The following is a 50,520-nucleotide window of genomic DNA, read 5'->3' as shown; positions in this document are numbered from 1 at the left end:
TCACCTGACGAAGGAATATCTTCTTTGACGTCATAGAGTATATTCACTCTTATAAAAATAAGGACATTTAAAAAGCTCATCTCCAAAGATGAGCTTTTTTCATATCACACGAGCAACTTCAGATAGGCAGTGTCATTCCCCTCTTCAACCGCCTGTAAAAGCTGCTTTGCCTGTGATGTGCTGGTGACGCTGCTTAGCTTTTGTATGATGTCTTCTGTCGATAACGCACAGCCTGGTGCTCCCCGAGGGATATCGACTCGTTTGCTGATGGTGGTGCCGTCAGATAAGGTGAGCTTTACAATCGTAAAACGTCCTTTTGGCACTGCGTCTGGATGGGGTTCTATCGTTTGATCATATACTCTATTCACCCGCTTCATCCATGTCCGCAGCTCTGGTGAAATGGTTTTTTTCGTAAAAGCATCCAGTGATAAAGGTTGTCCAAACACTGCTAGTGCGATGACATACTCGACACTAAATCGTCCCTCTTCTCCCGTCAAAGGTGTCCGCTCCGTGAGTGCGGCATCTCCGCCAGGCGGAAACATGACGTCGACCTGTACGATCTTCTCCTGTAAGGAAGAGTGTTCTTGTACTAATGACTCGATCGCATCGGCTGCATGATGCGCCGCTGAACAGAACGGATACACTTTAAACCATAGACCTGGCGACACGATACGCCATGCAGTGCCATAGTCCTCTAGCAGACGTCTTTCCGCCAGTTTCTGATCCCCATAGAGAGAAAAGAAGCCCAGCTCCCCATCTAGAAGCGATTCACTCCCGCCAAAACCTGAGCAAGCTAAATCCATGGACCATACGGCGGTTTGAGCGGCGAGTCCAGCTTGTAATGGTTTCATATCAGTCCCAAACTGCTTTCGCATTCCAGCTGATTGCGCACCAGCAAAGCCGATCGCTTTCGCCAGCTCTTTCTGTGAAACTTGTTTCAAATAACCAATCGCACAGACCGCTGCAATGGCTCCGAGCGTTCCGGTATTATGCCAGCCCCGCTCATAATGCGACTTACCGATGGATTCACCTAGCCTTGCCATCACTTCGACGCCAGTAATGTAGGCTGCTAGAAATCGATCACCGTACGCCTCCCCGTTGGTCAGCTGGGAAAGCAAGGCCGGAATGATCACTGCACTTGGGTGTCCTCTCACATCAGAATGCACATCATCATAATCAAGGGCGTGAATCAGATAGCCATTTAGCATGGCTGCGGATTGACGGCTGACCTTCTTCCCTTGTCCAATGACGGGAATTTGAGCCGCGCCGCCTTCTTGTTCCACCAGCGCCATGAGCTTCTGAATCCCTTCATCCTCTTTTGCAGCAAGCGCTGCTGCCGCAGCGTCTAACAAACCGTTTCGAGCCATTTGAATGGCCTGTTGATCTTGCAACGGATCAGCAGAGAGCACTTCCTCTGCGAGCTGTTTCGTTAGTTCCATGTTCTTGACTCCAACGCCCGAACCGCAAGCTCGGAGAAGAAAGCAGCAGCGACTGGGATTGCCTCTTCATTTAACGTAAAGGCAGGGTGATGCCATTCCTCGGTACCGCTCGTCCCCATCCAGACAAAAAAGCCTGGAATGCGCTCTTGGTAAAGGGCAAAGTCTTCTCCGCCTGGTGACTGCTCTGCCTCTACTACTGCGAGATCAAGCGCTCCTGCCGTTTCTTCCACAACCTTTGTCAAACGCTCGTCATTCATCACAGAAGGCAAATACGGATGCCATTTCACATCTGCCTTTGCGCCAAACCCTTCTGCGATACCGCTCACGATTTGTTTCATGAGATCTGGAATCATCGCTCTCACTTCAGGTTCAAACGTCCGAACGGTCCCTTCCATCTCGACGCGATCAGGTATCACATTCCATGATGTGCCACCTTGAATACGTGTGATGCTGACAACCGCATGATGCAAAGAACTAATGCGGCGGCTGACAATTTGCTGTAGGGCGCTTGTGATCTGACCGCTGATGGCAATCGGATCAATTGTGTGATTTGGAATTCCAGCATGACCACCCGTTCCTTGAATGTCAATTTCAAAGCGATCGACGCTCGCCATTAATGCTTTTTCTCTTATCCCGATGGTGCCAACTGGCAGGTTAGGTTTATTGTGCATACCAAATATCGCATCCACTCCATTTAAGACGCCTGCCTCTATGACGTGTTTCGCTCCTTGCGCCACTTCCTCAGCCGGCTGGAACAAAATGCGTACTGTTCCCTTGAGCTCATGTTTCCGTTCTTTTAATAGGACGGCCGCACCAAAAATCGAAGCGGTATGGAAATCATGACCGCATGCATGCATTTTTCCTTGTATCTTTGAAGAAAATGGTTCGCCAGATGCTTCTTCAATTGGAAGTGCGTCAATATCGGCTCTCAGAGCAATCGTTGGTCCCTCTTGTTCTCCTTTGATTTCACAAACGACCCCTGTTTGAAGATCTGGAAAATCGAGTACAGTGATCCCTTCCTCTTCTAACCAGCCTCGTAGTTTTTTTGTCGTTTCATATTCTTCAAATGCCAGCTCTGGATGCTCATGAAGCGCTCGGCGTATGTTAATTAAACGTTTGTTTAAAGCTTGATTTCCTAATGATTTCACTGATACTCACCCCTCTAAAGAGTAAAAAGCAGCTTATGCTTCTTCAGCCGCTGCTTCTTTTTGGATAAATCGTTTTGTTCGTTCATTCTTCGTTTCGTCAAATAGTTCGGTTGGCGTTCCCTGCTCAATGATATGACCATCTGCCATAAAAATCACATGATCTGCTACTTCTCTTGCAAACGCCATTTCATGTGTCACGATGATCATCGTCGTTTCTTGAATGGCAATGGATTTAATCACTTGAAGCACACCTGAAACAAGCTCTGGATCTAGTGCTGACGTTGGTTCATCCAGCAAAATCGCATGTGGATCGACCGCTAACGCACGGGCAATCCCAATTCGCTGCTGCTGACCACCGGATAGTGTGACCGGGTAGCTGTCAGCTTTTTGTTCTAGCCCTACTTGTTTCAATAGCTTCATACCGATTTCATTTGCTTGCTGTTTGGTCATTTTTTTCGTCACAAGCAGTGACTCTGTAATGTTTTGCAGAGCTGTTTTGTTTTTGAATAAATTATAGTTTTGAAACACCATGGCCGTTTGCTGGCGCAGGTGATGGGCTTCTTTACGTGTATATTTAGACGCATTCAGCTTCGCATCGCCAATTTCAATCGTACCTTCATCTGGCGTTTCTAATAGATTTAGACAGCGCAGCAATGTTGATTTACCGGAGCCAGAAGGTCCGATAATGGCCACAACCTGCCCTTTTTGCACGTCAAGATTAATTCCGTCTAAGACGACAAGGTCGCCGAATGATTTTTTCAAATTGGTGAGCTTGATCATGTCCACACCTCCTTAATTCCGGTAAGGTTTGCTGATTTTTCGTTCAAATAGGTCTTGCAGGAAACTATAAATGATGGTGAGCACCCAATACACAATGCCAACCGCTAAATACGTTTCAAAGTACTTATAGTTGGCCGATGCAATCATTTTCCCTTGCGCAAACATTTCTGCCACCCCAATGGTAAAGGCAAGCGATGTTTCTTTTAAAAGACCAATAAAGGTATTCCCCGTCGCTGGAATGGCATTTCTGACGGCCTGCGGGAAAATAATTCTGACGTAAGACTGCCATCTTGTCATGCCGACAGATAAACAGGCCTCAAGCTGCCCTTCATCCACTGAATTAAGAGCCGCTCTAAAAATTTCTGCTAAGTACGCTGAGTTTTTAATACTTAAACCGATAATGACCGCTGTTAGAGCATCCATTGAGGTCATCGCAGGGAATAGCTGCGGAAGACCAAAATAAATGAGAAAGAGCTGAACCAAAGTTGGAACCGCTCTGAAAAAAGAAATATACAGCTTGGCAAATTGGTATAAGACAGGTATCCGGTTTTTCGTTATAAGCGCGAATACCACACCAATGATAATGGCAAATACCATGGAGACAATCGCCATGAAGATCGTTATCGGCAAGTATTGAATCAAGGTTGGAAAAACCGTCACCATATACTGCCAATCAATGTGATTCATGTCTGCTTTTCACCGCCGCTGTTGTTATTTTTTAATCGGCACTGTGACATCGTCTTTGAAATATTTCTCAGACAATTTCTTCAGTGTTCCGTCTTCTCTTAATTCTTTGATCGCTTGATTGAATTCTTCTCTTAGCTTGTCGTGCTTTTCATCTTTGGCAAATGGGTAGCCGACTTCTTCATATACGATTGGGTTGCCGACGATTTTGAGTGGAAGTCCTGTTTTTTCAATTTGAGCTAACAAGACACTGCGTCCGTTGACGTAAGCATCTACACGGCCATTTGCAACTTCATTTAAGACACCGTCTTGTGTTTCATATGTTTTGATGTTGATTTTCTTGTCTGGGTCTTTGCTCTCTAGGTTTTTGGCATGGTTTGAGCCAAGAACAGCCGCCACCGTTTTTCCTTTTAAGTCGTCAAGTCCTTTAATGTCCTTGTTGTCCTTCTTGACAATGATTTGTGTTCCTGCGTATGCATACGTATCTGTAAAGTTGAACGTTTGTTTACGCTCATCTGTAATCGCAACTTGGTTTGATACGGTATCCAGCTTACCAGATGTCAGCTGGCCCATCAGTCCGCTGAATTCACTCAGCTGCCAGTCTAGTTTGTAGCCTAGCTTTTTCGCAATGGCTTCTGTGACCTCGACATCAAATCCTACTAGTTTGCCGTTTTCTTTATAAGCAAATGGATAGCTTTGGCCTGTAGCGCCCACTTTAAGCACTTTCTCATCTTTGCCTTCACTCTGATTACCCCCGCCGCATGCCGCTAACACCGCAAGCATTGCCGCAAATAAAACAACTAGCCACTTTTTGTTTTTCATGTTCGTACACCCTTCTTTCCTCTTATGGTTGTGTAATATCTGATCGTAATTGTTTTTTAAAATAAATGGTGATATGGCCTTTGCCTAGATCCTTTTCACCTGCTCTGACATAGCCTTTACGCTCATACATGTCCATGAGCCACGGATGCTTATCAGCTGTACCGAGAGAGACATACGGTACCTTTAGTGTGTCCCTTAGCACTTCCGTTTCAACCCACTCAAGCAGGGCTGAGCCTGTGCCTTTTTTTGCCGCTGGTTCTGAAGCAAACCACCATATATGCGGAACGCCGAATGGTCCTGGCTGTTCTCCCCAAGGCATACGGAGTGATAAGGTGGAGAGAAGCTCTCCGTTTTCTTCCATTACATAGCAAAGGTTCTTTTGTACATTTTTCTGAACGAGGGCGATATCTGCATGTGCTGCTTGGAACTGGATGCCGAGCTCACGAATCGGCTCATAGGCTCTTGTTGTCAGTTCAAGCAACGCTTCTATATCATCCTCAGTTGCCAGACGAAACGTATATCCCAACGTTAGTCACCTCACCTTTATGTCGTGTAGCGATTTTTTGGCTGTTTTAATCCGAGATTTTCTCGTAAAGTTTGTCCTGTGTATTCTGTTTTGAACAGGCCTCTTTCCTGAAGGATCGGAACGACGCGGTCTACGAAGGCATCAAGTCCTTCTGGCAATAATGGCGGCATCACGTTAAAACCGTCGGCTGCTTCCTCAACGAGCCATGTCTCCATCACATCTGCTAGTTGCTCTGGTGTTCCAATGAAGATATGGTGCCCACGGGAACCTGCAACAGATTGGTAGAGCTGGCGAATGGTCAGGTTGTCCTTTCTCGCCATATTCATCACAAGGTCAAAGCGGCTTTTCACGGCATTTGATGCGCTTGGATCAATCTCTGGAAGCGGTCCGTCTAGTGGATACTGCGAAAGATCAATACCCCCTAAGTAGTTTTGTAAAATGCTAAGGCCGATCTCTGGAACAATCAGCTCTTGTAATTCTTCATACTTCGCTTTTGCCTCTTCTACTGTATCGGCAATGATTGGGAAGATGCCCGGCATGATGCTGACATCCTCTCTAGCTCGTCCAGCAGCCTCTACTTTCCCCTTCAAGCTTTGGTAAAATTCCTTCGCTTTGTCGAGATCGTTTTGTGCCGTGAAAATGAGCTCAGCCGTTTTAGCCGCAAGCTTTTGACCATCTTCAGAAGACCCTGCTTGAATGATCACCGGCTGTCCTTGAGGGGTGCGTGATACGTTAAGCGGACCCCGTACGGAGAAAAATTCACCTTTGTGCTGCAGCTCATGAAGCTTACTAGACTCAAAGAATTCTCCTGTTTCTTGGTTTCTGATAAGTGCGTCCTCTTCCCAAGAATCCCACAGACCTTTGACGACATCGACGAATTCTTCAGCTCGCTCGTATCGTTTGTGGTGCGCTAAATGCTCTTCTCCGCTAAAATTTTTCGCTGTTTCTTCAATAGAAGACGTGACCACATTCCATGCTGCTCGTCCACCTGATAAATGATCGAGTGAGGCAAACTGTCTCGCAATATGGAATGGCTCACTGTATGTAGTTGATGCTGTTGCTGCTAAACCAATTGTTGAGGTAGACTCTGCAATCGAAGAAAGCAGGGTGAGCGGTTCAAATCTCGTTAATACATTTGGATGAGATGTATGATTAATTGATAAGCTGTCGGCTAAAAAGAGCAAATCCAGCTTCCCTTCCTCGGCCTTTTTCGCTAATTGTTTAAAGTAATCAAGATTCATGGCTGCGTCTGGTACTGCTTTCGGATGTCTCCAAGAGGCGACATGATGTCCAGTTCCCGCGATGAATACGCCTAGCTTGAGCTTCCGTTTCGGCTGTGACACTTGTTCTTCATCCTTTCTATATCTTCCTTGTATCAAGTTATTATTTTACAAGATACATTTTTCTGATTGAATTAATCGGTTTTATCCATAAAAAAAGGGCAAATGTTGTGAAAAATGAAAAATAATTATTACTATATGCCCTTTTTACATGATTGTCAACCGCCTTCTGAACCTCCAAAAAAAGGGATTTACAGGCGTTTACGGCGGATCAATTTCAATATTTCCGATGAGCCGGTCCGTGGAGTGCGTCATCAATTGACTGCGCTCTAGTACGTTATGGGCAATCACCGAATGAGTGGAAGATACGGTGCGGACGGCAATCGCTTTTTGAGGAGAGAGATTAATGATGTTATTCCGTAGCACACGTGCTGAGACAACCTCATCAAGAAAAACGGCTGTCGGCTGTCCGATCGAACGATTTAAATAAAATCGGTTATCTCCAATTTGGGGTGAGCCATTTTTAATATACATCACCACATATAAGGACGTTTCTTCAAAGGAATTGTCTTTAATCTCTAAAGGAGCGGTCGTATTGCTATAGACGGCATAGTTTTGATAGTGCTTAAAACGATTCTGCCATATGAAAGCCTTTGCATTTCCTGTCACGCTGATTGTATACGAAGATGCGAGCTGTGAATGTCCTTCTTGAATAAAGTGATTGCCGTTGATCCCCGCTTCTCCCTCCTGCACCCATATCCCTCGGCTGAATTCCTTGAATTGATTATGCTGAATTAAGATATTCGTTCCTCTGACCATCGCCGCATCGATGACAGAGTAGACGGTATTGTTTGAAAAGACAATGCTGTCTGATTGATAAATACGCAGCGATGTACTTCTAAGCCGTGTGTTTGTCCCTGACTCAATATGATTTCCTTCTATTAAAATACGATTGGCCATATAGACAGACACAGCCGCATCTTCAAAAAGACTGATTTTATTACCTGTGATGTGCACGCTGTCTCCCCTCACATCAATCCCCTTTTCAAACCCTTCAATCATATTGCCAATAATGATCACATTGTTTTCCGATTGATCAAGCGGCACGCCTAAGCTCGTAATCCCTGCTTTTGTCACGCCCCCTCCCACTGCACGAATCAAATTATTCGCAATGATCATTTCAGTGGCGAAGCCATAGGAGATACTGCTGTCCGTTTGATTGCCTTCAATGATCACACCATAGCCATTGAAATTATAGATAGAGCTGGCTGCGCCGCCTCTGACTATGTTGTTTCGAATTTGAATATTCAGCGGTTCCTCCAAGTTGGTCGCATTTTCTCCGTATCCTTCAATATCAATGCCCATTTTTGGCTCGACCCCATTTACCCCTGCCCTTTCAAGCAAACAGTCTTCCACAATGACACCATCACAGCCTGTAATAGAAATATTGTTTCGCCTTGAGTCAGTGATGGTGCAGCCAGAAATATGAATAGACGAAGCTGGCGAGTACGATTCGATATGGGTCAATAAACCGTGCGGACTGACAATGATGCCGTCTCCCGTACAATTGTTGATTTGAACACGATCGATATTCACATGGGAAGCACCTTCAATACACACCCCGAAGCCCCATTCATGTGTTTTTCTTTCTGGCGGGAGTGCCTTGTACACATGCTCATCACGGTCGCCTTCAATCCGCCCGCCCCGAATGGTCACATGCTCTACCTCTCCAATATAGAAGGCTGCATATCCCCACGAATCATTTGGTTTCACTTTGATAACGGCATCTGATGCCATCTCAATACAAATATGACTTGGCACTCGTATGCCGGCATTACGAAAAGGAAAAAATTGATCCCCCCTGTACACCGCATCTATTAGATACGTTCCACTCGGCAACCAGACGTGGGAGTAGCCCTGTGCTTTTGTCCATTCCAGGCATTCGTTCAGTTTCGCTGTACAGTCCGTTTTCCCGTCAGCAATCACGCCAAAGTCTATTACATTGACAACGGGTTTCTTCAGATCAGATTTATTTACATCCCCCAATGAAAACCCCTCCTTTTTACACATGTCCTCTTGTCATCCTATGCATGTGAAAAAGGTTTGCTTGTACGATATTTCAAATTTTATATAAATTCTTCTGGAATAACTTTCCGATGATTTTCACTTGAGCGAATTTTTCATTTTTTTGAGTCTTTACGCCTATTGAACTAACATTTTCCTGTTTTAGAATAGTTTTATATTGACACAAGAACTATACAAGAATATCATTTTTCTCATATCTCTTTTTTTAAGAAAGGATCTATGCCATGTCTACAATTGACCACGATAAAATTGTTAAAAGTGTTCCTCAAAAAGGGTTTTTTGGACATCCTAAAGGACTTTACACACTGTTTTTCACTGAATTTTGGGAGCGTTTTTCTTATTATGGCATGCGTGCACTGCTTATTTATTATATGTACACAGAGGTGACAAAAGGCGGTCTTGGCTTCGACCAGACAACCGCTAATTCGATCATGTCTGTCTATGGTGCGCTTGTCTATATGTCAGGCATTATTGGCGGATGGCTTGCCGACCGAGTATTTGGTTCGTCCAGTACGGTCTTTTATGGCGGGGTATTCATTATGCTTGGTCATGTCATTTTGGCACTACCTAGCGGAGCAACAGCGCTCTTTATTAGTATGGGGCTGATTATTATCGGGACAGGCCTCCTAAAGCCGAACGTATCAAACATAGTCGGCGACCTGTATACAAAAACAGACCCTCGCAGGGATTCTGGATTCAGTATTTTCTATATGGGGATCAACATGGGTGGTTTTATCGCCCCATTAATTGTCGGAACACTCGGTCAAAAAGTGAATTTCCACCTTGGTTTCTCACTCGCTGCCGTTGGTATGCTTGTTGGACTGATTACGTTTGTCATCACGAAAAAGCCGAATCTTGGACTTGCCGGCACTTATGTGACAAATCCATTATCAGTTGCCGAGCGTAAGAACTTCAAAATTTACGGATCATTGGTTGTGATCTTGCTCGCAGTTTTTGCTGTCATTGGCATTCAAACAGGCGCACTCACAATTAATCTATTCACTTGGTTTGTCAGTGCCCTTGGTGTACTCATTCCGATTGTTTATTTCATTGTCATGTATTTCAGTAAAAAGACGAGTGCAGTGGAGCAATCCAGGGTTCTCGCTTATATTCCATTGTTCCTTGCTGCCGTGATGTTCTGGGCGATTCAAGAACAAGGCTCAAACATTTTAGCGACATATGCAGATCAACGAACAAACTTGAATTTTCTTGGGATGACACTAGCGTCTTCATGGTTCCAATCATTGAACCCAATCTTTATTGTGCTGCTGTCTCCAGTGTTTGCTTGGTTATGGGTCAGACTTGGGAAGAAACAGCCGTCTACCCCGATTAAATTCTCACTTGGTCTTCTGTTCGCAGGATTATCCTTTATCATCATGATCATTCCTGCCTACATGTCTGGTCCGAATACACTTGTTAGTCCATTATGGCTCGTTCTCAGCTTCTTCCTTGTCGTCATCGGAGAACTTTGCTTATCACCAGTTGGGCTGTCAGCGACAACAAAACTGGCACCTGCTGCCTTCTCAGCGCAAACGATGAGCCTTTGGTTCCTTTCAAATGCAATGGCACAGGCGATCAATGCACAAGTGGTCAAACTGTTTGATAAAGTACCAGAAACCGTCTATTTCGGGATCATCGGCATGCTCGCTATTGTTTTATGTGGCGCTATGCTTCTGCTTACACCGGTGATTAAGAAAGCGATGAAAGGCGTGCATTAAATTGAAAAAGAAGCCTCCCAAATGGGAAGGCTTCTTTTTTTGAATTAAAACCGAATCTCATCATCTCCGTGGATTTGCAACTGGAGCGGTTCACTTTTCACCTGATGTTTTTTCACATAGCGGTGATAGACAACATATCCAATGATCATGAGCGGTACGCCGACATACAGCCCAATCCGCTGCTCGGCATCAAAGGCAAGACTGATTAGCACAATCGAGTTCAGCGTGATCGCAATGATCGGCAGTACCGGATAAAGAGGGGTTTTAAATTTTAGGTTTTCCAGCTTTCCGCCTGCTTTCAAATATCTTCTGCGGAAAAGCAGTTGTGATAATGTAATCGTAATCCAGCCGGTTTGGGCGCTCATGCCTGCAATAGACACGATCCAAGCAAAAACGGTTTTCTCTGCAAAGAATCCTGATAATAACGAAATACCTGTAAACAGGAAAGTGAGCAGTAAGGCATTCATCGGGATGCCCCGCTGATTGACTCGTCTAAACGCCTTGCCTGCCATTCCTTCCTTCGACAAAGAGTACAGCATTCTCGTAGAGGCATATAGGCCAGAGTTCGCCACAGATAATAAAGCAATGATAATGACAAAGTTCATGATATCTGCCGCATAAGGAATGCCCGTTCTCTCAAACACAGTGACAAATGGGCTTTGCAGCACACTCGCTTCTTTCCAAGGAACCATACCCGCTAAGACAAAAATAGATAAAACAAAAAAGACAAGTGTGCGCCAAACCGTCTGATGAATCGAGCGAGGCACGGTTTTCTCTGGATTTTCACTTTCTCCTGCCGCAATCCCGATCAGCTCCGTTCCTTGAAACGAAAAATTCACCGTGATCATCGTGACGACTACTGCGAGCAAGCCATTCGGAAACAGACCGTCACTCACAAAATGACTAAAGTAAGGAGCTGGTTCCCCGCTCGTCGTTTGAATAAAACCAAACATCGCCGCTCCGCCTACGCCAATAAATAGTAAGATGGCGACAATCTTAATGGTTGAAAAGAAAAACTCCGACTCCCCGAACGCTTTCGCTGATCTGGCATTTAATAAGAACAAACACAGCCCAAATATGAGACACCAAATCCACACATCCACTTGTGGAAGCCAGCGTCTCATCAGCTGCCCTGCTGATAAAAATTCCAGCGCCACGGTGGCTGCCCAGCCAAGCCAATAAATCCAGCCAACAGCAAATCCTGCTGCAGGACTCACAAATTTCGTCGCATACGTATGAAAAGACCCCGACACAGGAAGCGCGACTGACAGCTCTCCCAAACACAGCATGGTTAAATACATGATCAATCCGCCCACTATATAGGAAAGAACGGCTCCAACTGGCCCTGCTTGTCCAATCGTATAGCCTGTTCCAAGGAAAAAGCCTGTCCCAATGACACCGCCAAGAGAAATCATAAATAAATGGCGGGAGGTCATCGCCCTTTTCAATTGTTCGGGCTGATTTTGTCCAACATCCACAATGATGCCCTCCTTCTTCTAAGATGTTCTGTTATCAAAACATGTCTCCATGTGATTATTCCATTTTCAAAACAACCTACTAATTATACATCTTTTATAATAAATATGCTTCCTTCTATCGTCACTGTTACAAAGTCTTTATTTTAGTAATGTTCGCACAACTAAGAGCAAATAGACATTGTAGAGAATGGAGGTTTGAAAGAATTGGGTTCAGGGCATAAAGTTGGTGAGATTCGCTCAAGCTAGTTTCAAATGCTTTACTTTTAGGTTGCTTCTCTGTAAGATCATATGTTGTAAATACCAACAAGAAAAGTGGGGAATAAAATGAAAAAAATGTTCTTTGCCATTATTTTAGGCGCTTGTGTTGCATTGATCACGGCATGCGGATCAGCTGCAAACGACAGCGCAAATAAACAATCTGGGTCTAAGGAATCAGGTGACCTTTGGAAATCCATTCAGGATAAAGGCGTATTAACCATCGGTACAGAAGGTACATATGCTCCTTTCACCTTCCATGACAAAAAGACAGATAAACTAACTGGCTATGATGTCGAGGTCATCACAGAAGTTGCAAAACGTCTTGACTTAAAACCAGAATTCAAAGAAACACAATGGGACAGCATGTTTGCTGGTCTGAATTCAAAACGTTTTGATGTGGTAGCGAACCAAGTTGGTAAAACTGGACGTGAAAATCAATATGATTTCTCTGATAAGTACACAACGTCTCAAGCCATTGTTGTGACAAAATCAGATAACAATGACATCAAGAAACTTTCTGATGTGAAAGGCAAAAAAGCAGCACAATCATTAACAAGTAACTATAACAAATTAGCTACAGATGCTGGCGCTAAAATTGAAGGGGTTGAAGGTCTTGCACAATCCATTCAATTGATTCAGCAAGGGCGTGCTGATTTGACGTTCAATGATAAATTGGCTGTCTTGAATTACTTGAAAACAAGCGGTAACAAAAACCTAAAAGTTGCATTTGAAACAGGAGATCCACAAGAAACGTATTTTGCCTTCAGAAAAGGCAGCGGCGAAGTCGTTGACAAAGTGAATGGCGCACTAAAAGAAATGAAGAAAGACGGTACACTCGCTAAGATTTCTAAGAAATGGTTTGGTGAAGATGTTACAAAATAATATCCTCGGAGTCGTCATTCCGTGGGATCTTCTTCAGCAATCTTTTTGGCCAATGGTGATGCAGGGGATTTATTATACAATCCCCCTTGCCATCATTGCCTTCATTATTGGTATTTTTATCGCGCTTGTGACAGCTCTTGCTAGAATGTCTAAAATTAAAGCCCTCAGATGGATTTTCTCCATCTATGTGTCGGCCGTTCGCGGAACGCCGCTTTTTGTGCAATTGTTTATTATTTTCTATTTCTTTCCGACATTTAATATCACACTTGATCCATATCCAAGTGCTATCATCGCTTTTTCTTTAAACGTAGGTGCGTATGCTTCGGAAATTATCCGTGCATCCGTCCTATCTGTTCCAAAAGGACAATGGGAAGCGGGGTATTCGATTGGGATGACCCATCGCAAAACGCTCGTCCGCGTGATTTTACCGCAGGCAGTGCGTGTATCGATTCCGCCGCTGTCTAATTCATTCATTAGTTTGGTGAAAGATACATCGCTTGCCTCCCAAATCCTCGTGGCAGAGATGTTCCGTAAATCACAGGAAATTGCTGCGGCGAACTTGGATCAAATTTTATTTATTTATATGGAAGCAGCCCTGATCTATTGGGTATTCTGCTTCATTCTATCGCTCGTTCAACACCAAATTGAAAAACGACTTGATCGATATGTCGCAAGGTAAGGAGGGAACGACATGCTAACAGTCAAAGGCTTAAACAAATCCTTTGGTGAAAATGAGATTTTAAAGTCGATTGATTTTACGATCAACAAAGGGCAGGTTGTGGCGATTCTTGGTCCATCAGGTTCAGGAAAAACAACGATGCTTCGCTGTTTAAATGCACTTGAAATTCCAAATGCCGGCTCCTTTACCTTCGATGATTTCTCGATTGATTTTTCTAAAAAAAATAAACAAGCTGATTTGCTCAAGCTTCGCCGGAAGTCAGGCATGGTGTTTCAAGATTATCATCTGTTCCCACATCGCACTGTTCTTGAGAATGTGATGGAAGGTCCAGTCCAAGTCCAGCGCCGTCCGAAAGAAGCGGTGCGAAAAGAAGCGATTCAGCTTCTGCAAAAGGTAGGACTTGAGGATAAAAAAGATTTGTATCCCTTCCAGCTGTCAGGCGGTCAAAAGCAGCGTGTCGGCATTGCCCGTGCACTTGCCATTCAGCCAGAGCTTATGCTTTTTGATGAACCAACCTCTGCGCTTGATCCTGAGCTTGTCGGGGAAGTCTTAAAGGTCATGAAGGATTTAGCGAAAGAAGGCTGGACGATGGCGGTTGTCACACATGAAATCAAGTTTGCCCAAGAAGTGGCGGACGAAGTGATTTTTATTGATGGCGGCGTCATCGTCGAACAAGGTCCTCCGGAAGAAATCTTCAAACGACCAAAGGAAGAACGAACAAAACAATTCTTAAACCGGATTTTGAATCCAGTATGATCAAAAAGGCTATTCTCATCATGTGAGAACAGCCTTTTTTTACCTCTTTCAAAGTAAGCGATTACATTAAGCAAAGCCATTTAAAGGGGCGTGCGAGTATGTTACGATTGAAATCGAGTGTTTAAGAAAGAAGGGAAAGCTTTTGAAGCGGGAACATCTTTTACGTTGGTTTTTTTATTTTGTTGGATTGGTTGTACTTGCTTTTGGACTATCGCTGACAGTGAAGGGAAAGATCCTTGGCATTGGTCCGTGGGACGCTTTTCATTATGGACTGTTTCAGCATTTTGGTTTAACCATTGGACAATGGTCGATCATTATTGGTGCACTGATTGTGACACTGACATCTGTTTTCACGAAATCTTTTCCAAAGATCGGCGCCCTGCTCAATATGGTGCTGATCGGCGTGTTTATTGATTTCTTTAATGCAGTATTACCTGCACCACATGGGTATTTACCTGCTTTATATGTGTTTATTACGGGCGTGATTGTGTCTGGGTATGGCGTTGGCATTTATGTCTCAGCCAACCTTGGCGCTGGGCCAAGGGATTCATTAATGTTGCTCATCTCAGCAAAAACAGGGCTGAACGTACAGTGGGTTCGAAATGGTATTGAGTTAACCGTGCTTCTATTTGCATGGATGCTCGGCGGCCCGATTGGCATTGGAACGATTCTGACGGCCATCTTTACTGGACTCGTCCTTCGCTTTTCATTGCCACAATCGACACGGCTCTTGCAACTGCTCATTACAAAAACAGCGGAGAAACCTGTTCAGACCCTTACCCGATAAGAACAAGCCATTCTACTAAATGAATGGCTTGTTTTGTGCTAAACTAAATAGACGCAATATTCTTAAAACAGGAGATGATCCTCTGATGCAGCTTTTCCATTATCATTACTGGACACCATTTGTTGAGGAGACAGAGAAGGCGTACACCTCATTAGGCTTTGAAGTAAAGGGGCGTTTCGCAAAGGAAGGTTCCTTTCCCCCTCCGCAGACATGGGATGATTTTAGAGAGAAGAAGCCCTCTTTCCGAATCATTGAGATGAGAAAGGGACAGATCAATATCACATTTGGTTATAGTAAAAAAGTCCTTTTTGATCACATCGGCTTTCTAGTGACTGATGATGAATATGATCAGCTGCTGGTACAAGCGCAAAAGAAAAACTGGGCAATCCAGACTGGGGAGCGAAGAACGTTTCTTTCTACACCGATGCGCTTAAGGCTTGAATTGCAGCGGCGGACAGATGTGATTGAAACTGGTGAAGAAGCAATTGCCGAGATGACGATCGCAGTACCTGATTTGACTCATACACCTACGGTCGATCAGTTGCTGGACGGTTTGACACAACCTATTCATTGGAAAAAGGGAGAACGTCTCTCTTTACTTGAAGTGAAGATGATAGATTCTCATGGGATGAATACGACCGATCCAAACGGTGTTCACGTCCTCACACAAGGATAAAAAGCAGCGAGATACGCTGCCTTTTTTATGATTGTTTACGGATTGGAATCCAAATCAATGTCACATGATCTGGAGAATTTATCTCTCCATCTAAAGGATACGTTTCCATCTCCATTCCCCCAGCATGCTCATATCCTGAGGCAGGAAACCATTCTGTGAAAATACGTGTCCATGTTGAATGCACAGCGGTTTCGACAGGCCCCTTTGCCTGAAATACAGCCCACGTACTGGCCGGAATCTGCTCGACTGTCATGGTCGAATCTGGTTGTTCCTCACCTTGCTCAATCCCAATGATATAGTCAAATGTTTCAAGCGTTTCATCAAAATGCGCACATACACCGATATATCCGAGTTCTCCAGCTGCATGAGCCAGTGAATCCGTCCATCCTTCTTGATTGACACGCTTCCAAAAGGCGGGAATATCCTGTTTGTTTTGGCTATTCTTTGTTGTTGTCTTTAGTCTTCTGCCCATGATTGAAAATGAATCCTTTTCCACAATTCGATAATGCATCGGTTCGACTCCTTTTATTTGAAGTTCGAAGGAGAGACGGGGGTAGGCTTTCACTGTATACTCGCCTGTTTTCACTGCTGCCGGTGTATATCCATGATGCCGCTTGAAGGCTTTCGCAAACGACTCTGGGGTTTCATAGCCATACTTCACCGCCGCATCAATGACTTTCACTTGCTTGGTCATGAATTCTTCTGCCGCAAGGGTTAATCGTCTTTTGCGAATATATTCTGCTACTGCAATTCCCGTCAGCATATGGAATAGCCGCTGATAATGAAATTTAGACATACAGGCGGCCTCTGCCACTTCTTCGATCTGCAAAGGCTGATCCAGCCTCTCTTCCATATAATTGATACTATCCATGATCAAGTGAATCATTTTTCCCTCTCCTTCCTTTTCCACTATATCGAGAACCGCCCGCACCTTCCTGTCATTTTGTGCTTTCATTGAACAGGATGTCTGTTTCTCTTTTGCATGGGTTCATCAAATGGTACAATAAATGTAAAAAATTGAGGTACGTTATGAAGATTTTCGCTATTCAACTACAACCTTTAGATGATAAAAATGCACGAAAACAAATAGAACAGCTGAAGCCTTTTGTGTCACTTGAAAAACGCGTCGCCGCTGAGCGCTTTCGTTTTTTGATCGATGCAAGAAGAACGCTTTTAGGTGAGGTACTGATTCGTCACATCATTCATGAGATGTACGCACTGCCTATGGAACAGATCATTTTTGAAACAGAAGGGAATGGAAAGCCTGTTGTCCGGCAAATTCCTTCTTTTCATTTTAATCTTTCTCACTCTGGTGATTGGGTCGTGGGCGCAGTAGATGATGCGCCTGTTGGCATTGATATTGAAGAGATTAAACCGATTGATTTAGCCATTGCCAAACGATTTTTTTCAGCTGACGAATATCAAGATTTACTCTCACAGCCGGCAGAACGGCAGGAAGCCTATTTCTTTCATTTATGGTCCATGAAGGAGGCTTTTATCAAGCTGACAGGGAAGGGAATATCCTATGGTCTCTCATCCTTTACCGCTCGCTTGTCAGAGGATGGACAGGCTACTTTAAGATTACCTGATCACGAAGCCCCTTGCGTTGTCCAAACATATTCACTTGATCCTGCCTACCAAATGGCGGTTTGTACAAGAAAACCCGCTGCGGCTGAGCACGTCGAGATACTCACTTGTGAGAACATGCTATCTCGCCTTAATAACGTGTGATTTGTTGAAGTGATGACTTTAGCAAATCGACGCCTCGTGCGATTTCCTCTTCTTTTACATGCCAAATGTTCAGTTGAAGTATAGGCTCCTTTTGATAAGTAGAAATAAAATGGCGGTCGATCGGCTGAACCATCACAGAAGCCTTTTTTAGCTGCTGAATGAGCTGATTCATCGGAATGGACCGGTCGACACGAACGTGGGTATGGGTAGCTGGCTCCTCTTCTCCCAGCGCATAAGCGCCTTGATCATTTTTCAAACAGGCCACAAGTTGTTTGGATCGAGCTCTATAGGTCGCCTGCATCCTTTCTCTATGACGCTCAAACATCCCGCTTTTCAAATAAATTTCTAAAGCAGCCTGCGAGAGCATCGAGCTGTCGATATCAATAAGCCGTTTATGTTCACTAAAGGGGCCAATCAGCTCGTTTGGTAAGACGACAGCACCTGTTCTAAGCCCCGGAAAAATGATTTTTGAGAAGCTTTTTAAATAAATGACCTTCCCCGCCTGATCATATGAATAGATCGGGTCTCTTTTTGTATCGAATTCTAAATCAGCCAAATAATCGTCTTCAACGATGTAGACATCATATGCTTCGGCAAGGGCTGCAATCGCTATTTTTTCTTGTTTCGACAGACTCGTTCCAAGCGGGTTTTGAAACCTTGGCATCGTATAGAAAAAGCGAATATCCTCCTCTCGGAAGATACGCTCCAATTCCTGAAGATCGAGTCCTTTTTCCGTCCGCTGAATCCCCCGGACAGGCAGCTGGTTTTTCTCTAAGTATTGGAGGTATAGGTGATAGCCTGGCTGTTCGACCAATATGGTCTGTTTTCCATTCGGAAACGGGATGGTGCTTAAAATCGATAAGGCCAGCTGAATACCAGAGGTCATGACGATCTGTTCTGGAGAGGCAAACACTTGATAATCCGTTAAACGCTTTGAAATGATTGGCAGTAAAGATGGTAATCCATTGGTGGTGCCATAGATAAATAAATCATTTTGATACAGATCAATCGCTTGATTGATGCAGTGCTGAAAATCGACATACGGAAACACAATGGGATCAGGCGCAGAGGAAGCAAAATCAATCCATGTGCTGCCCTTCTTAACAGCTGACTGATTGGTTTTTACGACAAAATAGCCACTTCTTTCTACAGAGTACAGCAAGTGTTCACGCTCTAATGTATCTAGTGCTTTTATGACAGTGCTTTTGCTCACAGCATATTGAGCCGCTAAGTGACGAATGGATGGGATTTTCATTCCAGCATTGTATTCGCCGCTCTCGATTTTGTTTTTTATATTCAACACAAGGTGATCATATTTCCTCACAGTACTACCCTCCTTGTACCGGTACAGATATCAATAACTCTTATTGTACACTTTACTTGATCCGTTTACGATAAAAAGACAGAACCGGTCAATTCAACTGAAGCATGCATGCTCGTGTAAGGAGAATTCTGATGGATATGTCAAAACAAAAAGCGTATGCTGCTTCGATCGCATACGCCTGTATAATTGGTTTTTCATTCTTGTTTGTCAAAGTGGCTTTAGCATCAGCGAATCCAATTGATGTATTGGCACACCGATTTACTGTTTCTTTTGCAGCGGCTCTTTTGTTATTTCCATTTTTACGAAAAAAGTACCGTTTTTCCATTCAATGGCGTGATCTCATTTACATTGTGCCATTTTCCTTGCTTTATCCTGTGTTGTTTTTTGCATTTCAAGTGTGGGGGCTGATGTTTACCTCTTCATCAGAGGCCGGCATTATTCAGGCGACCATCCCTATTTTGACAATGGTGCTTGCAGCATGGTGTTTAAAGGAACGTCCTACCTCGATTCAGGTGCTGTTTACCATTCTTTCTGTGTCCGGGGTGATGCTCCTCTTTGTGGTGAAGGGAATTGATGTGAAACATTCTCATCTCATTGGTTATGTGCTGATCTTACTTTCAGCCTTATCATCCAGTGCCTATAGCGTATTTGCCAGAGTGATGACACGGCGATTCCATGTCATTGAACTGACTTTCGTGATGACATTCTTTGGATTTGTCTTCTTTAATGCTGCTGCTCTCATTCGGCACTCGGTACATGCTACACTACCGCAGTTTTTCAGTCCGTTTACGCAGCCATCCTTTGTATGGTCTATGCTGTTTTTAGGCATTCTCTCATCACTGCTCACAGCGTATTTATCAAACTATGCTCTTTCCCACCTTGAAGCAGCAAAGGTGAGTATTTTTAACAATCTATCTGCTTTCATTACCATTGCCGCTGGCGTGCTTATTTTACATGAAACGATTGATATGGTTCACCTCATCGGGGCTGTGCTCGTTATTGGCGGAGTGATTGGCGGGAATGTGGTGAGGAAGGGGAATTCAACACAGAAGAACTAGACAAAACTAACATCAAAACCATTTATTGTCTTGTGTTTTTTTGTATAATAAGGAGAGAGAACCTCTCCTTATTATACAAACTAAAATGGACGTGTTATGAGTGCATATATTTATAGTATTTACAAAGATATTGATCCTCAACGAGTTAAGAGGCTATCAACGTAACAGACCTTATTTATATGTGTTATTTGCGATGAACTACATACTAGCACCACTCTTCCTAGGTGGACTGCTTGCGTTTTTTATCAAAAACGTATCAATCATCTACATCTCATTTTTCATTTTTTTAACAACGATTCACCTTGATAAAAGTCTTATGCGAATCTTATTTTCTTCAGATAAAAAACAGATGGCCATCCTGAAATTGAATATGGATCAATATATTTTCGGGAAAGATATGAGTAAATTTTTCGGTGTCATGATTGGTTTTATATGCTTTTTTTTAGGTTCTTTCTGCATGACTTTAAACACACATGCTTTGCATCATTCTTTTATTCTTGGAGCCTTAGGCATTAGCTCGTTATTATTCGGATATTTACTTAGATTGAACTTATTATTACTTCTTACTAGACCTAGAGTCTTTTCAATCACACCCATGATTCAATACATCACCACTGGGGTCATTGCTGCTTGGATGTTTTTTGTTTTTAAATTCGAATTATTTTCTATTCCTTTTTCTAACCAATTGGTGCTTACGCTTGCTGCTTTGATCTTTCTTACTAGTCTTATTTTATTAATCAATTGGAAAAAGAACATTAGATATACGCCTATCTTCCATTCAGAGGAGAAGGATAGACATCATCAAAACACAACATCAAGATCTTTCAATCATATTTTATTTTTTGAAATCACCCTTCTTTTGAGAAACCCTCCAATACAATGGTCGGTTTTACTATTTATATTAACAATATCTGGTGGTCTATTTACTCTCATTCTGTATGGTGTTCATACAAACCAAATCGAAACACTGAATATAGAAAATGATTTTTTGTTTATCTTTAGTGTGATGTTCCCTATGATTTTTATTTCTAACGCCCTTCAATCTTATGTCTCTTTTGATGTTGATGGTCCCATTATTCCTTTAAAACATAGGTTACCTCACTTTATAAAGAACAAAATAAACTCTAAGTTGATATTATCCGTTTTATTACATATGTTTTTTTGTACTGTATATACTATCTTTTCTACTTTTACAATAAATGTAGATCACCCCTTTTATGTGATATTTACTTTGTTAGTTAGTAGCGTTTTAATAGGCGTATGCACAGTTGGTTCTACTGTTCTATTTCCTTATTTTAAATGGGAGTATGTGTATCAAGTTCCTAGCACACTGAGCAAATTAACATTAAACCTTTGCTTCAGTTTCATTTTAGGCTTATCCGTTATGTCCTCATATAACCTAGCCTCTTTTATTGCGGCAAATACGATCATGATTGTTTGTACAGTGATCATCATCGTCATCATGTTTTTATTTTGGGATAAAACGATTAACAAAAACTGCAAATCAGTTAAAACATTATTCGAGTGAGGGATTGTATGCTTTCAATTCATGATCTAATCAAGGAATATACAGAGTCCAACTTCAAAATATCAATTCATGAATTACATTTTCATCAAGGCTCAATTGTTGGATTATTAGGCAAAAATGGCGCTGGAAAAACAACCATTCTTGAAATAATCGCGGGGTTGATCTCACCAGATAAAGGTGAATTAATCATACAAAAAGATATAGAAAATGGTTTTTCAACTGTCGGTTACATGGAAGATGATCCAACACTTTTTGAAAACTTAACATGCTTCGAATTGATTAAATATCAATCCATGTTAGTTGAACAACCGTTAAATAAAAAACAGATTCAACATTTATTAGAAAAATATGGGCTTGAAAAACAAGCCCATATTCGCTCTTCTTCTCTATCCCGAGGGATGAGGCAGAGGATTTCTTTTATATTAACCACCTTACACAATCCAGCTATAATCTTATTAGATGAACCATTTACCGGTCTAGACCCAGCAAATATGACTCTTATGAAAAGACATCTAAGAGAATTTAAGGCTCAAAATAAAACGATCATTCTTTCTACGCACATCCTTCAATTTGCCGCTAACTTATGTGACGAGATCCTTTTTATAAATGAAGGACAAATCGTTCATTCAGAAAAAAAACCTTCTGAAGAAACATTTGATGAAGGTCAGCTTGAAAAAAGATTCTTTGAAATGTTATCCTAAATAGCAGTTTATCTACGTTTAAAATGATATTTAACCATAGAAAACAACGGCCCTCGTTTGACGGGGCCGTTGTTTTCTTTTATTGGCTGATGAATTGCCTTTTTGTTGTCTGCTCAATGACATGCCTCATATGTTCTGCGAACTGCTCGAGGTGTGTGTTGATATACATGTGCCCTCCTTCGAAATCAGTACGTTCGATGGCGTTTGCCCATGTTAGCCAGCCGTCTGCGTCTTCCATGCATTTCTTATCTTGCTTTCCGTTCAATAAATAAACGGGTGATTTAATGATTGTTTTGTCTGTGTGCTGGAAGGATTCTAATGCTTGATAGTCGGCACGTAAGGATGGTGTAAAGTAATCCATCATTGGCTTGTTCTCTAACAATTCTTTTGGAATCCCGCCCATTTCAGCGATATGCTGAACAAATGCTTCATTCGATAAATGGGTCAATATTTGTCTTTTTGTTTGCGGTGGCTGAATGGCAGAAATGACAACCGCTGCCGGATCGATGCCTTCCCTTTCTAGCAACTGAGTCAGCCTGTACACCACAAGTCCGCCCATGGAATGTCCGAACAAAATAAATGGACGGTTTAATTTGCCTGTCAGTCCTTCTTTATACAATTCAGCCAGCCGGTCAATGCTTGTTTCAAGCGGCATGAGGTTCGTTCCATGACCCGGAGGCTCTGCTGCTGTCACTTCGGCCGTGTCCTTCAGCTGTTCAAAGAGCGGACGGTAAGAGGCGGAATATCCGCCAGCAAAAGGAAAACAAATAAGCTGAATGAGATCTGATTTTTTTTCAAAGGTTTTAAATAATTGGTTCATACGTCCTTACCCCTTTACGATCGTTTCAAGAATCTGCGCAAGTTGATCTGCCTGCGGTCTTTTCATCATGGTCACATGGTCGCCCTTTATTTGATAATACGAGCACGTTTCTCTCGTGTAAGCTTCCCAATCGACAAATTTTTTCTGGAAATCTGTGGCGTGATCGCTGCTTTGTATAATATAAAACGGCACAGAGAATGGGTCTTTTTCTAATTCAATGGCTTGTGACATGATGGTATTATGAGTCTGCATTTGCAAGTATTTATCTAAATAGTGATCATTCATAAATTGATGAACGACTTCATCCTTTTCTGCTTCTTTGAGGATTTTCTGCTTCACTTCTTGGAAGCTGAGCCCTTGTAATGCTTCTGGTTTGATGCCGACGAGGTTCCCCATACCCAGAACGAGGGCAAGCATTTTCACTTCTTCTTCGTTCATATCGGCATGAAGCGCTTGATCTGCCTCATCTCTTAATACCGGAACCGTATCTAAAATGATCAATCCTTTTGGCGCTTTTCCTGCATGACAGAGTCTCTGATTCATTCCGTAAGCAAGATGTCCACCCATGGAATGCCCTGCCAAATAATCAATGCCTGGTCGATAGAATGTCTCAATGGCTTCAATAAAAATGGTGACAAGCTCTGTATAATGAAGGAATTGTGGTTCTTCATCCTCATACAAGCCTGGAGACTGCAAGGCGTAAACAGCTCCTTCATGTGTCATGAGCTTGGCCACATCGATATACCCCATCACCGTTCCACCAGCAGGCGGTGCAAAGAAAATTCTCGGTTCAGCCGGATCCCCTTTTTTCAACTCGATCGCATAGTCTTTCGGCGCTCTTTCGACAGGCTCGCCTGTTTCTGGCACTGTGTCCAAATATGCCGCTAACTGCGCTGGCGCTGGGTGCATGAAAATCCATTTTGGATCAACACGGACACCCTTTTCTTTTAATTTGGCAACGGCTTGAATACTCATAATCGAATCTCCGCCTAAATCAAAGAATGAATCATGAATTCCTACTCGTTTGACACCAAGCACTTCACTGAAAGCTGTCACAATCAGCTGCTGTGTTTCTGTTACCGGTTGATCGTCTTCATGTGAGGATGAGACTGCGTCTGTCGGCTCCGGCAATGCTTTTTGATCGACCTTCCCATTCGTTGTGACGGGAATTGCGTCAAGTACGATAAAGTAACTTGGAATCATATAGCCTGGCAGGCTTTCCTGTAAAAATGCTTTCCATCCGGGAACAGGCTCTCCCCCATCTGTGACAAGGTAGGCTGCCAGCCGTTTTGAGCTGCCGTACGTTTTAGCAATGACGGTACATTCTTTTACTTGTGGATGTTTGAGCAGGGCTGTCTCAATTTCTCCACATTCAATTCGGTAGCCTCTAATTTTGACCAAGTTGTCTTTTCGGCCAAGGTATTCAATACTGCCATCAGACCGCCATTTCCCTAGGTCACCGGAACGATACAGTTTGTCCCCTTTTAATGCCGGGAATGGATTGTCAATAAACCGCTCCTCCGTACGCTCTGGGTCATGCAGATATCCTTTTGCCAGCCCTGTTCCGCCGATATAGATTTCTCCTTTGACGCCTGTTGGTACTGGATTGAGATGATCATCAAGTATGACAACCGTTGAGTTGGCGACTGGCACACCGATTGGCACTGATCTTGCATCCTCCGGTACGTGTGTGACTTGATAAGTGGTCGCTAATGTTGTGTTTTCTGTTGGACCGTAAGCATTGATCAGCACACCCTTCATATGTGGCAATGCCTTTCGTGCATGCTCACTAGACATGGCTTCTCCGCCAACGAGTAATGTACGGTATCCAGCCACACTTTTTGGATCATGCTCAATCAGCCGGTTGAATAATGCAGTTGGCAAACAGTTGGCTGTGACTTGATGCGTTTTGATTAAACGAGTTAATTCGTCCATATTCAGAGCAGCATATTTCGGGATCAGAACCAGCTGACCGCCACTTAGCAGCATTCCCCATAATTCAAAGGTAAAGGCATCAAATGCATAATTAGACAGCTGAAGCATTTTATCTTCTGAACCAAGCTCAATATAGTTTGTTTCTTTCACTAAGCGGACCACTCCTGCATGAGGAAGCATTACGCCTTTTGGTGTGCCTGTTGAGCCTGAAGTGTAGTTCACATAGGCAAGCTGGTCTTCTCCTACAATCGATTTTTCCCTTTGATACACTGCGTCTGTTTCTGGTAACGACTTGTCCATTTCAATCTTTGTGCCGCTCAGATCGTCTAAACGATTGATTAGATGCGACTGGGTTAAAATGATATCGCTTTGTGTATCGCGAACGATCAGACCGATGCGAGCATCTGGATACTCAGGTGACATCGGTACATAAGCAGCACCCGACTTGACGATCCCTAGAACTGAGACCATCATGTCAAACGAACGATCAAACAGCATCGGGACAAGTGAACCGGGTCCAACGCCTTTTGACTGTAAATAGGCAGCCAGTTTTGTCGCCTTCTCGTCTAAATCTTGATACGTCATATGCTCTTCCATATAGGATACAGCAATCCGGTGCGGGTCACGCTGCACTTGTTCTTCAAATAATTCTTGCAGCGTACGCTTTGGATAAGGCGTGTCGGTTTGATTTTTTCCTATGATCATGGCATTCTGTTCTGTTTTGTCCATGACGCAAAAGTCAGCGAATGTCCGTTCAGGCTGAGCCGTCATGCCATCTAACAAATTGAGATAATAATTCATCATACGGTGGATCGTTTCTTGCTCAAATAAATCCGTATTATATTCCACATGGATAGACAGCTTGTCCTCCTGCTCAAATACATGCAAGGTGAGATCAAATTTAGAGACGGTATGATGGACCATCACTTGTTCCGATGTCAGTCCTTTTAGGTTGATATCCAGCGAATCAGTGACATACCCCATGGCGACTTGGAAGATCGGTGAACGACTTAGGTCTCTATCCATTGAAAGGTCATCCACAAGCTTGTCGAATGGATAATGCTGATGCTCAAAGGCTTTTAACGTCATTTCTTTCACCTTTGCCAGTAAATCGGCAAAGGTATCGGCTGTTGAAACGTCCTGTCTCAGCGCCAACGTATTGACAAACATGCCGACGAGCTTCTCTGATTGTTCGACATCACGGCCAGCGATCGGCGATCCAACAATGACATCTGTTTGTCCAGACAACTTGTGAAGCAGGACATAATAGGCTGACAACATCGTCATAAATAGTGTTGTCCCCTGCTGCCTCGACAAGGCATGTAAACGACGAACAAGCGGTTCATCTATCACGATTTGCTCTGTAGCTCCATTAAATGTTTGAACCGGCGGACGAGGACGGTCAAACGGGAGCTCTAATACCGGCAACTCTCCTTGTAACGTTTCTAGCCAATAGCTCTGAGCCTCATGGTGGTTCTTTAATTGCTCATTCTCCCAATGAACATAATCGGTCCATTCAATCTCAAGTGCAGGTAACTCAGGCGTTTTCTCTGATAATAGCGCACCATACACGACTTCTAATTCTTGAATAAGCAGGCTGAGCGACCATGCATCGGAAATGATATGATGCTGCGCACAAAGCAAGTAATATTCCTCTTTCCCCATATCAACAATTGTCCATTGTGCAAGCGGTCCCCGTTCTAAGTCATAGATGCGGTTCGCCTCTTGCTGAATCAGCTGTTCCAATCTTCTCGCTCTTGTTTTTTCATTAAATAATGAGAAATTCGCAACGGTTACTGATGGCGGAAGATCTTCACGGATGACTTGAACCGGCTTGCCGCCAATGGTTTGAAATGTTGCGCGCAGTGCTTCATGACGTTTTGTTAAGAGACCGATCGCCTTTGTTAACGTTTGGATGTGTAATTGGCCCATCAGCTTCCAAGCACCTAATATATTGTAATGATGGCTCTTTTCTAATGTAGATAAGAACCAAATTCGCTTTTGAGCGTGTGACAGCTCATAGCTTGTTCGTTTTTCCAGCTTTGGAATGCTGGCTTCCTGAATGGCTGGTGCTCCATTGATGTCATCGACCATTTGTGCCAAGTGTGCCAGATTCTTGCTTTCAAATAATATTTTTAGCGGTGCCTTTATTGAAAACTCATGATTAATACGAGAAATCGTTTGAGTGGCCTTTAATGAATGTCCACCAAGGTCAAAGAATTGATCCTCTTTGTACACACGATCGACTTCTAAAATATCCTCCCATATGGCCGCAAGCACCTGCTCTGTCTTCGTTTCTGGCAATTGCTTTTCAAACGGCTGTGCATGTTTGTGATGGAACTGTTTGAGGGCTTCATGATTAATAGAGCCATCTTGTTTTTTCGGTATATCTTCCACTTGCCTGATGTCCCATTTCCCCTCTATGATGTCTGTGATCTTGTCAGCATCCACTTCTTTGCCTGATTGCACCGTATAGTACAGTTTCTTTTCAAAATGCGGGATTGGTGCTGGTTGAAGATGTTCAGCGATTTCTTGATTCGCCCCATCTAGGCCAATAAATAGATGCGCTTCATTCAGCCGAACACCTAGACATAATGAATGGAGTCCTTGTTTTTTTCCAATCAATTGAAAGCCCTTGCGAACGGTTAGCGCGGCCCCAGTATGTCCCTTAGACAAACCAAGATTATCCCACATGCTGAAATTCAACGAAATCGCTCTTCTTCCCTCATGATAGGTAAGGGCATGTGCGAGTCCATCTAAAAAGCTGTTCGCCGCAGAATATGCGCCAAATGTGGTGCCGCCAAAAAAGCCATTTACTGATCCAAAAAAGACGAGTGGAACTGACGGATCATGCTTGAAAGCTTCCTGCAGCACCCAAGCACCATCTGCCTTCCCTGAAAGTTCTTTGACGAAATCTTCTTCTGTTGTATGAGCCAGTGTGTACGTATCCACATGCTGAAAGTGCTCAGATACATTGCCAGCACCGGCTAAATGAAGCGCTCCTCGGATCGACTGTCCGAAATGTTTTTCTGCTTCATAAATCGCCCGCTCGACGTCACATAAATTCGTCACATCGGCTTGTACATAAAGAACGTCTCCCTGATCTTTCAGTTGTGAGAATGACGCCTCTTTTTCTCTGTCTTCTTCAAGGGATGTTCGTCCAATTAACACGAGCTTCAAGCCAAATTGGAGCATTTGCTTAGACAGTTCAAATCCAATACCGCCAAGCCCGCCAGTCAGCAAGTACAAGCCTTCATATTCTAAAAACCCTTCTGTCTGAGGTGCCGTCATCATATTCACTTTTTCCAGCTTTGGTACGAGGCGCTGGTCATGCCGGTAAGACACTTCTGCTTTCAAATGAATCGCACCTAGTTCGTCCGTAATATGCTTGGCATCCTGTTCCACATTCTCCGCTTCAATATCAAGGTGAGACACTTCTGCCCCTTCCCATTCTTGCGGGATGGTTTTTAATAATCCGGCAAGAGACGTTTTCTCCACATGAAGCTCATCTTGCGGTTTGACCAATTGACCACCTTTTGTGACAACAACGAGACGCATTGGCTCTTTATTTTCTTGTCTCAATGCTTGATACAAATATAAAATGGATTGGCTGGTGCTTGCATTCAGTTCTTTGAACTGCGCAGGGCTCGCAATCATCTCCTTATCTGACACATTCCACAAGTGGAGCATACGGTCAATCTTTAATTCATCGGCTTCAAGCGCCGCCACAAGCCTGACGTAATCCCCTTTGATTCGAGGGTTCATCTGATACATCCCTTTTGACAGGCGTAAAAATTCATAACCCTTTTTCACAGAAACATAAGGCAGGTTCATTTGTTCAAATTGTGTATAAAGCGATTGATAAAGCCCTTTTTCATCCTCAAATACGAGTACATGATCAGTGGATACTGGCTGAGATGGACCGATATTCTCTTTTACCCAAATACGTTTAAAGAACCAATCTGGGAGGGTTTGTTCATTTTCCGAAGCAAGATCAAGTGCACGTTCAATGTCATGAAACACCCCATCTTTCAGTGCCGCACCTAGTTGAGCACGTTGGATTTTTCCGCTTTCTGTTTTCGGAAATTGGTCTTTTTTCAGCGGAATGATATGGTCAGGTTCGATTCCCATTTTGCGAATGATGCTCTCTCTAATCTTCTGAATCATTGTGATTTGATCCTCTATCGAATCCTTCTGCGTAACAAAAAAGACGGCGAGTGTGTCATTACTTGATTCGGGATTGTAAATGCCGTACGCAGCGGCAAAGGTGACTTCAACCCCCTCAACCTCTTCCACAACGGCCTCAATTTCGTAATTCAAATAGTTCGCTCCGTTGATGACGATGATATCCTTTTCTCGCCCTGTGAGGACTAGGCGCCCTTCATGAATAAATCCTAAATCTCCTGTATGAAACCAGCCGTTTTCCGCAAATACTTCTTCATTCGCTTCCTCATTTTGATAGTAGCCCATCATAATCGTTGGACTCTTCACCTGCAAGCGGCCGACTTGATCTTCTGGCAGCACATGGTGATGCTCATCAACAATCCGAATCCATACAGAAGGGATGGGTGCACCAACTTCTGTAAAGGTCATCTTGTGCGGATGATCGTGCGTCACATATTGAATCTCACTTGTTAATGAGGTCTGATCAATGGTCAGTTGTCCACCCTGATCATCATGACGCATGAATTCTTTTGACTGGACAATGGCTGATGATGTTTCTGACATGCCATAAGCCGGCACCATCGCATGGCGGCTTAATCCGTGCTCACCCATGATGTGCATGAAACGCTGCGTCACTTTAGGAACAACTGCTTCGGCGGCGTTCATGATATAGGTCAAGGTGGAGAGATCCCAGCTCCCTTTGCGAATGTCGTCTTCATATTCATTCATCATCGCAAAGGCAAAGTTTGGCGCCCACGTCCTTGTGACACCGTATCTTTCTACCCAATCCAGCCACACCATCGGCCGTTCGATAAATTGATCAATGGATGGACTAATTTGCTGGCAGCCGAGGTACACATCATGTACATGAAACATGACAATGCCCCCTACATGATCAAGCGGCATCCAGTTCATGGATACATCCTCATGCGTGAAACCATTTGCCTGCTCAAAGGAAATGATTCTAGATAAAATGCTTTGATGGTTGTGCCGGATACACTTTGGCACACCCGTACTTCCTGAGGACAGCAGCTGAAGCACAGGCTCATCCGGCTCTGGCTCATAATGCTGTTCATCTGGATCACAGGCAAGTAATGTTTCGATTGTTAAAATCGGAATCGCTTTTGATTCAAACGTTTTACGTAGCCCTGCAATGTCCTCAGCACTCGCTTCGTTTGTAATAATGAATGGCTCATTTTGCAGCTGAAACACGCCCTTGAGCTTGTTCACGCCTTGATTCATTTCATCATACACAGGTGGTACAGAGACTGGGGTTGGAATGATTCCACCGAGAATACAGCCCCAGAATACCGTGATAAAATCTTGATGATCTTTCAATTGAAGCAGCACTTGATCGCCGTTTGAAAGTCCGGCTGCCCTTAATCCAGATAGGACACGTTCCGCTCCTGTGAGCAATTCCGGGTAAGTCTGGATCACCTCATGACCGCCTTCTTTGAGATACGTGACTCCGCGATTTGGTGACATAAAGGCGGCTCGGATCAGTACCTCTGTCAATGTGACTGGTGTACCTGGTTTTCTAATCACATCACCTCCATAAACAAGAGCTGGTGGTTTTACTTGTGCGGAGGATTGTATGGTTTGGCTGACTTCATCTTTTGAAAACGATTCGTTTCCATTTGTACGCTGTCTATCTGGGAAGAGGTCATCTAAATGATAGGGTGTTTGTTTTTCTGTCTGACTCTCTATCAAAACGGCTGCTTCCTCTACTCCATCTATGGCTTTCGTGCGCTCTTCTATCTTTTTCCGTTCCTCTTCATCTAGTACGTCAATGGCAAGCAGCGCCTCGGTATCGACCGCTCCACTTTCTTTTCGCGGCAAGGAAGGGACGAGGACGAGTGCGGCTGGCACTTCAACAGGATGAAGCGGGCCTCTCATCAAATCCTCTCTTGTCAACGAAGGGTCCTTCGCCTGTGCAAAAAGCACAAGCGATAGGCCTCCTTCTTGATTTTTCTTCGGGATGAGCGCACATTCCTTTAGTGGAAAGTGAAGCATGAAGACTTTCTCTAATGCTTTGAGATCGATTCGTTTTCCATTGATCCTGACAATATGATTTGCTGCATTTCCTTTTCGTCTACTAACTAGCATTCTTCTTCTCCTCCTACATCCAATCCAAAATCTGAATCTTGCTTTCTTCCGTCCAAACGCCGACATCCCCTGTCGGATAAAGGTATTCGCCTGTTTGATGTTTGAATGGATGCGGAATTTTATGCGCCTCCATCCAATCGGCTAGCTCTCCAAAAAGTGCTTTGATCTCTTTTGCGCCGATAAAAATATCTCCAGGAAATCCAATCGGCATGAGCTGATGTTCTTCATTCAGGACATATATTTCCGTTTCATAGGCAGGATCATGTACGCCTGCATATATTTCTTCTTGGTCTGGGTATAGCACGCTGACATGTGCGTTTTTCGCCCAATCACTGATCATCCGCTCTTTTTCCTCATTTGTCACAATTGTGAAGGAAGATAGCGGCGTATCCACTTGTTCTGTCATGGCTTCAAGTGTGTGAATCAGCTGCTGCATCAGCGTTTGTATTTGCTTTTCTGTATATTGATTTAAGTTGTATGTGATCCGGAGCTCCAGCGTATCTCCCGGCACTGCGACAAGGGTTAAGTCATAATTTGTTTCTTCATGACTGGCGATGTCTAAAATGCGTACGCCATACGGCTCAATGGATTCAATCGGATAGTTTTCAAACACGACAATGCTGTGAAACAATGCCTCTCCATTTGGAATTTCCGTCATCTGCTGAATATCTGGCAGTACGGTATACTCGTATTCTCTCATCTGAAAAACGGTTTCCTGTGTATGGGCGAGCAATCGTGCAATCGTCCAGTCCGAATGGATCGGTAAACGAAGCGGCAATGTGTTAATAAAGAGCCCTGTCATGCTTTCCACTTCTGGTAAGTCGGCTGGCCGGCCAGATACGGTCACCCCAAATATGACATCCTCTGCGCCCGAATGAAGGTGCAAGAGCAGTCCCCACGCTGATTGAATCAGTGTGCTCATCGTGACCTTCTGCTTGCCAGTCAACTTCTCCAGCTTCTGCTGCATCTCTGGCGTCAATTTGACGCTGGACTGCATCATGCTTGCTTCTTGGTCTGAAGCATGTTCTTCGCCGTCTCCTGGAAGCGGTGTCGCTTCCTCTACGCCTGACATATAACGCTGCCAGAATTCTTGCGCCTTCTCTTGATCCTGCTTTTGCAGCCATTCGATAAAATCTTTATATGGACGGACTGTAGAAAGACTGATCTCTCGTTCGTCCACAAGAGAGCGATACAGCGCAAAGGATTCCTGAATAAAACTGAACAAACTCCAGCCATCGATTAAAATGTGATGAAAACTAAAGACAAACGTGCATCTTTCCTCATCACAACGGAATAAAGCAATCCGAATCAGCGGTTCATCTATATGGTCTAAATGGAAATCCTTTGAACGATCAGATACTAAAAACTGTTCGATTGTCTCTTCTTGCTCCTCGTCACTCAGGTGGCGCACATCGTGCTGAGTGAGGTGGATGCTTCCTTCTGATTGAATGAACTGAACAGGCTCCTTCAGTCCTTCCCAAGCGAATTTTGTTCTCAAAATCGAATGACGTTCTACAAGAAGATTCCAAGCTTGTTCATAGGCATCGCCGTTTGTTAAGCCTTGGAGCGTCATATGCACCTGACCAAAATAAGCTTGTGAATCTTGATCTAGCAGTGCATGAAACAGCATTCCTTGCTGCATTGGAGACAGTGGATACACATCGACTACATTGTCTGGAAGTTCATCTAATTGCTTTTGCGTGAGCTGAACCATCGGAAAATCAGATGGTGTAAAGCCGCCGCTCGTTTCAACACAATGCGTCAAGATGATCTCCATTTTTTCTTTAAAACGTTCAGGTAACAACCGCACCTCTTGATCTTGTAGCAGTTCACGATTGATCATAAAGTTCATCTGCAACTGACCATTTGTCACATATCCATACACATCGATCAAATGCTGTCTTTCTGCTTTCGGATCGTGAACATGTCCATTTCGCTCGTCTGCTATATACAGCTTGGCTTCGCCATCTGCCTGATCTAACTGACCGAGGTAATTAAAGCTCATCTGCGGCGTTACCGTTTTGAGTAAACGAGGTTCTGTCATGTATTGAAGCAAACCATAGCCGATTCCCTTTTGCGGCACAGCTCGTAAGGTTTCTTTGACGTCTTTGATTTGTCTTGCAACATCGGTTTGTATAAAAGGAATAAAAATAGGATAAGAGCTTGTAAACCAGCCGACTGTCCGTGACAAATCCATCTGTTCAAATAAATCCTCGCGTCCATGCCCTTCTAACGTGATGAGCATTGGCTTTTCAATGGCTTGCGTGAGTCCTGATAACAGTAAATCGTTAATCTCTGTTCGGTATGCTTGTGAGGCCTGTCTAAGTAATATATCTGTTTGTTCCTTTGTGAGCTGAACCGACAGGATCTCTGCATGTTCTTCTATATTAGAAAGTGCAGGCAGTTGGAAAGGAGAACCTTCTTCCTCTTGATCCTTGATTTTTTGCCAAAAAGAGGCCTGCGCTTGTAATTGATCTGTTTGTGCATATTCATATAAGGCATCTGCCCACTGCTTATAGGAGGCGGTTTTTTTCGCAAATAGGATGTCCTGCCCCGTAGCAAGCTGTTTCAATCCATTTAGTACATCTTCTTGTATCATGCGCCATGATATGCCATCCATGACGAGATGGTGTGCAGCAATAAAGAGCTCAGACGTGTCTTCACCTGTATGGAAAAGAATCGCTTTGATCACTTCTCCGCGCTCTAATGACAATGTTCCTTGACAGGCACTTGTCTCCAAGCGGATTTGTTCCCGTGCTTCCTCTTGAGACACATCTGTCACATCAAAGAATGTGACACAAGGTGTGACACCAGGCTCACGAATGGTTTGAATCCATGTGCCATCTGCCTCTTTTGTATAGATAGCTCTCAGCATATCGTGATGATCGACCAGTTTTGAAAGAACCTGTGTTAACTGTTCATGTGGAACAGATCGCTTCATTTCAATATGCGCCGAGAGATTCCAATAATCTTGATTGGTCATCGATTGCTCAAAGAACCAAGATTGAATCGGGAGAAGACGAACCTCTCCTGTCACAGGTGATTGATCATAGACCGTAGAGACCTCTGACTTTCTCATCGCTTGTGCGAGTTGTGAGATGGTCTGTTTTTCAAATACATCTCTCGGCTGGATGACGTAGCCTTCCTGTGCTAAGCGTGCCACCATTTGTATGACAATAATGGAATCTCCGCCAAGCTCAAAGTAGTTATCATGGACGCCAATAGAAGGAACGCCTAGCAGCTGAGACCACACTTTTTCTAACACACGTTCTTCCTCAGTAGCTGCTTTGTCAATGGCTGTTTCTACTTCTTCTTGTCTCCACTCTGGCGGTGGAAGACGCTTTTGGTCTACCTTGCCATTTGGCGTGAGCGGTAATTCATCCAGCTCTATTAATAGGCTTGGCACCATATAATCTGGCAGAATGTCTTTTAAGTTATGGCGAATGTCTTGCGTGGTCATGCCGCCTTTTTGGACAAAATAACCGATCAATCGCTTATGACCACTCTCGTGCTGATGCGGGATAACGGCACATTCTGTGATGTCATCAAATGTCAGCATAGCGGCTTCAATTTCTCCGCATTCCACGCGGTGTCCACGAATTTTCACTTGATGATCGATTCTTCCAAGACAGTCAATGATGCCATTTGACAGCCAGCGGCCCATATCGCCTGTTTTATATAAACGCGCTCCTTCTTGGAAAGGATGCGGGATAAATGATGATGCTGTTTTTTCTTCATCTCCAAGGTAACCAAGTGCTAGCCCTGTGCCGCCAACATAAATTTCGCCGATGACGCCTTGCGGAACTGGCTGCATTTGGTCATCTAATACATAAGCTTGTGAATAAGCAATAGGCTGTCCAATCGGGACCGTCGCCTGATCTTCTTCTAGTGCTCGAATGTGATGCACACAGGAGAACGTCGTATTCTCTGTTGGTCCATATCCATTTAAAAGCCCTTCAGGCAAATACGGTAGTGCTTTTCGGATATGAGCGGCTGATAAGGCATCTCCGCCGATCAATAATGCATGAAGTCCAGATAAAGCTTCTGGATGTTCTTCTGTTAAACGGTTGAACAGCGGCACAGTCAGAAACCCTGTTGTAATCTGATAAGTTTTTAGTGCTTCCGCTAATGTATCCATTGATAAAATGGTATTTCGATCCGTCAGTATGAGCCTTCCCCCGTTTAAAAGGGCTCCCCATATTTCATACGTAAAAGCATCAAAAGAGAAGCTGGCGATTTGTAAAATGCGCGTTTGTTCATTAAGGGTGACATAGTCTGTTTCACACACAAGCCGGACGACCGCTTGATGCGGGATCAGTACTCCTTTTGGCTGTCCAGTTGACCCCGATGTGTAATTGATATAAGCAAGTCCATCAGGTCTTAGTGCAGCGGGCATGACCTCTGCTTCTGGTAAAAATTCTTCATACCCTTGATCAAGACAAATAAGTTCCGTTTGATGGATGGATACTTTTTTCAGCCATTCATTTTTTGTCAGTAAAAGCTGAATCCCTGTATCTCTCAGCATATAGTCAATGCGGGCATCTGGATATTCAGGATCAATTGGCACATAAGCCCCGCCTGCTTTCACAATGGCCAGCACCCCAAGAATCATTTCAGGCGATCTGTCGATGAGCAGTCCAACTGGTTCATGCGGCGTCACGCCTCGCTCCTGCAAATAGGCTGCTAGACGATCGACTTTCTCATGTAACTCTTGGTACGTCCACTCATCTCCCTGGAACTCGAGCGCCACTGCATGAGGTGTCTTTTTCACTTGCGCTTCAAATCGTTCCGTCATGAGTAGCGGACCTTTTGGTTGATCAGTCTTTCCGCTCCATTCATAGAGCAATTGATGCTTTTCTTTCTCTGGCAGGAAATTCACTTGTCTGATCGGCTGCGCTGGATTTTCACAAATTCCTTCAAGCAGGTGCTCGTAGTATGCAAGGAATCGCTCCATCGTGTCATCAGAAAATAAATCCGCTTGATACTCAAGTTTTAACTGAAGACCTTCAGCTCCTTCAAACACAAACAGGGATAGATCAAATTTCGCTGTATCATTATCTTCAATGGCTAAAACCGACGTCGCCTCTCCCATTGGAGAAGCTTCAAGCGGTAGGTTTTGCAGAACAAACATGACCTGAAACAGTGGCTGCTTACTGCCGTCACGTACAATATTCAATTCATCAACCACCATCTCAAACGGCACATCCTGATGTGCATAAGCACCGACGGTTGTCTCCTTCACTCGCTCTAATAATTCCGTAAAGGCTGGATTCCCGCTATGGTCGATCTGAAGCGCCAATGTATTCACGAAAAATCCGATTAAATGCTCCATTTCCGTTCGATTTCTCCCAGCAATGACCGAGCCAATGACAAACTCGTCCTGTGAAGACAATCGATGTAATAGAGTAGAAAAAGCCGACAGCAAGGTCATATAAAGTGTGCTGTCTGTTTTCTTGGATAGCGCCGCAATCTTTTTAGACAGTGACTTCGACAGCTGAGATGTTTTCGTCTTCCCTTTGTAGGATTGAACGGCCGGCCGCGGATGATCATACGGCAATACCAAATCTTCAACAGGCGCCGCAAATTGCTCCTTCCAATAGGCAAGCTGCTTACGCAATGGTTCTCCTGTCAAATACTCCTTCTGCCACAGTGCGTAATCCGCATATTGAATTGGCAATGCCGGCAAGTGAGGCTCCCGCCCTTCGATCGCCGCTGTATACCACTCAGATAATTCTCTTGCAACAATGCCAATCGACCAGCCATCTGACACGATGTGGTGAATGGACATAAGCAAGATATGCTCTGCGGGTGAAAGTCGAATCAGCTTCACTCGAAAGAGCGCTTCGTGTTCTAATTGAAAAGGTGTGGATGCCTCTTCTTTCGCCCATTCAGCCGCTTTTTGTTCTTTCTCTTCCTGTGACGCTATGCCTGAAAGGTCCATCACCTCAAGCTCTGGAAGGCCCATCTGTTCATGAATGACCTGTACTGGTTCATCCCCGCTCATCGTAAAGGACGTTCTGAGCGATTCATGTCTTTCCACCATATGATGCAGACTTTCCTGAAGCACCTTGATATCTAAAGGCCCATTCATCCGAAACGAAATCGTATTATTGTAAAATGGCAGATCCGGCTCTAGTTGATAGAGGAACCACTGTCTTTGCTGGGCATAAGACATCGGAATTTCCTGACCCTTCTCCATTTTTCTCATCGGAATCACTTCATCTGCTTTGGCATTTGAATCGATCCAGTCTGCTAATTCTCCGAGTCTCGTATGTTCAAACAACACAGCAAGCGGCACGTCAAACCCTGTTTTTTGTCTAACCGCAGACAGCATTTGCGTCGCCTTCAGCGAATGACCTCCTAGTAGAAAGAAATGATCGCCGCAGTTGACATCTGAGACACCGAGCAGCTCTGACCAAATGTGTGCGAGCAGTTTCTCCGTTTCTGTGTGAGGTGCTCTGTTGTCTGAATCCATTTCGCTTTCCTCTATTAATTCATGAAAATATGCCTCGTCTGGCGATCCATCTTCTGTTTCTTTCCAATATTCCTCAGGAAACAAATGCACGGCATATTCACCAGATAGACGGGACTGTAAACATGTATGAATCGATTGATACAGCCGCTCTTCCACCGCCTTTGTTTGATCAGTTTGGAAAAAGACGTAAAAGGTCTGCTCTGTTTGCATCTTCGCACCCGCATGGACCATCTCGTGAATCTCTTTCTTCGATCGATCCAATCCCGTATAAATGAGCGGAGCATCTGTCATCAGACATGCGAGCATCGTTTGGAAGCCTGCCTGCTTTGAAATTGGAAGATAACCTCTTTCTTTTAACATGCCTTTTATCATGGAGCCTTCACTCATGCCAATCTCGTCCCACATGCTGAAACTAAAGCAATATGGCTTCACTGTAGATGTCAGCTTCTGATAATGAGCAAACTGTTCCACGAACTCATTGGCAGCGCAATAGGCGCCGACAGTCATACCGCCCTTTAGCGTTCGGGCTGACGAGCTGGAAAGAAATAAAACATTCCTGCGTTTGGAGGCAGCTTCATGAAGCGCAATCGTTCCATATACCTTCGCTTCGTACATGTCATTCAGAGACACAGATGTCATATCAGCAAGCAGTTCTTCTTGAATAATACCTGCGAAATGAATGATGCCATCCAGCCTTCGATTTCCGGCGACCTCATGTCTAGAGATGATTGCTTCCACCTCTTTTTCAGCTGTGATATCCGCTTTCTCATAAAGAACCGTGCCGCCATGCACTTTTGCCCGCTTCTCTAGGAAAGCCAATGTCTCTTGCTGGTCACTAGAAAGCGCCTCTCTCTCTTTTCTTCCAAGCAACACGAGATGTGCTTGATAAGATGTCAGTAGGTGTTCACTGACTAAACGGCCAATTCCGCCTAGCCCGCCTGTTATGACATAAAGCCCAGATGATTCAAATGGCGGCTCTTCCCTTTTCTGTTCCTTTTCCAAATGAAGAGGTGCTAAAAAGGGAATATAACGAACACCTTGACGATAAGCAACAACATGACAGTCTTGGTCATGTGTAAGTTCTGCCATCATCGCCATTGCATGGGAATGACTAGATACCGATTCTGCTAGAGAAAAATCAAGACATTGAACCTTGATAAACGGCCATTCATGCTGAATTGCTGTCATCAGTCCTACTGTCGTTGCTTTTTCTACATAGTGGATTTGATCCTCCGGCACATTCATCGCATGGGCTGAGACAAAAGTGATGGCCACCTGCTCCTCATAGACGGAAATGGCTTTTGTTAAAAATAATGCACTCATGCTGCCCGTTTTCTGCGCTTGTTTTGCCTTGGCCACATAAAGCTTGTCTTCTTGGTTTGTATAGTTCCAAAGGTGAATGATGTGTTTCACCGAAACGCCATACGAACGGAGCGTCTCAAAGAGTTGTTCGTAGTCAGACGGCCGATTCGGGTGGATGATGAAGTGAGTGTGTGTGAGTTGTTTGAACGCTTGACCCGGTTCAACCGTAATGTATGTTTGTTCACTGTTTGCAAAAGATTTCAATTGATCTGCCAGTCCTAATGGATCTGCAAAGATCACAACGTCCCCTATGATCTGCTTGTCAGCTGCATCAAGTGGAGAAGGTATCCATTTCTTTTGATAACTCCAATCAGGCAAGGTATGTTCATTTTCAAGTCTCATGTCCATTTCCATGATCATTTCATCAAATTCGCCTTCTTGCCATCTTGTCTTGAGCTGTGCCCTTTCTATTTTTCCAGAGCTTGTTTTGGGAAATGCATGCTTCTGGACAGGGATGATGCGAGATGCAGACAAGCCCATTTTTGTTGCAATATGGGATTTAATGTGTTGACTTGCCCTCATAATATAAGCCGGCTCATACAGCTTCGGTGTAAAAAAGAGAATCAGTTCATCGGATGCAGAAGCCTCCATTCGGACAGAACAAGCAGCCACAAAGCTCGTTTCTACTCCCGGTACTTCCTCTGCTATGGCTTCAATTTCATAGTTGTGATAGTTTTTCCCGTTGATGATAATCATGTCTTTTTCTCTACCGGTTAGTGTCAGCCTTCCTTCGTGCAGGAAACCTAAATCACCCGTGTGAAACCAGCCATCCGCTTGAAATACTTCTTGATTCGCTTCGTCATTCCGGTAATAGCCCTTCATGGTGGTTGGACCTTTTATTTGCACACGGCCAATATGATCTTCTGGAAGAAGCTCATGCTGATGATTGACGATGCGTATCGTGATACCTGGAATCGGTTTGCCCAACTCTGTAAAGCTGACGGTTCCTGTCTCACGTGCTTCTGCTGGTCTTAGCTGCTCTGTCAGCGACGTTTCCTCAAAGGTCAGAACCCCGCTGTTTTCATCTCCACGCTCAATCGCAAAGGAAAACACAACCGCTGATGAGATTTCAGACATGCCGAAAGCCGGTCTGATCACATCTCCCTTTAAGCCGTGCGGAGCAAGCAAATGTAGAAATCGGTGGATGGTTTTTGGAACGACCGCCTCTGCCCCATTGATCATGCAGGTCACCGCCGACAGATCCCAAGACCCTGATGAAATCTCTTTCTCATAATCATTGATCATCGCAAATGCAAAGTTAGGTGCCCACGTCTTCGTTGCACGGTAGCGGTCCATCCAGTCAAGCCACCGCAACGGCTGAGCGATAAAGTCATCTGTTCTTGCCCGAATCTGCTCGCAGCCTGTGTACACATTGACAAGGTGGAACATCACGATGCCGCCAATATGATCTAAAGGCATCCAGTCTAATGAGACATCCTCTTGTGTAAATTGATTCGCTGCCACTGTTCCTTTGACGTTCGCCAGCACACTTCTATGGGAATGCTCTACACACTTTGGCATCCCTGTACTTCCAGACGTTAAGATAAAGAAGACAGAATCATCCGGCGCGGCAGGGTGAGCGGCTGTATCTCTTTCTAATGTCAGCATCGGCTCAACTGCTGCGACACGTAATTGGTCTGTATGCCACAGGAAGGCTAACCCTTGCACCTCCTCGATCAGTGAGTCATCTGTTAGGATGAGCGGATGCTCGAGCAGCTTCCAAGCGTGATGAAGCTTCTTCACTGCAGCATTCATCTCCCGATAGGTTGGGGCAGCCGACACAAGCGTTGGAACAAATCCGCCTAATACACATGCCCAAAAGGCAGTGACCATGGCATGATTCGATGAGAATTGAAAGAAAACAGGATCGCCTGCCTTAAGCCCCATTGCCCTTAACCCAGTCAGAACCCTCTCTGCGTCTCCTTGTAACTGCGCATAAGATTGTGTGAGTTCGTTCTTGCTATTCACGATATACGTAAGCCCATTTGTCGTTTTTGCAGCCTCTGTTAAGACGTCCTGTAAGGTCTGTGCGCCTTCTGTGACATCGAGATCCCCTCCATAGGAAAGAGCGGGCGGCATGTCGGCCAAAGCAGGTACAGCCGTTTTCGTCTGTATCGTTTCCGCTGCGGCCTCCTGCTCAATGTGCTTGTCGAGAAATAAATGAGAGAGGTGATACGGCCGCGGTCGAATGGTTTTTTCACGTGAAAAAACAGCGAAGCGTTCGATTTCGTTGGTTTGTAAAATGGTTGTTTTTACATCTTGTAAAATCGCATCCATTGATTCATGTCTACTCGTTTGGTTAATGGTTGATGGTTTCATATGAGTTCCTTTCCTTTTTTGTTAGGCAGGACTGCAAGGCTGCATCCTGCCTAATCTAAAGTTTACAAGACTCGTTCTCTATTTGTTTGATTGACAATATGTTTGATCAGCTTTGCATTTTGAGCTGCACATTCTTTCTGTTTGAACATATCAGCATGCCGGCCATAGCCTTGGTATTGGGTAAAAGATCCGGCCGTTGCCTGTGTCCACTCTTCCATCCAGTCCGGGATCGCTATTTGTTCTTCAGATTGGATGAACGTAATATCTGCCTTTATTTTGCCTTGATTCACCCCCTTAACAAACGTTTCATAGTAGGCGCGCGTCTTTTGGGCAAGCGCTTCTTGAACGATCTCCCCTTGAGCAAGTTCGCTTTGTTTCGTTTGATGAACAATCGCTTCAATATCATCATCAATGGATCGTCCTTCTAAATCACTTTCTCCAATTTTCTTATAGGAATCGATCATGATGACCTTCTCGACTGTCCGCCCTCCTTGTTCAAGCGCTTGAACAAGCTCAAAGGCGAGATAACATCCGCCTGAGTACCCCATCAACGTCAGCGGCCCTTTTGGCTGAAGGTGCTGAATATGCTGAACGTACTGCGCCATTCGGTTATTCGTTTCAATAAAATCAAAAGCGACTAGCCGAACATCATCAAGCGTTTTTGCTGCTTCCTGATAGATAAAGCCGTAGCCTGGTAATGGCGGAAGAGCAAAGACTGTTGATGTTTGAGATTCATTGAATACAAGATAGCCAGCGGTTTCCCCGTCCTGATGCTGAATATAATGACTAAGTGCTTCAATCGTCGGGGTCTCAAACAACAAATGGATCGGCACCTGAACCTCAAACTCTTTTGATACTTTGGACAAAAGAGACATCGCTTTTAAAGAATGTCCGCCAAGCTCAAAGAAATGGTCATCTGTGCTAATATCCTCTCGTTCAAGTACTTCCCGCCACATTACCAGCAGCTTTTGTTCCACTTCATTTGCGGGCAGTTTCACACGGCGGTTTCCTTGCGGTGCCTCTGGTTTTGGTAGCTGGCGTTTATCAACCTTCCCGTTTGGCGTAAGTGGGAGGTTCTCCAGTTCAATCAGCTCATGAGGCAGCATATAAGCTGGAAGACGCTCTTTCAGCCTTGATTTGATGTCATCGAGTTTCCCTTTCCATGCATCATCACACGTGATGTAGGCAAGCAGCCTTGTATGATTGGTTTCATCATGATCCGCTAGGAGTACAGCTTGTTTTACACCTTGATGCATGAGAAGGTTGGCTTCAATTTCTGTCAGTTCAATTCGGTGCCCGCGAATTTTTACCTGATCATCAACTCTGCCTGCATACTCAATCAGACCGTCTTCTCGAAAGTAAGCTAAATCCCCAGTGCGATACAGGCGCTCACCCGCAGCGAATGGATGGGCGATAAAGACTTGTTTTGTCAGATCAGGACGATTCAAATACCCTTTTGCCAGTCCTTTGCCGCTCAGACAAAGCTCTCCAACCATTCCAATCGGCTGAAGCTGTCTGTGCTCACTCAATATATAAGCGCCCGTCTGGTTGAGCGGCTTCCCAATTGGAATAGAACGTGCCTCTAAAGGGATCGCTTCATCTATCGGATAATATGTGGCAAAAACCGTTGATTCGGTTGGTCCGTATACATTCAACAATCTGCCTTTTCCCATCACATCAAAGGCTTTTCTCACATGCTGAACCGATGCCCTCTCTCCCCCAAACAGCACCTTACGCACACCGCGCATCCAGTCTGTTCCTTCATCAACGAGAAGATGGAATAAAGCGGTTGGGACAAACATGACAGAAATATGCTCTCCTTTTATCAGCTCAGTGAGCTTCCCCATATCTAAAATGGTTTCTTTTTGCGGCAGGACAAGCTTTGCTCCGTTTAAAAGCGCACCATATACATCAAATGTAAAGCCATCAAATACGCTATTTGATAACGACAGCAATGTATCTGTTTCTAAAATGGTTAAGTAATTCGTATTTTTGACCACCCGGGCAATATTGGAATGGGTCGTCATGATGCCTTTTGGCTGTCCGGTTGTTCCAGATGTATACATGATGTATGCCGTATCATTTAAACCAGCTTCAAGTGGCAGATTCTCTGAGCTCATCAGTAAAATTTCTTGATCATCTGCAAAAAGATACGTGCCATCAAATGCGAGTGACCTCGTCTGACTGATAAAGGATGAATGAGTCAGAAGATGCGTCGCTCCGCTGTCTTTCAGCATATATTGGATACGGCTTTCTGGATAATCTGGATCAATCGGCACATAGGTGGCACCTGCTTTTAAGACAGCGAGTAAGCTGACAATGAGTTCAGGTGTCCGCTCTGCTAAAATGGCGGTCACCGTTTGATGACCCACCCCATTTTTTTGTAAATGCCTTGCCAGTCGATTGGCTTGTTCGTTCAGCTCCGCATATGTCATCGTGTGATCACCTGCTGATAATGCCACTGCATTCGGCTGTTTTCGGACATTATGCTCAAACCACTTTGTCAAATATAGCTGATCATGCTCCAGCTCAGGAGCATTCCATTCCTCTAACATTCGCTGTTTTTCCTGCTTTGTCACAAGTGTCAGTGTATGAACTGACTGATCTGGATGTTTGATGGCCCCTTTGATCAAAAGGGTCAGCTGATCCTTTAATTTACGGACAAATGCAGGGTCAAATGCACGCTGATTAAAGGCCAGCTTCAGCTGCAATTGTTCCCCGGGCGACGCCAGTAAATTGAGATCATAGTTCGATTTTTCATAGACATTCATGTCTTCTACTGTAAAGCCAAGCAGTGACTCCTGCTCGTCTTTCTTTGCAGCAGGGACATTCTCAAACACCACAATATGATCAATGAGCTGCTGCTGACCTGCCTTAGCCTGAATATCATAAATCGGGATATATTGGTGCGGTTCAGCCGCTAAAGACTGCTGCTGCGTTTCTGATAATAGAGAACGGAACGTCATTTGGTCTGTCAGCTGAATTCGTCTTGGAATGACATTGATGAACAACCCCACCATCCGGTCCACACCAGCCAAATCTGCCGGACGTCCTGACACAACTGTTCCAAACAACACATCGTTTGAGCGCTGATACCTGCTGAGTAAGATAGACCAAATCGATTGAAGCGCACTGCTTAACGTGGCATTCTGCTGCAAGGCTAACTCTGATAAAGCAGCTGTTTCTTCTTTACTCATGGCCCATTCGACTTCGCCTAATTCATGCTCATTTGTTTGCTTTCGCTGTTCTTTAAAAGTCGATTGCCCCTCAAAGCCAGCCAAAGATTGCGTCCAATATTCAAGTGAGGCTTGTTTATCTTGTTTTTCCAGCCAATGAATATATTCTTTATATGGCTTGACTGGCTCCAGCCTGTAAGGGATGTCATGCAAAAGTGCATGATAAATCGCAAACAATTCCTGCACAACTAGACCAAAACACCAGCCATCTAGAAGGATATGGTGATAGCTCCATATCCAGCGATAGCTTGAAGGACCCGTTTGAAAAACAGAGGCCCGCATGAGCAGATCCTTTGAGAGATCAAATCCTCTCAGCTGATCCTTTTGTTTAAAACGATCAATACGTTCAAGCTGTTCACTTTCAGAAAGGTCCTGTATGTCCACAACATCAAGCTGGAAAGGTCTATTCTTTAATACAACTTGGACAGGGCGCTTCACTTTTTCGTGGAGGAACACGGTACGAAAAATATCGTACCGTTCCACGATGATATTCATGCTTTTCTCAAGCAAATCATGCCGAAGTGTGCCCTTCACGTTCATATCCATTTGTTCTACATAAAAGCCTTTTTCTTGATGATGGAGGGTATGAAACAGCATTCCTTCTTGCATCGGTGACAGATAGTACATATCTTGAACTTGATCCCTTTTAAATTGACTCATCTATTTCATTCCTCCTTTCCCTTTTTCATGACTGATCTAGTGGTGTTAGGTCAATTTCTCCTCGAGCATGTCAAAGATATCGTCCATTTCATCCATTTCAAGGTCTGCAGCCGAGAAGTCACTTGGCGTAAATTCTCGCTCTTGATGCGCTAAGCAATGGGTGATGATGGATCTGATTTTCTCCTTCAACAATGCGATGAACTGCTGTATCGTTTGTACTTCATATTCACTTGCACAATATGAGCACGACAGAATGAATTCATTGTGCTGAACAAGACCGCTGAGGTTCAGCTTATAAACAGCTTCGGATTCAGGGCTTGCTTGACGGCCCATATCATAGGTTGAGGGCCCAAAGAGTTCTGTCGTCACTTCCTGATCAATCTGCCCGAGATAGTTCAAGCTGATTTCAGGCTGCACGTGTTTGACTGACGGTTCGGATGGTGTCATGTATCTTAAAATACCGTAACCAATCCCTTTATTCGGTACACGCCGCAGCATCTCTTTCGTTCCTTTGATAGCGTCTGCAATGGTCTGATTCGGTTTCGCTTCGAGAACGACTGGATACATGCTCGTAAACCAGCCAACTGTGCGGGATATATCTAATCCTGATAAAATGTCCTCTCTTCCATGACCTTCAAGCTGTACATGTATATGAGATTGACCTGTCCATTCCTGAACGGCCAGCCCGAGCGCACATAAAAGAATATCATTCATTTCTGTTGTGTACGGAAGATGGACATTCGTTAACAGATGCTCGGTTTCTGCTTCTGTCAGCTGCATTTTGACCGCTTTCGTATCCGCGACTTTTCTTTCTTTTACTTCATGGTCAACAGGTAAAGTCGTAAACGGTCTATTTTCAATCGCTGCCCAATACTCCTTTTGGTTTTTTAGCAGCTGTGACTGCGCGTATCGTTCAACCGCTTCTGCCCATTCTTTGAAAGAGTGCGTTTTTGGCGGCAGAACCATCGCTTCTCCTTTTTCTGCCTGATGATAAAGAGACATAAAGTCTTCTAGTAAAATCCGGCATGAAACGCCGTCAATCACTAGATGATGTGTGATCATGAGTAAGTGATCACCGTTTTCTGTATGGAAACAAATCACTTTCATCAACGGACCTTTTTCAAGATTCAGTTGACGCTGATACTCATTGGCGTATGTGGAAATCGCCTGTTTCACATCTTGCGCTTTTGAAACATCACAAGAAATAATTGAAAATGGTTCTGTCAGCTCCCGCTGATTGTATTGCAGAATGTCATCATGCTCCTGTCTGAACACCATGCGCAGTGCATCATGATGTGAGAGCAGCCTTTGCAGAACTTGTTCTGTGACAGCCAAGTCAAACCCTTTTGGTGCATGAAGCATCATTGAGAGATTCCAGTGGTGCTGGTGATCAAAGTTACGTTCAAAGAACCAGCGCTGAATTGGTGTTAAAATGACCTCTCCTTCCACAGGTGATTGATCGGCTGTGAGAAGGTCCGCTTCTTCGATATATGGGCGAAGCTCCGCAATCGTTGGGTATTGGAAAAGTAGTTTCATATCGAGCTTCCAGCCTTCTTGCGTGAGTCTGCTTGCCATTTGGATGCCTTTAATCGAATCTCCGCCAAGGAAGAAGAAATGGTCGTGAATACCGACTTGGCTGACGCCAAGCACATCTTCCCAAATGCCGCAAAGCAGTGTTTCCACTTCATCTCTTGGGGCTTCGTATGCTGTTTGATTCGCTTCCACATCAGGTGCTGGCAGTGCTTTGAGATCCACTTTGCCATTTGCCGTCATCGGCAGTTGGGCTAGCTTAATGATCCATGATGGCACCATATATTCAGGTAAGGTGCGCTTTAGGCTTTCTTTCAAAGTGCCCGTTTCTTTATCTGTGATGACGTAAGCGACAAGAGCGTCTTGATCACTTGCGTCTTTGACCGTTGTCACGACGGCTTCTTGGACTGAATCCAGCGCAAGGAGCTGCGCTTCAATTTCTGACAGCTCAATACGGAATCCGCGGATGCTCACTTGATGGTCTTTTCTGCCGAGATAGATCAGTTCGCCATCCTCTGTCCATTTCACCAAGTCACCTGTACGGTACATGCGCTCTCCTGGATAAAATGGATCTGGGACAAACCGTTTGTCCGTTTCCTCTGGGAGATTCCAGTAGCCTCTTGCCAGTCCTTTCCCCGCAATCACGAGCTCACCCGGTACGCCTTGCGGCGAGAGGTCATATAACGAACCCATAATGTAAAAACGAGTATTGGCAATCGCTGTTCCGATAGGAAGCGTGCCTTGATCTGGATCAATGATCCCGCTTGTCGCCACGACCGTATTTTCTGTTGGGCCGTAGTTATTGACGAGTTTGTATGGAACGGGCTTCACCTGTTTTAGCTTGTCCCCGCCTGTCAGTAAGTAACGGAGAGAATGATTGTCCATCGACATAAACTGCTCACATAGCTGTGTTGGCAAGAATGCAATGGTGATGCCTTCGTGATTAAAATACGAATTGAGCTTGATCATATCGAGGCGAATCGCTTCGTCGATGATATGGAGCTCTGCGCCGGCGATCCACGTCGGGAACATCTCCCAAATGGAGGCATCAAAGCCAAAGCCGGCATATTTGGCGGTTCGGTCTTGTTTCGTCACCTGGAAAGCATCATTGTGCCAAAAAGCAAGATTGACAAGAGACTGGTGCTCGACCATGACACCCTTCGGCTGTCCAGTCGTTCCAGATGTGTAAATCATATAGGCGAGATCCGTTGGTTTGACAGGAACCTGAATCTCGTGTGCTTCTCCTTCTACTGCCTCTTCTATGAAGAGGGTATGACCTGTGAAAGAACGTGGTGCAGTGAGCCCTTTCTGAATCAGAAGGACCTCTGCCCCGCAATCTTCCAACATGTAGGCAATGCGCTGCGCTGGATAATCGGCATCAATCGGCACAAATGCCGCACCTGCCTTGAGAACCCCAAGAACAGCGGCTGTCATCTCGAGCGATGGACGCGTGAGAATGCCGATGCGGTCTCCCGGTTTTGTGCCGCTGGAAATGAGTCTTGCGGCGACTGTATTCGCCCGGTTGTTCAGTTCTTCATACGTCCAGCTTGTGCCGCAGAAGGCAGCGGCTTTTTGATGAGATACTTCCTGCGACTTCGCCTCAATCAATGCATGAACCGTTTGATCTGTCGGGACATTTAGGATAGGGCCTGACCATTCATTAAGCAGATGTCGCTCTTCTTCTTTTGTTAAGATGGAGATGGTTGAGATCGGCTGATTCAATTTCGCGATCATTTCGTCTATGATTCGCTCAACATATTGACTCCATCGCTGAATGGTACTCTTTTTAAATAGTGCCGCTGCATATTCAAAGCGCAAGCCCACTTGATCTTGTTCCTCAAAGATGCCGAGCGTTAAATCAAACTTTGCCTGAACGGCTTCTTGCTGTTTGTGTGAAAGCGTAAGTCCGTTCAAATTCGGTAACGTCAGATCACGGTCATCCGTTGTCATCATGACACTAAACAACGGGTTGCGGCTCGTGTCTTTCGGAAGGTCTAACTGCGCGACCAAATCCTCAAACGGGAATCCTTGATGTTCATAAGCTGATAGATTGTGATCTTTTATTTTTTCTAGCAGATGCTCTGCAGTTTCTTCTAACTGAACGTCATGTCGAAGGGCCAGTGTATTCACAAACATGCCCGGAATCCGTTCGATTGACGCATGTGTACGGCCAGCCGTTACAGCACCTATGACGATGTCATGCTGCCCAGTCAATTTATGAAGGAGAATGGCAAAGGCCGTTTGCATCACCATGTTCAAACTCACATTTTTTTCAGCCATGAGCGCTTTGACATGCTGCGCCTTTTCAGCAGACAGGCATCTATCAACCCGGTCTCCTGCAAATGACTGCACGCTAGGCCGCGGGAAATCAAGCGGAAGTGCCAAGTCTTCTGGTGGCTGTGCATATTGCTCCAGCCAATACTGCCGCTGTTTTTCAAGTGCTACTTGCTGCTCTTCCTCTTGCTGCCATACCGCATAATCCTTGTAGTGCAACTGAACTGGCGGTAACGTCTTATGCTCATACAACTCCGCTAATTCTTGAATAAGCAGACTGCGTGTCACTCCGTCTGCGATGATATGGTGCATATCCATCATGAACACATATTTGTCATCAGACAGCTTTGCCACTTTCGCTCTCATTAGAGGTGCTTGATGTAATGAGAATGGTGTCATGAAGTTGTCTACGACGGATTGTACCTGATCGCTTTCTACTTCAACCATCTGTAACGTAAACGGTACACGGCGATAGATTTTTTGGACGGGACTGCCGTCAATTTCAACAAAGGCTGTCCGCAATGACTCATGTCTATCAATTAAAGCTTGAATCGCTCCTTCTAGCTGCTTCAGATCAAGGTTTCCTTCCATCATGAAAACGGCTGGCATATGGTAGGTGACGGATTCTGGATGTAACTGCTGTAATACGTACATTCGCTTTTGTGCGGAAGAGACTGGATAGAAATCTTGCTTTTCCGCTGGCTGAATCGATGTGACGAGCGAAGCATCAGCTTCTTCCAAATAGGCAGCTATCGCACGTATCGTTGGCTTTTCAAAAAGAACCTTGAGTGGAACATGCTGATTCAGTTTGGCTTGCATTTTCGAAATGAGCACCATGCCTTTCAGAGAATGCCCGCCTAATTCAAAGAAATGGTCATCAATGCCGACTTTTTCAATCTCAAGAACATCTGACCACATATCACAAAGCGTCTGCTCAAGCGCCGTTTCTGGTGCTGCATGTGCCGTGCGGTTCATATGTGCCTCATGAGGAAGCGGCAGAGATTTTGCATCCACTTTTCCGTTTTGCGTCAGCGGCATATGATCCACTTTGACAAAATAAGTAGGAATCATGTAATCCGGTAGTGTCTCTGAAAGCTTTTCTCTAAATGTCAGCGTTCCAATGTGATCAGGTGCTGTATAATATAACGCCAGCTCCGGTAAACGAGATGTGTTGATCACTTTGACATACACTTTTTGAATGGTTGAAAGGGCACGTGCGGCATGCTCAATTTCTTGTTTCTCAATTCGATAACCGCGAATTTTCACTTGATCGTCTACTCTTCCAAGGAATTCAATCTC

Annotated in this window: 26 protein-coding genes (1 of these 26 only partly in view); 10 read left to right on the top strand and 16 right to left on the bottom strand. The window is 44.4% G+C overall.

The features are described 5' to 3' along the window. Window positions 1–104: 104 nt before the first annotated feature. The 8 genes from V7L95_RS09225 to V7L95_RS09190 form a co-directional block, all read right to left on the bottom strand. Window positions 105–1,439: an MmgE/PrpD family protein gene (locus tag V7L95_RS09225; RefSeq protein ID WP_340965920.1), complete on the bottom strand. Its 1,335-nt coding sequence runs from the start codon at window positions 1,437–1,439 to the stop codon at window positions 105–107. Further along, a complete protein-coding gene (locus V7L95_RS09220; RefSeq protein ID WP_340965918.1) occupies window positions 1,430–2,587 on the bottom strand; it encodes an amidohydrolase in 1,158 nt (385 codons plus the stop codon). Before V7L95_RS09220 ends, V7L95_RS09225 begins: the two co-directional genes overlap by 10 nt. A gap of 33 nt (window positions 2,588–2,620) precedes the next feature. After that, on the bottom strand, window positions 2,621–3,367 hold the full coding sequence (locus tag V7L95_RS09215; RefSeq protein ID WP_007498162.1) for an amino acid ABC transporter ATP-binding protein: 747 nt from the start codon (window positions 3,365–3,367) through the stop codon (window positions 2,621–2,623). Between the two features lie 12 nt (window positions 3,368–3,379). Continuing rightward, on the bottom strand, window positions 3,380–4,054 hold the full coding sequence (locus V7L95_RS09210; protein WP_007498163.1) for an amino acid ABC transporter permease: 675 nt from the start codon (window positions 4,052–4,054) through the stop codon (window positions 3,380–3,382). Window positions 4,055–4,078: 24 nt separating this feature from the next. Then, window positions 4,079–4,873, bottom strand: a complete 795-nt coding sequence (locus V7L95_RS09205) for an amino acid ABC transporter substrate-binding protein (protein ID WP_007498164.1) — start codon at window positions 4,871–4,873, stop codon at window positions 4,079–4,081. A 22-nt stretch (window positions 4,874–4,895) separates the two neighbouring features. Further along, window positions 4,896–5,399, bottom strand: a complete 504-nt coding sequence (locus V7L95_RS09200) for a GNAT family N-acetyltransferase (RefSeq protein ID WP_007498165.1) — start codon at window positions 5,397–5,399, stop codon at window positions 4,896–4,898. 17 nt (window positions 5,400–5,416) lie between these two features. Further along, entirely contained in the window at window positions 5,417–6,742 is a 1,326-nt protein-coding gene (locus V7L95_RS09195; RefSeq protein ID WP_017358528.1) for an LLM class flavin-dependent oxidoreductase, read from the bottom strand. Between the two features lie 198 nt (window positions 6,743–6,940). Continuing rightward, entirely contained in the window at window positions 6,941–8,725 is a 1,785-nt protein-coding gene (locus V7L95_RS09190; protein WP_017358529.1) for a right-handed parallel beta-helix repeat-containing protein, read from the bottom strand. Between the two features lie 263 nt (window positions 8,726–8,988). On the opposite strand from V7L95_RS09190, the gene V7L95_RS09185 reads away from it, so the two are divergent. Further along, a complete protein-coding gene (locus tag V7L95_RS09185; RefSeq protein WP_340968958.1) occupies window positions 8,989–10,482 on the top strand; it encodes a peptide MFS transporter in 1,494 nt (497 codons plus the stop codon). Between the two features lie 44 nt (window positions 10,483–10,526). Here V7L95_RS09185 and V7L95_RS09180 read toward each other — a convergent pair whose 3' ends face one another. Then, on the bottom strand, window positions 10,527–11,918 hold the full coding sequence (locus V7L95_RS09180; protein ID WP_046527513.1) for an amino acid permease: 1,392 nt from the start codon (window positions 11,916–11,918) through the stop codon (window positions 10,527–10,529). A gap of 366 nt (window positions 11,919–12,284) precedes the next feature. On the opposite strand from V7L95_RS09180, the gene tcyA reads away from it, so the two are divergent. The 5 genes from tcyA to V7L95_RS09155 all read left to right on the top strand — a co-directional run bounded on the left by tcyA (window position 12,285) and on the right by V7L95_RS09155 (window position 15,998). Further along, a complete protein-coding gene (gene tcyA / locus V7L95_RS09175; protein ID WP_007498178.1) occupies window positions 12,285–13,100 on the top strand; it encodes a cystine ABC transporter substrate-binding lipoprotein TcyA in 816 nt (271 codons plus the stop codon). Beyond that, the gene (locus V7L95_RS09170) at window positions 13,087–13,779 is read left to right on the top strand and encodes an amino acid ABC transporter permease (protein ID WP_024424286.1); all 693 of its coding nucleotides are present in this window, start codon (window positions 13,087–13,089) and stop codon (window positions 13,777–13,779) included. Before tcyA ends, V7L95_RS09170 begins: the two co-directional genes overlap by 14 nt. Window positions 13,780–13,791: 12 nt before the next feature. Next, window positions 13,792–14,535, top strand: a complete 744-nt coding sequence (locus V7L95_RS09165; protein WP_007498183.1) for an amino acid ABC transporter ATP-binding protein — start codon at window positions 13,792–13,794, stop codon at window positions 14,533–14,535. A gap of 142 nt (window positions 14,536–14,677) precedes the next feature. Continuing rightward, complete coding sequence (locus tag V7L95_RS09160) at window positions 14,678–15,322, top strand: YitT family protein (RefSeq protein WP_048001285.1); 645 nt, start codon at window positions 14,678–14,680, stop codon at window positions 15,320–15,322. 85 nt (window positions 15,323–15,407) lie between these two features. Continuing rightward, window positions 15,408–15,998: a hypothetical protein gene (locus V7L95_RS09155; RefSeq protein ID WP_206115959.1), complete on the top strand. Its 591-nt coding sequence runs from the start codon at window positions 15,408–15,410 to the stop codon at window positions 15,996–15,998. A gap of 25 nt (window positions 15,999–16,023) precedes the next feature. Here the strand turns inward: V7L95_RS09155 and V7L95_RS09150 are convergent, their stop codons facing one another. Continuing rightward, a complete protein-coding gene (locus V7L95_RS09150; RefSeq protein WP_017366603.1) occupies window positions 16,024–16,884 on the bottom strand; it encodes a GyrI-like domain-containing protein in 861 nt (286 codons plus the stop codon). A 143-nt stretch (window positions 16,885–17,027) separates the two neighbouring features. Between V7L95_RS09150 and V7L95_RS09145 the strand changes: the two genes are divergently transcribed. Continuing rightward, window positions 17,028–17,729 carry a 4'-phosphopantetheinyl transferase superfamily protein gene (locus V7L95_RS09145; protein ID WP_138278092.1) on the top strand — a complete coding sequence of 234 codons (702 nt, stop codon included), beginning with the start codon at window positions 17,028–17,030 and terminating at the stop codon, window positions 17,727–17,729. Here V7L95_RS09145 and V7L95_RS09140 read toward each other — a convergent pair. Continuing rightward, window positions 17,716–19,053, bottom strand: coding sequence for a PLP-dependent aminotransferase family protein (locus V7L95_RS09140; RefSeq protein WP_206115957.1), 1,338 nt, complete (start codon window positions 19,051–19,053; stop codon window positions 17,716–17,718). The two genes, V7L95_RS09145 and V7L95_RS09140, sit on opposite strands and share 14 nt — an antisense overlap. Window positions 19,054–19,184: 131 nt before the next feature. On the opposite strand from V7L95_RS09140, the gene V7L95_RS09135 reads away from it, so the two are divergent. From V7L95_RS09135 to V7L95_RS09125, 3 genes are all read left to right on the top strand, one after another. Further along, window positions 19,185–20,111: a DMT family transporter gene (locus tag V7L95_RS09135; protein ID WP_017358537.1), complete on the top strand. Its 927-nt coding sequence runs from the start codon at window positions 19,185–19,187 to the stop codon at window positions 20,109–20,111. 193 nt (window positions 20,112–20,304) lie between these two features. Then, a complete protein-coding gene (locus V7L95_RS09130; protein ID WP_234932494.1) occupies window positions 20,305–21,639 on the top strand; it encodes a hypothetical protein in 1,335 nt (444 codons plus the stop codon). An 8-nt stretch (window positions 21,640–21,647) separates the two neighbouring features. Then, on the top strand, window positions 21,648–22,340 hold the full coding sequence (locus V7L95_RS09125; RefSeq protein ID WP_007498206.1) for an ABC transporter ATP-binding protein: 693 nt from the start codon (window positions 21,648–21,650) through the stop codon (window positions 22,338–22,340). Window positions 22,341–22,419: 79 nt separating this feature from the next. Here V7L95_RS09125 and V7L95_RS09120 read toward each other — a convergent pair whose 3' ends face one another. The 5 genes from V7L95_RS09120 to V7L95_RS09100 all read right to left on the bottom strand — a co-directional run. Continuing rightward, complete coding sequence (locus tag V7L95_RS09120; protein WP_048001291.1) at window positions 22,420–23,160, bottom strand: alpha/beta fold hydrolase; 741 nt, start codon at window positions 23,158–23,160, stop codon at window positions 22,420–22,422. A gap of 6 nt (window positions 23,161–23,166) precedes the next feature. Continuing rightward, window positions 23,167–31,365 (bottom strand): amino acid adenylation domain-containing protein, encoded by an 8,199-nt coding sequence (locus V7L95_RS09115; protein WP_340968950.1) that lies wholly within the window; start codon window positions 31,363–31,365, stop codon window positions 23,167–23,169. Between the two features lie 13 nt (window positions 31,366–31,378). Then, a complete protein-coding gene (locus V7L95_RS09110; protein WP_340968948.1) occupies window positions 31,379–41,521 on the bottom strand; it encodes an amino acid adenylation domain-containing protein in 10,143 nt (3,380 codons plus the stop codon). Window positions 41,522–41,583: 62 nt separating this feature from the next. After that, window positions 41,584–45,417 (bottom strand): amino acid adenylation domain-containing protein, encoded by a 3,834-nt coding sequence (locus V7L95_RS09105; protein ID WP_340968945.1) that lies wholly within the window; start codon window positions 45,415–45,417, stop codon window positions 41,584–41,586. 45 nt (window positions 45,418–45,462) lie between these two features. Next, window positions 45,463–50,520: the 3' end of an amino acid adenylation domain-containing protein gene (locus tag V7L95_RS09100; RefSeq protein ID WP_340968943.1), read on the bottom strand. 5,637 nt of this gene lie beyond the right edge of the window; only the last 5,058 of its 10,695 coding nucleotides appear in the window; the start codon falls outside the window, past its right edge; the stop codon is at window positions 45,463–45,465.

Origin of the sequence: Bacillus sp. PPSBB_11, from assembly GCF_038023285.1 — a bacterium.
GTDB classification, from domain to species: Bacteria; Bacillota; Bacilli; order Bacillales; family Bacillaceae; genus Bacillus; species Bacillus altitudinis.
This window is presented reverse-complemented; position numbering and strand designations above follow the sequence as displayed.

What these genes read in the sequence shown, in the direction of transcription:
- V7L95_RS09145 (WP_138278092.1), top strand. Translation starts at nt 17,028, where the DNA reads ATGAAGATTTTCGCTATTCAACTACAACCTTTAGATGATAAAAATGCA.
- tcyA (WP_007498178.1), top strand. Translation starts at nt 12,285, where the DNA reads ATGAAAAAAATGTTCTTTGCCATTATTTTAGGCGCTTGTGTTGCATTG.
- V7L95_RS09225 (WP_340965920.1), bottom strand. Translation starts at nt 1,439, where the DNA reads ATGGAACTAACGAAACAGCTCGCAGAGGAAGTGCTCTCTGCTGATCCG.
- V7L95_RS09105 (WP_340968945.1), bottom strand. Translation starts at nt 45,417, where the DNA reads ATGAGTCAATTTAAAAGGGATCAAGTTCAAGATATGTACTATCTGTCA.
- V7L95_RS09115 (WP_340968950.1), bottom strand. Translation starts at nt 31,365, where the DNA reads ATGCTAGTTAGTAGACGAAAAGGAAATGCAGCAAATCATATTGTCAGG.
- V7L95_RS09180 (WP_046527513.1), bottom strand. Translation starts at nt 11,918, where the DNA reads ATGACCTCCCGCCATTTATTTATGATTTCTCTTGGCGGTGTCATTGGG.
- V7L95_RS09110 (WP_340968948.1), bottom strand. Translation starts at nt 41,521, where the DNA reads ATGAAACCATCAACCATTAACCAAACGAGTAGACATGAATCAATGGAT.
- V7L95_RS09215 (WP_007498162.1), bottom strand. Translation starts at nt 3,367, where the DNA reads ATGATCAAGCTCACCAATTTGAAAAAATCATTCGGCGACCTTGTCGTC.
- V7L95_RS09120 (WP_048001291.1), bottom strand. Translation starts at nt 23,160, where the DNA reads ATGAACCAATTATTTAAAACCTTTGAAAAAAAATCAGATCTCATTCAG.
- V7L95_RS09185 (WP_340968958.1), top strand. Translation starts at nt 8,989, where the DNA reads ATGTCTACAATTGACCACGATAAAATTGTTAAAAGTGTTCCTCAAAAA.
- V7L95_RS09135 (WP_017358537.1), top strand. Translation starts at nt 19,185, where the DNA reads ATGGATATGTCAAAACAAAAAGCGTATGCTGCTTCGATCGCATACGCC.
- V7L95_RS09125 (WP_007498206.1), top strand. Translation starts at nt 21,648, where the DNA reads ATGCTTTCAATTCATGATCTAATCAAGGAATATACAGAGTCCAACTTC.
- V7L95_RS09165 (WP_007498183.1), top strand. Translation starts at nt 13,792, where the DNA reads ATGCTAACAGTCAAAGGCTTAAACAAATCCTTTGGTGAAAATGAGATT.
- V7L95_RS09150 (WP_017366603.1), bottom strand. Translation starts at nt 16,884, where the DNA reads ATGATTCACTTGATCATGGATAGTATCAATTATATGGAAGAGAGGCTG.
- V7L95_RS09130 (WP_234932494.1), top strand. Translation starts at nt 20,305, where the DNA reads ATGAACTACATACTAGCACCACTCTTCCTAGGTGGACTGCTTGCGTTT.
- V7L95_RS09205 (WP_007498164.1), bottom strand. Translation starts at nt 4,873, where the DNA reads ATGAAAAACAAAAAGTGGCTAGTTGTTTTATTTGCGGCAATGCTTGCG.
- V7L95_RS09155 (WP_206115959.1), top strand. Translation starts at nt 15,408, where the DNA reads ATGCAGCTTTTCCATTATCATTACTGGACACCATTTGTTGAGGAGACA.
- V7L95_RS09170 (WP_024424286.1), top strand. Translation starts at nt 13,087, where the DNA reads ATGTTACAAAATAATATCCTCGGAGTCGTCATTCCGTGGGATCTTCTT.
- V7L95_RS09210 (WP_007498163.1), bottom strand. Translation starts at nt 4,054, where the DNA reads ATGAATCACATTGATTGGCAGTATATGGTGACGGTTTTTCCAACCTTG.